The organism is Streptomyces sp. NPDC005435, assembly GCF_040703155.1.
In the GTDB taxonomy this organism is placed as follows: Bacteria; Actinomycetota; Actinomycetes; order Streptomycetales; family Streptomycetaceae; genus Streptomyces.
In genome coordinates, this window is the sequence record NZ_JBEXEQ010000009.1 from 110,973 (window position 1) to 166,918 (window position 55,946).

55 protein-coding genes, 1 pseudogene and 1 riboswitch (2 of these 57 cut by a window edge) are annotated in these 55,946 nt (G+C 72.5%); of the genes and pseudogenes, 19 read left to right on the forward strand and 37 right to left on the reverse strand.

The window, feature by feature from the left end; translation table 11 throughout:
• The 11 genes from AB0898_RS13570 to bioB all read right to left on the reverse strand — a co-directional run.
• Positions 1-876 carry the 5' portion of a hemolysin family protein gene (locus AB0898_RS13570; RefSeq protein ID WP_366803059.1) on the reverse strand. 138 nt of this gene lie to the left of the window's left edge, so 876 of the gene's 1,014 nt are visible here — the first part of the coding sequence; it begins with the start codon at positions 874-876; its stop codon lies beyond the left edge, outside the window.
• On the reverse strand, positions 873-2,273 hold the full coding sequence (locus AB0898_RS13575; protein WP_366803060.1) for a hemolysin family protein: 1,401 nt from the start codon (positions 2,271-2,273) through the stop codon (positions 873-875). The genes AB0898_RS13570 and AB0898_RS13575 overlap by 4 nt, the downstream gene beginning before the upstream one ends.
• 166 nt (positions 2,274-2,439) lie before the next feature.
• Entirely contained in the window at positions 2,440-2,865 is a 426-nt protein-coding gene (locus tag AB0898_RS13580) for a GNAT family N-acetyltransferase (RefSeq protein WP_366803061.1), read from the reverse strand.
• A 65-nt stretch (positions 2,866-2,930) separates the two neighbouring features.
• Entirely contained in the window at positions 2,931-4,622 is a 1,692-nt protein-coding gene (locus tag AB0898_RS13585; RefSeq protein WP_366803062.1) for a DEAD/DEAH box helicase, read from the reverse strand.
• 241 nt (positions 4,623-4,863) lie between these two features.
• A complete protein-coding gene (locus tag AB0898_RS13590) occupies positions 4,864-5,745 on the reverse strand; it encodes a TIGR03621 family F420-dependent LLM class oxidoreductase (protein ID WP_366803063.1) in 882 nt (293 codons plus the stop codon).
• An 82-nt stretch (positions 5,746-5,827) separates the two neighbouring features.
• On the reverse strand, positions 5,828-8,395 hold the full coding sequence (locus tag AB0898_RS13595; protein WP_366803064.1) for an ABC transporter permease: 2,568 nt from the start codon (positions 8,393-8,395) through the stop codon (positions 5,828-5,830).
• A 4-nt stretch (positions 8,396-8,399) separates the two neighbouring features.
• On the reverse strand, positions 8,400-9,212 hold the full coding sequence (locus tag AB0898_RS13600) for an ABC transporter ATP-binding protein (protein ID WP_366803065.1): 813 nt from the start codon (positions 9,210-9,212) through the stop codon (positions 8,400-8,402).
• 253 nt (positions 9,213-9,465) lie between these two features.
• Positions 9,466-10,155, reverse strand: coding sequence for a class I SAM-dependent methyltransferase (locus AB0898_RS13605; RefSeq protein ID WP_366803066.1), 690 nt, complete (start codon positions 10,153-10,155; stop codon positions 9,466-9,468).
• A gap of 160 nt (positions 10,156-10,315) precedes the next feature.
• Positions 10,316-11,035 carry a dethiobiotin synthase gene (gene bioD, locus AB0898_RS13610; protein ID WP_366803067.1) on the reverse strand — a complete coding sequence of 240 codons (720 nt, stop codon included), beginning with the start codon at positions 11,033-11,035 and terminating at the stop codon, positions 10,316-10,318.
• Position 11,036: 1 nt separating this feature from the next.
• Entirely contained in the window at positions 11,037-12,248 is a 1,212-nt protein-coding gene (locus AB0898_RS13615) for an adenosylmethionine--8-amino-7-oxononanoate transaminase (RefSeq protein ID WP_366803201.1), read from the reverse strand.
• Positions 12,249-12,357: 109 nt separating this feature from the next.
• Positions 12,358-13,572 (reverse strand): biotin synthase BioB, encoded by a 1,215-nt coding sequence (gene bioB / locus AB0898_RS13620; RefSeq protein ID WP_366803068.1) that lies wholly within the window; start codon positions 13,570-13,572, stop codon positions 12,358-12,360.
• A 147-nt stretch (positions 13,573-13,719) separates the two neighbouring features.
• On the opposite strand from bioB, the gene AB0898_RS13625 reads away from it, so the two are divergent.
• Both AB0898_RS13625 and AB0898_RS13630 read left to right on the forward strand, forming a co-directional pair.
• Entirely contained in the window at positions 13,720-14,868 is a 1,149-nt protein-coding gene (locus AB0898_RS13625; protein WP_366803069.1) for an 8-amino-7-oxononanoate synthase, read from the forward strand.
• A 162-nt stretch (positions 14,869-15,030) separates the two neighbouring features.
• Entirely contained in the window at positions 15,031-15,489 is a 459-nt protein-coding gene (locus tag AB0898_RS13630) for an ATP-binding protein (RefSeq protein ID WP_366803070.1), read from the forward strand.
• A 42-nt stretch (positions 15,490-15,531) separates the two neighbouring features.
• On the opposite strand, the gene AB0898_RS13635 is transcribed toward AB0898_RS13630, so the two are convergent.
• The 3 genes from AB0898_RS13635 to AB0898_RS13645 all read right to left on the reverse strand — a co-directional run bounded on the left by AB0898_RS13635 (position 15,532) and on the right by AB0898_RS13645 (position 17,600).
• Positions 15,532-16,005: a C40 family peptidase gene (locus AB0898_RS13635; protein ID WP_366803071.1), complete on the reverse strand. Its 474-nt coding sequence runs from the start codon at positions 16,003-16,005 to the stop codon at positions 15,532-15,534.
• A gap of 3 nt (positions 16,006-16,008) precedes the next feature.
• A riboswitch (cyclic di-AMP (ydaO/yuaA leader) is annotated at positions 16,009-16,232 on the reverse strand.
• Between the two features lie 431 nt (positions 16,233-16,663).
• Positions 16,664-16,969, reverse strand: coding sequence for a hypothetical protein (locus AB0898_RS13640; protein ID WP_366803072.1), 306 nt, complete (start codon positions 16,967-16,969; stop codon positions 16,664-16,666).
• A gap of 7 nt (positions 16,970-16,976) precedes the next feature.
• Complete coding sequence (locus AB0898_RS13645) at positions 16,977-17,600, reverse strand: ATP-dependent Clp protease proteolytic subunit (protein WP_366803073.1); 624 nt, start codon at positions 17,598-17,600, stop codon at positions 16,977-16,979.
• Positions 17,601-17,804: 204 nt separating this feature from the next.
• Between AB0898_RS13645 and AB0898_RS13650 the strand changes: the two genes are divergently transcribed.
• The 8 genes from AB0898_RS13650 to AB0898_RS13685 all read left to right on the forward strand — a co-directional run bounded on the left by AB0898_RS13650 (position 17,805) and on the right by AB0898_RS13685 (position 24,484).
• Positions 17,805-18,077 (forward strand): type II toxin-antitoxin system Phd/YefM family antitoxin, encoded by a 273-nt coding sequence (locus AB0898_RS13650; protein WP_366803074.1) that lies wholly within the window; start codon positions 17,805-17,807, stop codon positions 18,075-18,077.
• A gap of 168 nt (positions 18,078-18,245) precedes the next feature.
• Positions 18,246-18,548 carry an urease subunit gamma gene (locus tag AB0898_RS13655; RefSeq protein ID WP_018546660.1) on the forward strand — a complete coding sequence of 101 codons (303 nt, stop codon included), beginning with the start codon at positions 18,246-18,248 and terminating at the stop codon, positions 18,546-18,548.
• Between the two features lie 11 nt (positions 18,549-18,559).
• Positions 18,560-18,871, forward strand: a complete 312-nt coding sequence (locus tag AB0898_RS13660) for an urease subunit beta (protein WP_366803075.1) — start codon at positions 18,560-18,562, stop codon at positions 18,869-18,871.
• Positions 18,864-20,585 carry an urease subunit alpha gene (locus AB0898_RS13665; protein WP_366803076.1) on the forward strand — a complete coding sequence of 574 codons (1,722 nt, stop codon included), beginning with the start codon at positions 18,864-18,866 and terminating at the stop codon, positions 20,583-20,585. The genes AB0898_RS13660 and AB0898_RS13665 overlap by 8 nt, the downstream gene beginning before the upstream one ends.
• Entirely contained in the window at positions 20,585-21,259 is a 675-nt protein-coding gene (locus AB0898_RS13670; protein WP_366803077.1) for an urease accessory UreF family protein, read from the forward strand. The genes AB0898_RS13665 and AB0898_RS13670 overlap by 1 nt, the downstream gene beginning before the upstream one ends.
• 32 nt (positions 21,260-21,291) lie before the next feature.
• The gene (ureG, locus tag AB0898_RS13675) at positions 21,292-21,969 is read left to right on the forward strand and encodes an urease accessory protein UreG (RefSeq protein WP_366803078.1); all 678 of its coding nucleotides are present in this window, start codon (positions 21,292-21,294) and stop codon (positions 21,967-21,969) included.
• A gap of 17 nt (positions 21,970-21,986) precedes the next feature.
• Entirely contained in the window at positions 21,987-22,760 is a 774-nt protein-coding gene (locus tag AB0898_RS13680) for an urease accessory protein UreD (protein WP_366803079.1), read from the forward strand.
• 134 nt (positions 22,761-22,894) lie between these two features.
• Entirely contained in the window at positions 22,895-24,484 is a 1,590-nt protein-coding gene (locus AB0898_RS13685) for an alpha/beta hydrolase (RefSeq protein ID WP_366803080.1), read from the forward strand.
• Positions 24,485-24,536: 52 nt separating this feature from the next.
• Here AB0898_RS13685 and AB0898_RS13690 read toward each other — a convergent pair whose 3' ends face one another.
• The 3 genes from AB0898_RS13690 to AB0898_RS13700 all read right to left on the reverse strand — a co-directional run bounded on the left by AB0898_RS13690 (position 24,537) and on the right by AB0898_RS13700 (position 27,108).
• Positions 24,537-25,562, reverse strand: a complete 1,026-nt coding sequence (locus AB0898_RS13690; RefSeq protein WP_366803081.1) for an NAD(P)-dependent oxidoreductase — start codon at positions 25,560-25,562, stop codon at positions 24,537-24,539.
• A gap of 89 nt (positions 25,563-25,651) precedes the next feature.
• On the reverse strand, positions 25,652-26,365 hold the full coding sequence (locus AB0898_RS13695) for a lysophospholipid acyltransferase family protein (RefSeq protein WP_366803082.1): 714 nt from the start codon (positions 26,363-26,365) through the stop codon (positions 25,652-25,654).
• A gap of 122 nt (positions 26,366-26,487) precedes the next feature.
• Complete coding sequence (locus AB0898_RS13700) at positions 26,488-27,108, reverse strand: TetR/AcrR family transcriptional regulator (protein ID WP_366803084.1); 621 nt, start codon at positions 27,106-27,108, stop codon at positions 26,488-26,490.
• 36 nt (positions 27,109-27,144) lie between these two features.
• Here AB0898_RS13700 and AB0898_RS13705 point away from each other — a divergent pair, with 36 nt between their 5' ends.
• A complete protein-coding gene (locus AB0898_RS13705; protein WP_366803085.1) occupies positions 27,145-27,978 on the forward strand; it encodes an alpha/beta hydrolase in 834 nt (277 codons plus the stop codon).
• Between the two features lie 40 nt (positions 27,979-28,018).
• Here the strand turns inward: AB0898_RS13705 and AB0898_RS13710 are convergent, their stop codons facing one another.
• Both AB0898_RS13710 and AB0898_RS13715 read right to left on the reverse strand, forming a co-directional pair.
• Entirely contained in the window at positions 28,019-28,504 is a 486-nt protein-coding gene (locus tag AB0898_RS13710; protein ID WP_366803086.1) for a hypothetical protein, read from the reverse strand.
• Entirely contained in the window at positions 28,504-32,361 is a 3,858-nt protein-coding gene (locus tag AB0898_RS13715; RefSeq protein ID WP_366803087.1) for a DNRLRE domain-containing protein, read from the reverse strand. The genes AB0898_RS13710 and AB0898_RS13715 overlap by 1 nt, the downstream gene beginning before the upstream one ends.
• Before the next feature lie 307 nt (positions 32,362-32,668).
• Here AB0898_RS13715 and AB0898_RS13720 point away from each other — a divergent pair, with 307 nt between their 5' ends.
• Both AB0898_RS13720 and AB0898_RS13725 read left to right on the forward strand, forming a co-directional pair.
• On the forward strand, positions 32,669-33,490 hold the full coding sequence (locus AB0898_RS13720) for a maleylpyruvate isomerase family mycothiol-dependent enzyme (RefSeq protein ID WP_366803088.1): 822 nt from the start codon (positions 32,669-32,671) through the stop codon (positions 33,488-33,490).
• Between the two features lie 98 nt (positions 33,491-33,588).
• Positions 33,589-34,061 (forward strand): annotated as a pseudogene (locus tag AB0898_RS13725) (pyridoxamine 5'-phosphate oxidase family protein).
• Here AB0898_RS13725 and AB0898_RS13730 read toward each other — a convergent pair.
• Entirely contained in the window at positions 34,049-34,501 is a 453-nt protein-coding gene (locus AB0898_RS13730; RefSeq protein WP_366803089.1) for an SRPBCC domain-containing protein, read from the reverse strand. The pseudogene AB0898_RS13725 and the gene AB0898_RS13730 sit on opposite strands and share 13 nt — an antisense overlap.
• Positions 34,502-34,646: 145 nt before the next feature.
• Between AB0898_RS13730 and AB0898_RS13735 the strand changes: the two genes are divergently transcribed.
• Positions 34,647-35,273, forward strand: coding sequence for a TetR/AcrR family transcriptional regulator (locus AB0898_RS13735; protein WP_366803090.1), 627 nt, complete (start codon positions 34,647-34,649; stop codon positions 35,271-35,273).
• A 138-nt stretch (positions 35,274-35,411) separates the two neighbouring features.
• Positions 35,412-37,826 (forward strand): glycoside hydrolase family 32 protein, encoded by a 2,415-nt coding sequence (locus AB0898_RS13740; protein WP_366803091.1) that lies wholly within the window; start codon positions 35,412-35,414, stop codon positions 37,824-37,826.
• Positions 37,827-37,859: 33 nt separating this feature from the next.
• Here the strand turns inward: AB0898_RS13740 and AB0898_RS13745 are convergent, their stop codons facing one another.
• From AB0898_RS13745 to AB0898_RS13810, 14 genes are all read right to left on the reverse strand, one after another.
• Positions 37,860-39,215, reverse strand: a complete 1,356-nt coding sequence (locus AB0898_RS13745) for a DUF2201 family putative metallopeptidase (RefSeq protein ID WP_366803092.1) — start codon at positions 39,213-39,215, stop codon at positions 37,860-37,862.
• A complete protein-coding gene (locus tag AB0898_RS13750) occupies positions 39,212-40,441 on the reverse strand; it encodes an AAA family ATPase (RefSeq protein WP_366803093.1) in 1,230 nt (409 codons plus the stop codon). The genes AB0898_RS13745 and AB0898_RS13750 overlap by 4 nt, the downstream gene beginning before the upstream one ends.
• An 88-nt stretch (positions 40,442-40,529) precedes the next feature.
• A complete protein-coding gene (locus AB0898_RS13755) occupies positions 40,530-41,921 on the reverse strand; it encodes a hypothetical protein (protein ID WP_366803094.1) in 1,392 nt (463 codons plus the stop codon).
• Positions 41,922-42,070: 149 nt separating this feature from the next.
• Positions 42,071-42,217, reverse strand: a complete 147-nt coding sequence (locus AB0898_RS13760; protein ID WP_366803095.1) for a hypothetical protein — start codon at positions 42,215-42,217, stop codon at positions 42,071-42,073.
• A gap of 67 nt (positions 42,218-42,284) precedes the next feature.
• Positions 42,285-42,638 carry a cytochrome C oxidase subunit I gene (locus AB0898_RS13765; RefSeq protein ID WP_366803096.1) on the reverse strand — a complete coding sequence of 118 codons (354 nt, stop codon included), beginning with the start codon at positions 42,636-42,638 and terminating at the stop codon, positions 42,285-42,287.
• 15 nt (positions 42,639-42,653) lie between these two features.
• On the reverse strand, positions 42,654-44,348 hold the full coding sequence (ctaD, locus tag AB0898_RS13770; protein ID WP_366803097.1) for a cytochrome c oxidase subunit I: 1,695 nt from the start codon (positions 44,346-44,348) through the stop codon (positions 42,654-42,656).
• A 188-nt stretch (positions 44,349-44,536) separates the two neighbouring features.
• Positions 44,537-46,054 carry an MFS transporter gene (locus AB0898_RS13775; protein WP_366803098.1) on the reverse strand — a complete coding sequence of 506 codons (1,518 nt, stop codon included), beginning with the start codon at positions 46,052-46,054 and terminating at the stop codon, positions 44,537-44,539.
• 41 nt (positions 46,055-46,095) lie between these two features.
• On the reverse strand, positions 46,096-46,290 hold the full coding sequence (locus AB0898_RS13780; RefSeq protein ID WP_366803099.1) for a hypothetical protein: 195 nt from the start codon (positions 46,288-46,290) through the stop codon (positions 46,096-46,098).
• Positions 46,287-46,577, reverse strand: a complete 291-nt coding sequence (locus tag AB0898_RS13785; protein ID WP_366803100.1) for a hypothetical protein — start codon at positions 46,575-46,577, stop codon at positions 46,287-46,289. The genes AB0898_RS13780 and AB0898_RS13785 overlap by 4 nt, the downstream gene beginning before the upstream one ends.
• A 90-nt stretch (positions 46,578-46,667) precedes the next feature.
• Positions 46,668-47,825 carry an aromatic acid exporter family protein gene (locus AB0898_RS13790; RefSeq protein WP_366803202.1) on the reverse strand — a complete coding sequence of 386 codons (1,158 nt, stop codon included), beginning with the start codon at positions 47,823-47,825 and terminating at the stop codon, positions 46,668-46,670.
• Positions 47,826-47,906: 81 nt separating this feature from the next.
• The gene (locus tag AB0898_RS13795) at positions 47,907-48,116 is read right to left on the reverse strand and encodes a hypothetical protein (protein ID WP_366803101.1); all 210 of its coding nucleotides are present in this window, start codon (positions 48,114-48,116) and stop codon (positions 47,907-47,909) included.
• A 112-nt stretch (positions 48,117-48,228) separates the two neighbouring features.
• Complete coding sequence (locus tag AB0898_RS13800; protein WP_366803102.1) at positions 48,229-48,966, reverse strand: GAF and ANTAR domain-containing protein; 738 nt, start codon at positions 48,964-48,966, stop codon at positions 48,229-48,231.
• A complete protein-coding gene (locus tag AB0898_RS13805) occupies positions 48,956-49,369 on the reverse strand; it encodes a DNA-formamidopyrimidine glycosylase family protein (protein ID WP_366803103.1) in 414 nt (137 codons plus the stop codon). The genes AB0898_RS13800 and AB0898_RS13805 overlap by 11 nt, the downstream gene beginning before the upstream one ends.
• 24 nt (positions 49,370-49,393) lie before the next feature.
• The gene (locus tag AB0898_RS13810; protein ID WP_366803104.1) at positions 49,394-50,428 is read right to left on the reverse strand and encodes an NAD-dependent epimerase/dehydratase family protein; all 1,035 of its coding nucleotides are present in this window, start codon (positions 50,426-50,428) and stop codon (positions 49,394-49,396) included.
• 210 nt (positions 50,429-50,638) lie between these two features.
• On the opposite strand from AB0898_RS13810, the gene AB0898_RS13815 reads away from it, so the two are divergent.
• The 4 genes from AB0898_RS13815 (at position 50,639) to AB0898_RS13830 (ending at position 53,623) form a co-directional block, all read left to right on the forward strand.
• Entirely contained in the window at positions 50,639-51,826 is a 1,188-nt protein-coding gene (locus tag AB0898_RS13815; RefSeq protein WP_366803105.1) for a zinc-dependent alcohol dehydrogenase, read from the forward strand.
• Between the two features lie 68 nt (positions 51,827-51,894).
• Positions 51,895-52,371: a hypothetical protein gene (locus AB0898_RS13820; protein ID WP_366803106.1), complete on the forward strand. Its 477-nt coding sequence runs from the start codon at positions 51,895-51,897 to the stop codon at positions 52,369-52,371.
• A 147-nt stretch (positions 52,372-52,518) separates the two neighbouring features.
• A complete protein-coding gene (locus tag AB0898_RS13825) occupies positions 52,519-52,941 on the forward strand; it encodes a DUF6153 family protein (protein ID WP_366803107.1) in 423 nt (140 codons plus the stop codon).
• Positions 52,942-53,017: 76 nt separating this feature from the next.
• Positions 53,018-53,623, forward strand: a complete 606-nt coding sequence (locus tag AB0898_RS13830; RefSeq protein ID WP_366803108.1) for a DUF305 domain-containing protein — start codon at positions 53,018-53,020, stop codon at positions 53,621-53,623.
• 55 nt (positions 53,624-53,678) lie between these two features.
• Here AB0898_RS13830 and rocD read toward each other — a convergent pair whose 3' ends face one another.
• From rocD to AB0898_RS13845, 3 genes are all read right to left on the reverse strand, one after another.
• Positions 53,679-54,905, reverse strand: coding sequence for an ornithine--oxo-acid transaminase (gene rocD, locus AB0898_RS13835; protein WP_366803109.1), 1,227 nt, complete (start codon positions 54,903-54,905; stop codon positions 53,679-53,681).
• The gene (gene ddaH, locus AB0898_RS13840; protein WP_366803110.1) at positions 54,902-55,714 is read right to left on the reverse strand and encodes a dimethylargininase; all 813 of its coding nucleotides are present in this window, start codon (positions 55,712-55,714) and stop codon (positions 54,902-54,904) included. Before ddaH ends, rocD begins: the two co-directional genes overlap by 4 nt.
• Before the next feature lie 165 nt (positions 55,715-55,879).
• Positions 55,880-55,946, reverse strand: the 3' end of a protein-coding gene (locus AB0898_RS13845; RefSeq protein ID WP_366803111.1) for an Lrp/AsnC family transcriptional regulator. Its footprint extends 419 nt past the window's final position; only the last 67 of its 486 coding nucleotides appear in the window; its start codon lies off the right edge, out of view; its stop codon occupies positions 55,880-55,882.

Genomic DNA, 55,946 nt, shown 5'->3' on the forward strand with positions numbered 1-55,946 from the left:
GCTCTCGCGGACGCGGGCGATGGGGCGCATGTCGCGGAGGGGGAAGGGCATGTCGCGCGGGGAGGCGTCCAGGGCGTCCTTGACGTGGAGGTAGCCGACGATGCGGCGGCCGTCGTCCACGACGGGGAAGCGGGAGAAGCCGGACTCCGCGGAGAGGCGTTCGAGCTGTTCCGGGGTGATGCCGACGCGGGCGTAGACGACGCGTTCCAGGGGGACGACCACGTCGCGGACCGGGCGGCTGCCCAGTTCCAGGGCGTCGTGGAGGCGTTCCTGGGCGCGGTCGTCGATCAGGCCCGCCTCGCTCGCGTCCTTGACGATCTCGGCGAGTTCGGTGTCGGTGAAGGTGGCCGACACCTCGTCCTTGGCCTCGACGCGGAGGAGCTTCAGCAGCCCGTTGGCGAAGGCGTTGATGGTGAAGATGACGGGGCGGAGCGCCTTGGACAGGGCCACCAGGGGCGGGCCGAGCAGCAGCGCCGAGCGCACCGGCTCCGCGAGCGCGATGTTCTTCGGGACCATCTCGCCTAGCAGCATGTGCAGATACGTCGCCAGGGTCAGCGCGATGACGAACGACACCACGTGCCCCGCACTGGAGGGCACCCCGGCCGCGTGGAACACCGGCTCCAGCAGATGCGCGATCGCCGGCTCGGCGACCACGCCGAGGACCAGCGTGCACAGGGTGATGCCGAGCTGGGCCGCCGCGAGCAGCGCGGAGACGTGCTCCAGGCCCCACAGCACCCGCCGGGCCCGCTTGTCGCCCTCCTGGGCCAGCGGCTCGACCTGCGAGCGCCGCACCGAGATCAGCGCGAACTCGGCGCCCACGAAGAAGGCGTTGACGACCAGGGTCGCCAGTCCGATCAACAGCTGTACGGCGGTCATCGCGCCCCCTCGGTCCGCTCACCGTGCTCCGCGCCACCCTGCCCGGCGCCGCCCTGTCCCGTGCCGCCCTGCTCCGCCCCGTCCCGGACCGTGCCCCACGGCGCGTGCAGCCGCACCCGCGCGGCCCGGTGCCCGGAGGCGTCCGTGACGTCCAGCCGCCAGCCGGCGACCTCGATCCGGTCCCCGGTCTCGGGTATCCGGCCGAGCCGGGTCGCGACGAGGCCGGCCAGCGTCTCGTACGGCCCCTCGGGCACCCGCAGCCCGACGCTCGCGAGCTGGTCGGTGCGGGCGGCGCCGTCCGCCGCGTACACCAGGCGCCCCTCGTCGTCGCTGCCGTCGGGCGCGAGGTCGGGCGTCTCGTGCGGGTCGTGCTCGTCGCGGACCTCGCCGACGACCTCCTCGACGATGTCCTCCAGTGTCGCGACGCCCGCCGTACCGCCGTACTCGTCGATGACGACGGCCATGGTGCGGCGGCCGGACAGCCGGTCCAGGAGCCGGTCCACGGTCAGGGACTCCGGTACGAGCAGGGGGTCGCGCATGATCTGGGTGACCGAGCGCACCGGCCGGTCCTCGGCGGGCACCGCGAGCACGTCCTTGATGTGCGCGACGCCGACCACCGCGTCCAGACCGCCCCGGTACACCGGGAAGCGCGAAAGACCGGTCGCGCGGGTCGCGTTCGCCACGTCCTCGCAGGTCGCCTGGGTGTCCAGGGCGACGACCTGCACGCGGGGCGTCATCACGTTCTCCGCCGTGAGGTCGGCCAGGTTCAGCGTGCGCACGAACAGCTCGGCGGTGTCCGCCTCAAGGGCGCCCTGCTTCGCCGAGTGCCGGGCCAGCGCCACCAGTTCCTGCGGTCCGCGCGCCGAGGCCAGCTCCTCCGCGGGTTCCAGGCCGAAGCGGCGCACCACACGGTTGGCGGTGTTGTTCAGATGGGTGATGAAGGGGCGGAAGGCGTTGCTGAACCACCGCTGCGGCGTCCCCACCCGCTTGGCCACGGCCAGCGGCGAGGAGATCGCCCAGTTCTTCGGCACCAGCTCGCCGACGACCATCAGGAACACCGTCGAAAGGGCCGTACCGAGCACCAGCGCGACCGAACTCGCGGTGGTCGCCGACAGGCCCATCGCCCGGAACGGCCCCGAAAGGAGCTTGGCGATCGACGGCTCGGCGAGCATGCCGACCACCAGGTTGGTCACGGTGATGCCGAGCTGCGCGCCGGAGAGCTGGAAGGTCAGACTGCGTACGGCCTTCAGCGCGCCGGAGGCACCGCGTTCGCCGCGCGCGGCGGCCCGCTCCAGCTCGCCGCGCTCGACCGTGGTCAGCGAGAACTCGGCCGCCACGAAGGCACCACAGGCGAGCGACAGCAGGACCGCCACCAGAAGAAGCAGCACTTCGGTCATCGGGTCACCCCCGTCCCATGATCGGTCACGGGGGCGCGGAACGCGCGATGTCGCGTACTGGGAGGCTCGCCCATGGGCGGACGCTCACAACCTTTCGTCGAGGACCGGATGGCACCTCAAGGGTAAAGGAAACGCAAAGCGTCCGTGTGGGCGGGCTCTGCCGGCCTCACGACGTCAGCGGCTTCACCCAGCGGCGCCAGTGCTCCTCGGGCGCGTACCCCGCCGCGCCCCAGGCATGGTGGGCCGTCTCGTTGCGCACCAGCACCATCGCGTCCGCCCGGCGCCCGCCGAGCGCGGCGAACCGCCGCTCCGCCGCGTCCAGGAGCGCGCTCGCGATGCCCTGGCGGCGGTGGCCGGGGTGCACGGCGAGGCGGTACGCCGAGCAGCGCCAGCCGTCGAAACCGGCGATGACCGTGCCCACGAGCACCCCCTCGCGCTCCGCGAGCAGCAGCGCCTCGGGGTCCGTCGCGATGAGCCGGGCCACGCCGTCCCGGTCGTCGCTGATGCTGGTGCCCTCCGCCGACCCCCGCCAGAACTCCAGGACGGAGTCGATGTCGGGGACGGCGGCGGACCTGATCTGAAGATCGCTCATGCCCCCCGACCCAACCAGAACGCCGTCCGGCCGGGCCAGGGGATTTCCCCACCGCCCCCCTCGGCTCAGCGCTGCTGCTCCCGCTCCCGCCGCACCTGCGCCCGGCGCCCCTTGATCGAGGCACCCCGCAGCGCGTGGATGACGTCCTCCGCCGCGTCGTCGGGCACCTCCACCAGCGAGAAGCGGTCGGCGATCTCGATCGAGCCGATGTCCCGCCCGCTCAGCCGCGACTCCCCGGCGATGGCGCCCACCAGGTCCTGCGGCCGGATGCCCGCGCTGCGCCCGGCGCCCACGAACAGCCGCGTCATGCCCGGCGAGGAACGCCGGGGGCCCCGGGGGCCACGCGCGCCCCGGTCGCGGCCCCGGTCCCGGCCGCGGTCCCGGTCGTCCCTCGGCGCCAGCTCGGGGATCTCCTCCTCGTCGAACGCGGCCCCGCTCGACTCGTGCGCCAGCTTCACCGCCGCCAGCGCCACGTCCATCACGTCGAACTCGTCCCCGAGGGTCTCCACCACCACCCGGAACCGCTCCAGGTCCTCGTCGTCGAGCAGACTCTCGTGCAGCGCCGCCCGGGTCAGCTCCAGGCGCCGGGCCCGCAGGTCCGCGACCGACGGCACCTTCTCCAGCGGGACCTTCCGCCCGGTCACCCGCTCGATCGTCTTGAGCATCCGGGACTCGCGCGGCTCCGCAAGCGTGATCGCCACGCCCTCGCGGCCCGCGCGGCCGACGCGTCCGATCCGGTGGACGTACGACTCCGGCGCCGACGGCACGTCGTAGTTGATCACGTGCGTCAGATGCTCCACGTCGATACCGCGCGCCGCGACGTCGGTCGCCACCAGCAGGTCCGCCGTACCGTTGCGCAGCCGCCCCATGACCCGGTCCCGCTGCTCCTGGCTGAGCCCGCCGTGCAGGGCCTCGGCGCGGTAGCCGCGGCCGTTCAGCGTCTCGGAGAGCTGGTCCACCTGGTCACGGGTGCGGCAGAACACGATCGCCGCCTCCGGCGACTCCACGTCGAGGAGCCGCCCCAGCGCGGCCGGCTTCTGGTTGCGCGCCACGACGTACGCCGACTCGCGCACCCGGGGTGCCTCGCCCGGCGCGGGAGCCTCCCGCTCGATGCGCACCCGGACCGGGTCGCTGAGGTGCTTGCGCGCCATGGAGTCGATCCGTGCGGGCATCGTCGCCGAGAACAGCACCGTCTGCCGCTCCTCGGGCATGTGCTCCAGGATCGCGTCGATGTCCTCGGAGAAGCCCATGTCCAGCATCTCGTCGGCTTCGTCCAGGACGACCGTGCGCAGGTCGTCCAGCTTGAGCGTGCCCCGCGCGATGTGGTCGAGCGCCCGCCCCGGGGTCGCCACCACCACGTCCACGCCCCGCTGCAGTTCGCGCAGCTGGCGTCCGATGGGCTGGCCGCCGTAGACCGGCAGGACGCGTACGCCCAGGTCGGTGCCGTAGCGGTGGACCGCCTCCGACACCTGGATGGCCAGTTCGCGGGTCGGCGTCAGCACCAGTGCGGAGGGGCCCGCGCCGCGCTTGCCGTCGCGCGCGAGGCGCTGGATCAGCGGCAGCGCGAACGCGGCGGTCTTGCCGGTGCCCGTCGCCGCCTGCCCCAGCAGGTCGTGCCCCTGGAGGAGAGGCGGGATCGCCTCCTGCTGGATCGGGGTGGGCTCCTCGTAGCCGAGCGCGGTCAGCGCCCCCACGATCTCGGGGGCCAGTTCGAGATCGGCGAAGCCGACCTGCCCGTCGCCGGTGTCTGTCGTCATGGCGCATCCCTCTTCCGGAAGGCGGTCGCGGGGGCGCCCGGCGGCCCCTGGGCGCGCGAGCGCCGGGCCGCCCGCAAGACGTACGGCCGCGTCCGGGCCGTACGGGCTCCACACCGCGCCCGGGCGCACCCCGTGCGGGTCACGCGGTACGGAAGCATCTATACCGTGCCGAAACGGAAGGAAAACCCCGAATGGCCTAGAGGTCTGTCGAGCCCCGGCTCAGAGGTCCGCCGCGCCGGGCTCATACGTCCGCCGCCCGCACCCGCTCCAGCACCGGCGCGAACACCTCCAGGTACGGGTCCAGCACGGTCAGATACGAGAATCCGTACCGCTCCCGCAGCGCGAGCACCTTCGCCACGACCTCGTCCAGCGAGCCGACCAGGACGACGGGCAGCTCCAGCGCCTCCTCCAGGGTCAGCCCCGGCTGCCACTCCAGCAGCGGGGCGAGCGCGGCGGCGGGATCGTCGGTGACGGCGACGGTCTGGATCAGCAGGTTCCGCTCCGCCGGTACGGCACGGTCCGCCGCCAGCTCCTCGTAGCGGGCCACCCGCTCGGCCACCTCCTTCGGCGGGATCGCGCGCATCTGCCCGCCCACCATCCGTGCCCCGGTGAAGCCGATGGTGTCCGCGTGCGCCACGCCCAGCGGCAGCGTGCGCTCGCTGTCGCCGCCGATCAGCAGCGGCACCCGGTCCTGCGCGGGCCGGAAGCCCGCCTCGCCGGAGCCGAGCAGCCGCTCCAGCTCCTCCACCGTGCGGCGCAGCTGGTCCGCCCGTTCCTGAGGGGCGCCGAACGGCAGTCCGGCGCGCTCGTGCTCGGCGCGTACGTACCCGGTGCCGAGGCCCAGTTCCAGGCGGCCGTCGGTCAGCGCGTCCGTGGTGGCGACCTCGCGGGCCAGCAGCGTCGGGTTCCACAGCCCCGCGTTGAGCACCAGCGTGCCGAGCCGGGGCCGCTCGGTCACCGCCGCTGCCGCCACCAGCGCCGGGAACGGCGCGACCATGCCCAGATGGTCCGGGACCAGGAGCACGTCGTACCCCAGCTCCTCGGCCCGCCGGCACCTCGCCCGCCACTCGGCGGCGGGCGACGGGGTGAGCATGTTGACTCCGAACCGGAACGGACGCGGCATGAACTCTCCTGTACCTGGGGCAGGTTGAGCTGACCCGGTGATTCCACCACGCCCCGCGCCCGGCCGGGGCCGAACGCGTGGCTCACTCGTGCGCGATGGCCGCCAGCACGTTCATCCGCGACGCGCGCAGCGCCGGGAGCAGGGCCGCGACCACGCCGACCACCGCCGCGCCGATCACCACGGCGACGATCGTGCCCCAGGGGACGGCCAGTTCCTTCAGCCCGCGCAGGGCCAGGACCTGCTGGCCGCACACGCCCCAGACCAGTCCGAGCGCGAGCCCGAGGACCGCGCCGAAGACCGCGATCACCACGGACTCCAGACGGATCATCCGGCGCAGCTGCCGCCTGCTGAGCCCGATCGCGCGCAGCAGCCCGATCTCACGGGTGCGCTCGACCACCGAGAGCGCGAGCGTGTTCACCACGCCGAGGACGGCGATGACGATGGCGAGGCCGAGCAGCGCGTAGACCAGGTAGAGCAGGACGGAGATCTGGTCGTGGACCAGCTTCTTGTAGTCGGCCTGGTCGCGCACCTGGACCTGCGGGAACGGCTTGAGGGAGGAGTCCAGCGCGCCGCGCAGCGCGCTCGCGTCGGTACCGGGAGAGGCGTTGACGTACAGGGAGGAGTCCTGGCCGCCCGGCACGTACCTCTCCAGCGTGCCGAGGCCGAGGAAGACACCGCCCTGGGTGCCGAAGCCCTCACCCGTGTCCAGGTTGGTGAGCGCGCCGACCGTGAGGGCGGCCCGCCTGCCGCCCGGGAACTCCACCGGGAGCACGCTGCCGACCTTCACCCGGTGGTCCTTCGCGAACCCGGCGTCCATCGCGAGGTGCCCGTCCGCCAGCGCGGCCGCCGTCCCGCCCTGGGTGTAGGCCAGATGGGCGACCTGGTCGAGATGCGGGCCGTATCCGGCGGCCGCCGTCTCCACCCGCTTGCCGTCCGGCAGCCGCAGCGCGAGCGGGGTCAGCCGCTGCTGGACGACCAGACCGACACCCGGGGTGCCCTCGACCGCGTGGGTGACCTCCTTGGTGAACGGCGTGAAGTTCTGGCTCTGCACGACATAGTCGGCGCCCAGCGTGCGGTCGATCTGCCGGTCGAACGACGCCGACATCGACGCGCTCGCCACCGACATCCCGCCGACCAGTGCCAGACCCACCATCAGCGCCGCCGCCGTGGCGCCCGTACGGCGCGGATTGCGCAGCGCGTTGCGCTGGCTCATCCGGCCCACCGAGCCGAACAGCGCCGGGAAGGCCGCGCCGAGCACCCGGATCACCGGCCGTACGAGGAGCGGCCCGGCGACCACCGTCGCGATCAGCGTCAGCACCACGCCGAGCCCGAGCAGCGAGGCCGCCGTACCGGCCTTGTCCGACGCCACGCACCCGGCCAGCGCCGCCGCACCGGCCACGCCGACGACTCCGCCCGCGATCGCCCGCGCGGTCAGCGGCTTGTCGATGCCCGCGATCTCGGCGTCCGAGAGCGCGGCCATCGGGGAGACCGTCGCCGCGCGCCGCGCGGGCAGATACGCGGCGACGAAGGTGACGCCCACGCCGACCGCGTACGCCGCGACCGGGGTGCCCCAGCCGATCACCATCTCGGTGGCCTTGAGGTTCATCCCGAACGCGCTCATCAGCCGGATCAGCCCGAAGGCAAGCCCGATCCCGGCCGCGAGCCCCAGCGTCGAGCCGACCACACCGAGCAGCAGCGCCTCCAGGAGCACCGAGCGGCGCACCTGCCGCCGGTCGGCGCCCAGCGCCCGCAGCAGCCCCAGCTCACGGGTGCGCTGCGCGATCAGCATCGAGAAGGTGTTGACGATGAGGAAGATGCCCACCAGGACGGCGATCCCGGCGAAGCCCAGCATGACGTACTTGATCACGTCGAGGAAGCCGCCGAGGTTCGCCGCGGCCGACTTGGCCTGCTCACCGGCGGTCTTCAGGTCGTAGTTCCCGGGCCCGACCGCCGTCGCCACCCGGCTCTTGAGCACCTTGTCGTCGACGCCCGGGGCCGCGTCCACCGAGATGGCGGTGGCCCGGGTGTCCGAGCCCAGCAGCTCGCGCGCGGCCACCGCCGGGTCCAGGAAGACCAGGGCCGCGCCGGGGTTGGTCGTGGTGAACGTGGCGATGCCGACGACCCGGACCTTGAAGGTGCCCGGCTGCGCCTGCACGGTGAGCGTGTCCCCGACCCGTACGTGCTTCTTGCCCGCGGTGTCCGCGTCGAGCAGCGCCTCGCCCGCGCCGCGCGGGGCGTGACCCGAGGTCAGCTCGACCGGGCTGCGGTCGGTGAGGTACCAGGCCATGGCGATGGTGGGGGCGCCGGTCGTCGGGCCCACCGACTTGTTGCGGCTGTCGACCACCACGACGTTCTGCACCGACACGTCCGCGTGGGCCTTCGCCACCCCGGGCACCCCGGCCACCTTGTCCCGCAGCGCGGCCGGGAGGGTCTGCACGGTGCCGCCCGGCACCGGGGAGCGCAGGTCCTCCTTCGGGCTCACCGTCACATCGGCCGCCGTCGAGGCGAAGAGCCGGTCGAAGGTCCGGCTCACCGTGTCGGAGAAGATCAGGCTGCCCGCGACGAACGCCACGGACAGCAGCACGGCCAGCGCGGACAGCGCGAGGCGTCCCTTGTGCGCGAGGAAGCTTCTCAGCGTCGCCTTGAGCACCGGATCAGTCCTCCTGCGCCACGGCGTCGTCGCCGATCCGGCCCCGCACGATGTCGAACGCCTTCATCCGCTCCAGCACCGCGTCCGCCGTCGGCCGCTCCATCCGGTCCACGATCCGGCCGTCGGCGAGGAAGAGCACCTGGTCGGAGTGGGCGGCGGCGCCCGGGTCGTGGGTGACCATCACGACGGTCTGGCCCAGCTCGTCCACCGCCCTGCGCAGAAAGCCCAGCACTTCCAGCCCGGCCCGCGAGTCCAGGTTTCCGGTCGGCTCGTCGGCGAAGATCAGCTCCGGCTGCGAGGCCAGCGCCCGCGCACAGGCCACCCGCTGCTGCTGACCGCCCGAGAGCTGCGAGGGCCGGTGCTTGAGCCGGCCGCGCAGCCCCAGGGTGTCGATCACCTGGTCCAGCCACTTCTCGTCCGGCTTACGGCCCGCGATGTCCATCGGCAGCGTGATGTTCTCGGCCGCGTTCAGCGTCGGGATCAGATTGAACGACTGGAACATGAACCCGATCCGGTCGCGCCGCAGCCGGGTCAGCTCCTTGTCCTTCAGCCCCGTGATCTCGGTGTCCCCGAGCCACACCTGACCGGCCGAGACGGTGTCGAGCCCCGCCAGACAGTGCATCAGCGTGGACTTGCCCGAGCCGGAGGGGCCCATCACGGCGGTGAAACGGCCGCGCGTGATGTCCACGTCGACCGAGTCCAGGGCGATGACGGCGGTCTCGCCCGAGCCGTACGCCTTGGTCAGCCCGCGCGCCCGGGCCGCGGTGCCCTGCCCCGGCTCGGCCCCCGGCACGTTCTCCTCGGCAGATGTGAACAAGACCGCCTCCAGGTCACCTAGACCGACTCTCGCTGCCCCAGCCGAGCCTAGTGTGACCCGCCCCACATCCGCTCCGCTTTACGGCCGCTGTGGCAGGGGGGATCAGGGGGAACCTTCGCGTGGAAGCCCCCGGCGCGCGGGCCCGGTGGCCGCGCCGCGACGGGCCGCGAGCCCCGCCGCGCCAGGCGGGCCGCTGCGCCTTCCGGGTGGGGTGCCTTCAGGACGGGGCGCCGTCCGGGTGGGCCGCCCGACGCTACGTCGCCGGCCCCGGGCGCCGCGCCGTGCCCAGCACCCCGAAGGACCACGGCAGCCGCGGCCCCCGGTCCGGGAGGCTCACCCGCTGGTACGGCCCGACGGTGAAGCCCGCCTCCCGCAGCGCCGACAGCGGGTCCCGCGACAGATGGCAGCCCCCGGCCAGGCGGGGCCACACCGTGCGGTCCAGAGCGCGCTGGGCCGACCGCATCACGCGCCCACCGCCTTGCCCGTGCTCCAGGAACCGGACCTCGCCGCCGGGCTTGAGCACCCGCCGCACCTCCGCCAGCGCCCGTCCCACGTCCCGCACACTGCACAGCACCAGGCACAGCACGGCCGCGTCGAACGACTCGCTCTTCACCGGCAGCGCCTCCGCCGTCCCCGGTACGACGTCCACCGGCACGTCCGCCCGCAGCGCGGCCTGGAGGGCCAACCGCCTGAGCAGCGGCTCGGGTTCGATCGCCACGACCTCCGAGACGGCCGCCGGATACCGGGCGAAGTTCAGCCCGTTGCCCGCGCCGATCTCGATCACCCGCCCGGAGAGCCCGGCGAGCAGCCGCTCCCGCAGTCCGGCCAGGCCCAGCCGGGTGTCCGCGTTCTCGCTGAGATGGGCGTAGCAGCGGGCGAACAGGGGGTGGTGGACGGCGCCGGGCTTCGCCGCCCGGCCGGAGCGGGTCGCGGACAGTCGCATCGCAGCCTCCCGGGGAACGGTCCCGCCTCTACGGCGATTCTTCCCGAGGAGGCGCGGAATGTCCCGTCCTCGCGAAGACAATGGGCCTTCTTCGCGAAGACTTGGGCCTCCTGGTGGACACGCCCCCGGACGCGTTGTGGACACGCCCCGGACGCGGGGCCTAGAACGCCGCCTGCCGTTCCCGGAAGGCCCCCGCGTCCCACTCCCCGCCCAGCCGTGCCGACAGCCAACTCGGCGCCGTGGCACGGAAGTCGGCGGGCGACAGCGCACCCGCCCCGGCCGGGATCGCCCCGAGCAGCGGAGCCCCGGCCACGTCCGGCAGGTCGGCCACATTGCAACGGGCGGCCAGATCCGGGTCCTTGGGCCAGGAGCCGATCACCACGCCGATCAACTCCAGCTGACGCAGTCGTAGTTCACGAGCCGTCAGCTCCGTGGAGTTCAGCGTCCCCAGACCCGCCGGAGCCACCACCAGGACCGGCGCCCCCAGCAGCACCGCCGCGTCCGCCAGGGTGCCGCCGGCCGTGTCGAACCGTACGAGCAGCCCGCCCGCGCCCTCCACCAGCACCAGATCGTGCTCGGTGGCCAGCTTGGCCGCCGCCTCGGCCACCTCCTGCGGCCGCACCGGAGCCATACCGGCCCGCCGGGCCGCCGTACCCGGCGCCAACGGCTCGGGATAGCGGGCGAGTTCGGACGCGGCGACCGGGCCCGCGAGCCGGGCCACCTCGTCGGCGTCCCCGCGCTCGCCGGGCCGTACACCCGTCTGCGCGGCCTTCAGTACGGCCACCGAACGTCCCGCCGCGAGCGCGGCCGCGGCGACGGCGGCGGTCGTGACCGTCTTGCCGACCTCCGTGCCCGTGCCCGTGATCACCAGTACCGGCATGTCATCCCTCCCGCGCGGCGGCGCACACCGCGCGCGCGATCCGTGCCAGGTCCGCGTCGTCCGTGACGTACGGCGGCATCGTGTAGACCAGATCGCGGAACGGGCGCAGCCACACGCCCTCCCGCACGGCGGCCCTGGTGGCCGCCGCCATGTCCACCTCGTGATCGAGCTGGACCACCCCGATGGCGCCGAGCACCCGCACGTCCCGTACGCCGGGCAGCTCCGCCGCCTGGGCCAGGCCGTCGCGCAGACCGGTCTCGATCCGCTGGACCTCCGCCCGCCAGTCCTGGCCGAGCAGCAACTCGACGGAGGCGCAGGCCACATGGGCGGCGAGCGGATTGCCCATGAAGGTCGGCCCGTGCGCCAGCACCGGCACCTCGCCGCGCGAGATGCCGTCCGCCACCCGCGCGGTGCACAGCGTCGCCGCCATCGTCAGATAACCGCCGGTCAGCGCCTTGCCCACGCACATCACATCCGGGCTCACCCCCGCGTGCTCCGCCGCGAACAGCGCACCCGTGCGCCCGAAGCCGGTGGCGATCTCGTCGAACACCAGCAGCACGCCGTGCGCGTCGCACGCCTCGCGCAGCACCCGCAGATACGCGGGGGAGTGGAACCGCATCCCGCCCGCGCCCTGCACCACCGGCTCCACGATCACGGCGGCCAGTTCGTCCGCGTGCCGCTCGATCAGCGTGCGCAGATGCTCCGCGTACGACTCCTCGTACGCGGCGGGCGGCGCGTCCGCGAACACCTGGCGCGGCAGGGCCCCGGACCACAGTCCGTGCATCCCGCCCTCCGGGTCGCACACCGACATCGGGTGCCAGGTGTCGCCGTGGTAGCCGCCGCGCCAGGTCAGCAGCCGCCGCTTGGCCGGGCGGCCGAGCGAGCGCCAGTACTGGAGGCACATCTTGACGGCCACCTCGACGGACACCGAGCCGGAGTCCGCGAGGAAGACGTGCTCAAGCCCCTCGGGTGACATGTCGACAAGGAGCTTCGCCAGCCGTACGGCGGGCTCGTGCGTGAGCCCGCCGAACATCACATGGCTCATCCGCCCCAGCTGTTCCCGCGCCGCCGCGTCCAGCACCGGGTGCCGGTAGCCGTGGATCGCCGACCACCAGGACGACATCCCGTCGACCAACTCCCCGCCGCCGTCCGCCAGTCGCAGCCGGACCCCGCTCGCCGACTCCACGACGAGCGGTTCGGCGCGGCCCGGCATCGGACCGTACGGGTGCCAGACGTGCCGCCGGTCGAGGTCCAGCAGCTCGGCGGTACCGAGGCCGGCCGGCCCGGCGGTACCAAGCCCCGACGGCCCGGCCGTGTCGAGGTCAGGCATTGGGCGCGAGGTCCGTTCCGGCACCCCGGCGGCGTACGGCGACGAGGTCGGGGCGGGGGGTGTCGACAGCGGGCTTGGTGTCGGCCGGGGCCGTCGCCTGGGCCGGGGTTTTGGCCTCCGCCGGTGCGGATTCCGCCGTACCGCACGCGCCGTGCGAGCCGCAGCCCCCCTCCCCGGAACCGCCCGGACCACAGCCGTCCGCCACCCGGTGCTCCGGCAGCGTCACCTCGTCCGCGCCCTCCACCTCGAACCCGGCGTCCGCGATCATCTCCAGGTCGGCCCTGCCCGCCTGGCCCTCGCTGGTGAGGTAGTCGCCGAGGAAGATCGAGTTGGCGAGGTGCAGCGCGAGCGGCTGGAGCGAGCGCAGATGGACCTCGCGGCCGCCCGCGATGCGCACCTCCACGTCCGGGCAGACGAAGCGGACCATCGCCAGAATGCGCAGACAGCGCTGCGGGGTGAGGTTCCACTCCTTGGCCAGCGGAGTTCCCTCGAACGGGATCAGGAAGTTCACCGGAACGGAGTCAGGGTCCAGCTCGCGCAGCGCGAACACCACGTCCACCAGGTCCTCGTCGCGCTCACCCATGCCCGCGATCAGCCCCGAGCAGGCCGAGAGCCCCGCCGCGTGCGCCTTGTGCACCGTGTCCACCCGGTCGGCGTACGTGTGGGTGGTGGTGATGTCGCCGTAGGTCGCCTCGGAGGTGTTGAGGTTGTGGTTGTAGGCGTCGGCGCCCGCAGCCCGCAGCCGCTCCGCCTGGCCGTCGGAGAGCAGGCCCAGACAGGCGCACACCTCCACGCCCTCGTTCTGGTCCTTGATCGCCTTGATGGTCTCCGAGACCCGGTCCACGTCCCGGTCCGTCGGCCCGCGCCCCGACGCCACCAGGCACACCCGCTTGGCGCCCCCGGCGAGCCCGGCGGCCGCCGCCTCGGAGGCCTGGTCCGGCTTCAGCCAGGAGTACTTCAGGATGCCCGCCGTGGAGCCCAGCCGCTGCGAGCAGTAGGAGCAGTCCTCCGGGCACAGGCCGGACTTGAGGTTGACCAGATAGTTGAGTTTCACCCGCCGCCCGAACCAGTGCCGGCGCACCCGTCCGGCCGCCGCCACCACGTCGAGCAGGTCGTCGTCGGTGGTGGCCAGCACGGCGAGCGCCTCGGCGCGTGTCGGCGTCTCGCGCCGAAGTCCCTTGTCCACCAGCGTGTTCAGGAGGTCCATGGGGCCCGATCCTGTCCTACGGCACCGCCCCGGGCCAAGGAGACTTCACACAAGAGACGGCGTTCGGAGTGTGGGTATTGCCACATCATGGGCGGCCATCCGGGCCGCTAGTGTCTGTCCGCTACCTACAAAAGCACCGGAGGACCCATGGCGTTCGGCTGGATCGACGAGGAGGCCGGGGCCCGCCGCCGCGCCGGACTGGTACGCACCCTGCGCCCCCGCCCGTCCGACTCCCCGCTGCTCGACCTCGCGAGCAACGACTACCTGGGCCTCGCCCGCCACCCCGAGACCGTCGAGGGCGCCGTACGCGCCGCCCGCGCCTGGGGAGGCGGCTCCACCGGCTCCCGTCTGGTCACCGGCACCACCGAGCTGCACGCCGACCTGGAGCGCGAACTCGCCGCCTTCTGCGGCTTCGAGGCGGCCCTGGTCTTCTCCTCCGGGTACGCCGCCAACCTCGCCGCCGTCACCGCGCTCGCCCCGCACGGCTCGCTGATCGTCTCCGACGCGGGCAACCACGCCTCGCTCATCGACGGCTGCCGGCTCGCCCGGGGCGCCACCCAGGTCGTCGCGCACGCCGATCCCGAGGCCGTGGACAAGGCGCTCGGCACCCACCGGGGCGCAGCCGTCGCCGTCTCCGACACGGTGTTCTCCGTGGACGGCGACGCGGCCCCGCTGGGCGCCCTCGCGGCCGCCTGCCGGGCGCACGGCGTCGGTCTGGTCGTGGACGACGCCCACGGGCTCGGCGTCCTCGGCGACGGCGGCCGGGGCGCGCCGCACGCCGCCGGACTCGCGGGCGCCGGTGACGTGGTGGCCACGGCCACCCTCTCCAAGTCGCTCGGCAGCCAGGGCGGCGTGGTGCTCGGCCCGGAGCGGGTCATCGCCCACCTGGTGAACACGGCCCGTACGTTCATCTTCGACACCGGCCTCGCCCCCGCCTCCGCAGGCGCCGCCCTCGCCGCGCTGCGGCTGCTGCGCCGCGAGCCCGGACGGGCGGTGCGGGCCCGCGCGGTCGCCGCCGAGCTGCACACGCGGCTGACCGCCGAGGGGCTGGACGCGGTACGCCCCGACGCCGCCGTGGTCTCCGTACGCGCCCCCTCCGCGTCCGACGCCGTCGAGTGGGCGGCCCGCTGCCGTGCCGCCGGGCTCGCCGTGGGCTGCTTCCGGCCGCCGTCCGTGCCGGACGGGGTCTCCCGGCTGCGGCTGACGGCACGGGCGGACCTGACCGGGGAGGAGATCGCGCGCGCGGTGCGGGTGATCGGCGAGACCCGGCCGCAGGCGCCGCGGGGGCGGGAGTGAGCCGGTTGTGCGCCGGAGCGCGTCGACAGCCTCAAATCCGTTCTCGCGTCGCAGAGTTCACCGCATCGGGCGATAGATATGTGCATATATCGGGGGTTGGTGCCCCGGGCCGGTCCGGTGGTGGCAGGCTGACCGCCCAGCGTGGAAAGGGACGACGTCGCCATGGCAGACCATCTGGAAGCATCCGTCACTCTGCCGAGCGAGCCCGCCTCGGTCGCCACGGCCCGCACCTATGTCCTCGGCGTGCTGGCGGGATGGGGGCTGCCGTCGGACACCGAGGCGGCCGACACCGTACGGCTCATCGTCTCCGAGCTGGCCACCAACGCCGTGCAGCACACCTTCGGGCAGTCGCCCACCTTCACCGTGGACCTCGTCCTGGTGCGGGACGAGTGGCTGCGCATCGGGGTGACGGACAGCCACCCGCGCTTCCCCAGACGGCTGCCGGCGGCCGTGCAGCAGGACAACGGGCGCGGGATGGTCATCATCCGGTGCCTGACCGCCGAGTGCGGCGGCAGGCTCCGGGTGCGCTCCACCCGCGAGGGCGGCAAGACGGTCGCCGTCGAGCTGCCCTGGACGGCACCGGCCGGGCCCCTGACGGCGGCGGCGCGTCAGGAGCCGTAGCCGCGGCCCCGCTCCGGGGACCGCGGCGGCGCTCACACCGGGTCAGTTCACCCGGCCGTACCAGACGCTCTTGGTCCAGATCTTCTGCAGGCGCACCACGTCCCCGGTCTTCGGGGCGTGCCAGATCTTGCCCTTCCCGGCGTAGATCCCGACGTGGTAGACGCTGGACCCCGAGTGGAAGAACACCAGGTCGCCCGCCTTGCGGTGGCCGGCCGAGATGTGGTGCGTCTTGTTGTACTGCTGGGCGGCGGTGCGGGGCAGCTTCTTGCCCGCCTTCTTGAACGAGTAGAGCGTGAGCCCCGAGCAGTCGAACCGGCGCGGTCCGGTGGCCCCGTAGCTGTACGGCGATCCCTTCTTGGACGCCGCGACCTGGAGCGCCTTCGTCGCGGTGGTCGCGGCGGAGGCCTCGGTGGCCAGCCCCGGTACCGCGATCGAGCCGCCCACGGCGGCCAGGGTGAGGGCCGAGGCGGTTCCGGCCCGGGCCATCAGCGACGGGACACGATTGAGCGCAGTCATGCGCAACCCTTCGTCAGCCGCCTGTGAAGGATGACCTGTCGGATTCGGGCTGGCGAAGTTGCCCGGCCGTGTCGCCACGGCTTCACCCCAAGGGCCACTCGGTACGGCCGCCCGCTGTGCGCGAACGTCCGTGCCGGCGACCCGTCTTGCTCGGGTCCTCCACTCCTGCCGATGCACTCCTGTCGACCGGTCATCCGGGCGGCGGCAGGACTCGGCGTCCGCCCGGACCGCCCCGCCGCTGTGGCGGGGGCTTGTCGTCAGACAGGGATCTTCACGTACTACTGACGGAAAATCCCAATGGAATCGGCGGTTTGTGGTGTTACTCACCACTCACCCGTTCGGGTGGACAGTCCCGTTCTCGAACTTCCGTCAGTCCCCGGGCGTAGCCCCGGACCTGGGACGCGAGGTCTTTCGCGCCCCCGTGAACCGTACGCTGCGCAAGTCGGAGGCCGCGGAAACGTGCCCGGAGATACCACGGTCGGCGGTACCACGTTCGGCCCGTTTCGGCTCCCCGAGTGGAGGAGTGCTCGACACGCGGGGGCCGGCGGGGGTGCCGGGTGTCCGGGCCGGGTGCCGTGGTCGGGCGGGAGCGTGGCGGGGGTGGGGCCGGGGGGTGTGCCGGCCCGATGGAAGGGCGGGGGTATTCCGGCGCGTCGGGTCACTTCCCGTCGTCCGGGGGGAGCACGACCCGCGCGGTACGGCGTTCGCCGTCCAGCACCCGGAGCGCGCGTGCCAGCGTGCTCCCGTGCAGCTCCGTCTCGCCCCGCTGGTGCATCAGCGTGAGCGCGTCCCGCAGCTCTGTCGCCTTGCGCACGAGGGCCTGGGCGGCCCGCAGACCGCGGTACGTGTCCTCCTGGCGGGCGGGGTTGATCCGCCCCAGCAGCTCGGCGACCTCCAGATAACGGTCGATCAGGTCGCCCTCGGCGCGGGTCAGGGCGGGCAGCGGCGGAAGCTCCGGCAGCACGGCGCGCTCACCGGGTGCCGGGGGCGCGGCGCTGGACGACCTCGTCGGCGAGCCCGTACGCGACGGCGTCCCGCGCGTCCAGCACCAGCTCCCGCTCCAGATCGGCGTGCACGCGCCCGGCGTCCCGCCCGGTGTGCCGGACGAGCATCTCCTCCATCAGCGCCCGCGTCCGCGCCAGCTCTCCGGCCTGGATGAGCAGATCGCTCGGCTGCCCGTGCACGGGTTCGCCCAGCGTGGGCTGCTCCAGCACGACCCGCGCCCCGGGCAGCACGAACCGCTTCCCCGGCGTCCCCGCCGCGAGCAGCACCGCCGGGGCGGAGGCGACCTGGCCGAGGCAGTAGGTCGCCACGTCGCACGAGACGTACCGCATCGTGTCGTACACGGCGGTCATCGCGTGGAACGAGCCCCCCGGGCTGTTCAGATACAGCGTGATCTCCCGCTCCGGCGCCGTGTGCTCCAGCTGCATCAGCTGCCCGATCACATCCGCCGCCGCCGTGTCGTCCAACACCGTCCCCAGAAACACGATCCGCCCCTCGAACAGCTTCGAATACGGATCCAGCGTGCGCATCTGCCCCGTCCCGGAACGCTCGGTGAACTCGGGCAGGACGTAACGGGCGGACGAACGGGACATGGGCGTACCCCTCCTGACGAATGGACCGGTGATGGCCCTCGCTTCTGTAAAAAATGTACAGGACGTACGGGTCGCTGCGCTGCCTTGACGGTCAGTCATGCTGGTTCCGCCCGAGCGGTGTTGAGGTGATCGGCACCTGCACGGCCCGCACGGGGTGCACCGGGGAATCCCGGGACCATTTCGGGCGGCGCCTAGACTTGCCCCATGGCCTATGAGATTCCGGTGACGCAAGCCAGGGCTGAGCTGGCGGATCTGATCAACCGGGTGGTGTACGGCGGGGAGCGGGTGGTGGTGACCCGGCATGGGAAGCCGCTCGTCGCGTTGGTGTCCGCCGCCGATCTGGAGCGGCTGGAGGCGCTGGACGCGGCGGAGCAGGAGCGGGTCGTCAGTTCGGTGTCGCGGGTGCATGAGGGCGGTGCCGGGGTGCGGCAGCGGTTCGGGATCGCGGCGGAGCACCGGGGGCCGGGGGCGTCGTAGGGTGCCGGGGGGCGCGCCGGAGCCGCGCCGGTTAACCTCGCCGAAACGCTCGCGAACTAGCCTTCCCCTCCACGTCACCAGGGCTTTTCCGGCCGAGCCGGCGGAGCCACGAGGTGGCGGCGGCAACCGGGCCCCGCACGGTCCGGAGCGAGGACTGTGAGGTGGGACGTGCAACTGACCCCGCACGAGCAAGAGCGGCTGCTGATCCATGTCGCGGCGGACGTCGCCGAGCGGCGCCGGGCCCGAGGACTGAAGCTGAACCACCCCGAGGCCATCGCGCTCATCACGTCGCACATCCTGGAGGGCGCCCGCGACGGCCGCACCGTCGCCGAGCTGATGTCCTCCGGACGCAAGGTCCTCACCAGGGACGACGTCATGGCGGGCGTGCCCGAGATGATCCACGACGTGCAGGTCGAGGCGACCTTCCCGGACGGCACCAAGCTCGTCACCGTCCACGAGCCGATCGTCTGAGGGGCGCCGCGATGATTCCCGGAGAGACGCTGTTCGCGGACGAGCCGATCGTCTGCAACGAGGGCCGCGAGATCACCCGGCTCACCGTGCTCAACGCCGCTGACCGGCCCGTCCAGGTCGGCTCCCACTACCACTTCGCCGAGGCCAACCCCGGCCTGGCGTTCGACCGGCCCCAGGCGCACGGCAAGCGGCTGAACGTCGCCGCCGGCACGGCCGTCCGCTTCGAGCCCGGCATCCCCGTCGAGGTCGAACTCGTCCCGCTCACCGGCGCCCGGATCGTCCCCGGACTGCGCGGCGAGACCGGAGGCGCCCTCGATGCCTGAGATCTCCCGCGCCGCGTACGCCGACCTGTTCGGCCCCACCACCGGCGACCGCATCCGGCTCGCCGACACCGATCTGCTGATCGAGATCGAGGAGGACCGCTCCGGCGGCCCCGGCCGCTCCGGCGACGAGGCGGTGTTCGGCGGCGGCAAGGTCATCCGCGAGTCCATGGGCCAGTCCCGGGCGACCCGCGCCGACGGCACCCCCGACACCGTGATCACCGGTGTCGTCGTCGTGGACCACTGGGGCGTGATCAAGGCCGACGTCGGCATCCGCGACGGCCGCATCACCGGCATCGGCAAGGCCGGCAACCCGGACACCATGGACGGCGTCCACCCCGACCTCGTCATCGGCCCCGAGACCGAGGTCATCGCGGGCAACGGCCGCATCCTCACGGCGGGCGCCATCGACGCGCACGTCCACTTCATCTGCCCGCAGATCGCCGACGAGGCGCTGGCCTCCGGCGTCACCACGCTCGTCGGCGGCGGCACCGGCCCCGCCGAGGGCTCCAAGGCCACCACCGTCACCCCCGGCCCCTGGCACCTGGCCCGGATGCTGGAGGCGATGGAGGCCTACCCCGTCAACGTCGGCTTCCTCGGCAAGGGCAACACCGTCTCGCACGACGCGATGCTCTCCCAGATCCGCGGCGGCGCCGTCGGCCTCAAGCTGCACGAGGACTGGGGCTCCACCCCGGCCGTCATCGACGCGGCCCTCACCGTGGCCGACCGCACCGGCATCCAGGTCGCCATCCACACCGACACCCTCAACGAGGCCGGGTTCGTGGGCGACACCCTCGCCGCCATCGCGGGCCGGGGCATCCACTCGTACCACACCGAGGGCGCGGGCGGCGGGCACGCACCCGACATCATGACGGTCGTCTCGCAGCCCAACGTGCTGCCCAGCTCGACCAATCCGACCCGGCCGTTCACCGTCAACACCGCCGAGGAACACCTCGACATGCTGATGGTCTGCCACCACTTGAACCCCGCCGTCCCCGAGGACCTCGCCTTCGCCGAGTCCCGCATCCGGCCGTCCACCATCGGCGCGGAGGACATCCTCCACGACCTCGGCGCGATCTCGATCATCTCCTCCGACTCCCAGGCTATGGGCCGCGTCGGCGAGGTGATCCTGCGCACCTGGCAGACCGCGCACGTGATGAAGGGCAGGCGCGGGGCGCTCCCCGGCGACGGCCGCGCCGACAACCACCGGGTACGGCGCTACGTCGCCAAGTACACGATCAACCCGGCGCTCGCCCAGGGCCTGGCCGCCGAGATCGGCTCGGTGGAGACCGGCAAGCTGGCCGACCTGGTGCTGTGGGAGCCCGCGTTCTTCGGCGTCAAGCCGCTGCTCGTCCTCAAGGGCGGCCAGATCGCCTACGCGCAGATGGGCGACGCCAACGCGTCCATCCCGACCCCGCAGCCGGTGCTGCCCCGCCCGATGTACGGCGCGATCGGGCGCGCCCCCGCGTCCAACTCGGTCAACTTCGTGGCCCAGTTGGCGATCGAGGACGGGCTGCCCGAACGCCTCGGGCTCGGCAAGCGGTTCGTGGCCATCGAGTCCACCCGCGCGGTCACCAAGGCCGACCTGCGCGAGAACGACGCCATGCCGGACGTACGGATCGACCCCGACAGCTTCGCCGTGCACATCGACGGCGAACTGGTCGAGGCGACTCCGGCGGCCGAACTGCCCATGGCCCAGCGTTACTTCCTCTTCTGATGTCCAGGGCCGCACTGCTCGTCCTGGCCGACGGCCGCTTCCCCGCCGGAGGGCACGCCCACTCCGGCGGGGCGGAGGCCGCCGTCAAGGCCGGCCGCATCACCTCGGCCGCGAGCCTGGAGGAGTTCTGCCGGGGACGGCTGCACACCTCCGGGCTGGTCGCGGCTGCGCTCGCGGCGGCGGCCGTACTCGGGCTGTCCGCACGGGAGTTGGACGCGGCTGCGGATGCCCGTACGCCGTCGCCCGCGCTGCGCACCGCCGCGCGCCGACTGGGCCGTCAGCTGACGCGGGCCGCCCGTGCCACCTGGCCGTCCCCCGAACTCGACGCGCTGGCGGCCGAGTTCCCCAAGGGCGCGCATCAGCCGGTCGTCCTCGGGCTCACCGCCCGCGCCGCCGGTCTCGCGCCCGAGGACGCCGCGTACTGCGCCGCGTACGAGAGCGTCAGCGGCCCCGCGACGGCCACCGTGCGCCTGCTGAGCCTCGACCCCTTCGACGCGACCGGCGTACTGGCCCGGCTGGCACCGGAGCTGGACCGCGTGGTGGACCGCGCGACGGAGGCGGCCCGTCGGGCCCTGACCGAGGGCACCGACGCGCTGCCCGCCGCCTCGGCACCCCTGCTGGAGACCGGCGCGGAGTGGCACGCGGCCTGGCCGGTACGTCTCTTCGCCTCCTAGCGCCTCACCCCGCACCGAACTTGGAGCCGCTCATGCACCTCGACCACACCCACACCGGCCCCGCCGCCGTCAGCGCCGACGCGCACCGGCCCGACGGCGCGCGGCGGGCGCTGCGCATCGGGCTCGGCGGTCCCGTCGGGTCCGGCAAGACCGCGACCGTCGCCGCGCTGTGCCGGGCGCTGCGCGACGAGCTGTCGCTCGCCGTCGTCACCAACGACATCTACACCCGCGAGGACGCCGAATTCCTGCTCAGGGAGGCCGTGTTGCCACCCGAGCGGATCACCGCCGTGGAGACCGGCGCCTGCCCGCACACCGCGATCCGCGACGACATCTCCGCCAACCTCGAAGCCGTGGAGGACCTGGAGGACGCGGTCGGACCGCTGGACCTGATCCTCGTCGAGTCCGGCGGCGACAACCTCACCGCCACCTTCTCCAAGGGGCTCGTGGACGCGCAGGTCTTCGTGATCGACGTCGCGGGCGGCGACGACATCCCGCGCAAGGGCGGCCCCGGGGTCACCACCGCCGACCTGCTGGTCGTCAACAAGACCGACCTCGCGCCGTACGTCGGCTCCGACCTCGCCCGGATGGCCGCCGACGCGAAGGCACAGCGCGCCGAACTGCCCGTCGTCTTCCAGTCGTTGCGCACGGAGGCGGGGGTCGCGGACGTGGCGGAGTGGGTGCGGGGGCGGCTGGCGGCGTGGACGGCGTGACGGGGGTGGCGACCCGCTTGGCTCCAACCAGCCTCCGTGCGAACGGCGTTCGCGCCCACGCCCGCATCTCCGCCCGCGCCGACGGACGCGGCGGCACCGCGCTCCCGGTCCTGGACGGCGACGGCCCGCTGGCGCTCCGGCGCACCCGCGCGCACGGGGGAGAGGCGCGCGTCCTGCTCGTCGGCGCGATGAGCGGACCGCTCGGCGGCGACCACTTCACCGTGCAGGCCGAGGCCGGAGAGGGCGCCCGGCTGCACCTGGGCTCGGCCGCCGCCACCATCGCCCTGCCGGGCCAGACCAAGCACGAGGCGCACTACGACGTACGCCTGGACGTCGCCGCCGGCGGCGAGCTGCACTGGCTCCCCGAACAGCTGATCTCGGCCGCCGGAAGCGAGCTCCATGTCACCACCCGGGCCCAACTCGCCCCGGGCGCACGGCTGGTGCTGCGCGAGGAGCAGGTGCTCGGCCGGGTGGGGGAGGACCCCGGCAGACTCACCAGCCGCCTCACCGTACGGATCGCGGACACCACCGTCCTCGATCAGGAGCTGTCCTGCGGCCCCGGAGCGCCGGGCGGCTGGGACGGTCCCGCGGTCCTCGGCGGCATGCGCGCCGTAGGCCAACTGGTCGTCGTACGACCCGAGTTCGCTCAGGAGCGGCCCGAGGCCCGGCTGCTGGGGGAGGGTGCGGCGCTGATGCCGCTCGCCGGTCCCGCCGTCCTCGTCAGCGCCGTCGCCCCCGACGCGCTGGCCCTGCGGAGGCGGCTGGACGAGGCGCTGGCGGAGCTGGCGTAGAGCCGCTCGCTCACCGGTATGCGGTGATCCGTTTATCGGATTGGTAAAGAAGATCCGCAAACTCTGTTCTCAGACGGCTCACAGCCGAAAGGATCCCCGCCTGAATATGTCCATCAGGCACGGGGAGGGGCTCCTTGAGGGAGAACAGAAAGAACCTGGTTCTGGCGCTCGGTTCGGCCGGAACACTCGTCGCAAGCCTGATAGCCGGGGCGGTGGCGGCACCCGCCGCCTCCGCCGACAGCCGGCACGGGCAGGACCGTGAGGCGCTCGGCGCCGCGATCGCGGCCGCCCGCGCCGCCCACCAGGGCATCGACTGGCAGGACTGCCCCGCCGACTGGGGGCTCGCCAAGCCCATCCAGTGCGGCTGGGTCACTGTGCCCGTCGACTACGCCCACCCCCACGGCAAGCAGATCAAGCTCGCCGTGGACCGCATCGGCAACACCGGTACCAAGAAGGACCGTCAGGGCGCGCTGGTCTACAACCCGGGCGGCCCCGGCGGCTCCGGGATGCGCTTCCCGACGCGCGTCACCGGCAAGAACCCGCTGTGGACGAACGTCTCCAAGGCCTACGACTTCGTGGGCTTCGACCCGCGCGGTGTCGGCCACTCGGCGCCCATCTCCTGCGTCGACCCGCAGGAGTTCGTCAAGGCTCCCAAGGCGGACCCGGTGCCCGGCACCGAGGCCGACAAGCGTGCCCAGCGCAAGCTGGCCCGCGAGTACGCCGAGGGCTGCGGCGAGCGCAGCGGTGCGATGCTGCCGCAGATGACCACGCCGAACACCGCGCGCGACCTGGACGTCATCCGCGCCGCGCTCGGTGAGAAGAAGCTGAACTACCTCGGCGTCTCGTACGGCACCTACCTCGGCGCCGTCTACGGCACCCTCTTCCCGGGCCACCTGCGCCGCATGATCGTGGACAGCGTGGTCAACCCGGACCGCGACAACATCTGGTACCAGGCCAACCTGAACCAGGACATCGCGTTCGAGGGCCGCTGGAAGGACTGGGAGGACTGGGTCGCCGCCAACGACGCCGCCTTCCACCTCGGCACCACCCGCGCCGCCGTCCAGGACAAGTGGCTGAAGCTGCGCGCGACCGCCAAGAAGCAGCCGCTGGGCGGGGTCGTCGGCCCGGCCGAGCTGATCGGCTTCTTCCAGAGCGCGCCGTACTACGACTCGTCGTGGGTGCCGGTCGCCACGGTGTTCAGCAAGTACGTCGCCGGCGACACCCAGGCGCTGATCGACGCGGCCGCGCCGGACCTGTCGGACACCGCGGGCAACGCGTCCTCGGAGAACGGCAACGCGGTCTACACGGCCGTGGAGTGCGCCGACGCCAAGTGGCCGACGGACTGGAAGACCTGGGACCGGGACAACACCCGGCTCAACAAGGACTACCCGTTCATGACCTGGGCCAACGCCTGGATGAACCTGCCCTGCGCCACCTGGCCGGCCAAGCAGCACACGCCGGTCGAGGTCACGACGCACCACGGTCTTCCGCCGGTCCTGATCGTGCAGTCCAAGCGTGACGCCGCCACCCCGTACGAGGGCGCCGTCTCGCTGCACAAGCGCTTCAAGAACTCGCGTCTCATCACCGAGCGGGACGCGGGCTCGCACGGCGTGACCGGCCTGACCAACCCGTGCATCAACGAGCGGGTGGACGCCTACCTGCTCACGGGCCGGCTGGACCGCTCCGACGTGACGTGCGCCCCGCACGCGACGCCGAAGCCGTAACACCCGGTACGACGGGGAGGGGCGGCCGGAAGCCTTCCGGCCGCCCCTCTTCTCATGTCCCCAACAGGGCGTCTTCCGCCGCGTAGTCGAAGAGTTCCGGGTACGCCCCCGCGAGGAGCGGGAAGCGCTCGGTCCAGCCACCGGCGCGCAGTTCGGCCGTCAGCCACTCCACCGTCTCCGGCAGGCTGTCCTCGTACGACACCACCGGCCGGTAGCCCAACTCCCGTTCGGCGGCGGACATGTCGCACACGATCGGCCGGGGCCCCGACCAGGGGGTCAGACCGACGGAGCCCTCGCGCGGCGGTCCGTCGAGCCGTGTCGTCTCCGTCTTCACCCCCATGACCGAGTCGACGGCGGCCCCGATCTCCTCGGCCGTCGGCGCCTGCGGATCACACGCGTTGAGCACCCGTGTCCCGGGCCGGGCGGCCGCCAGCCGGACCAACTCGGCGACGTTCAGGGCGCTCGCGGGATGGAACCGGGACTCGCCACGGAACGCGAGGACGCGCGTGCGGCGCCCGTCGAGATTGCGCTTCACGAAGTACAGCTCGCGGGGGAGCCGGCTGTACGGTCCGTGCACCGAGCCCGGCCGCAGTACGGTCACCGGCAACCCGGCCTCGTCGGTGAGGAGTTCACGTTCCAGGGCCGACTTGCGCGTGGCGTAGGTCGCCTCCCCGGGGCGTACCGTCGCCTGGGTCTCCGGGATCGGCACCGGGAAGTCCGGACAGCCGTCCACGTCGTCCATGGTGTCGAAGCCGCGCCCGGCGTCGTCCGCGTACACCGCCACGGTGGATATCACCACGGCCGAGCCGACCCGGTCCGCCAGAGCGGTCAACTGCCGTGCGTGGACGGTGTCGTAGCCCACCAGGTCGACCACCAGATCGCAGCCGTCGCCCACCACGGCGCCGAGCGCCGCGTCGTCGGCACGGTCCAGCGGGACCGCCCGCACCCCCTCGTCCCACGCCGCGCTCCGGCCACCGCTCCGCGTCGCGGCCGTCACCTCCCATCCGTCCCGGACCAGGGCGTCCACCACGGGACGCCCGATCTGACCGTTCCCACCGATCACCACAGCTCGCTTCATGCGGCGATCTTGACCGGGCGTGGCGCCGCTGACGCGTGCTTGCGCCGAGAGCGGAGTCCGCCGACAGCGGAAGCGGGCCGAAGCGCAGGTCAGCTGAGCGGAGCGCGTGGGAAGCGGCGCTGGCGCTCGCCCTTGCCTTCCTTCACGACGGCCGCGTACTCGTCGACGTACTCCTGCCCGGACAGCGCGAGGATCTCGTACATGATCTCGTCCGTGACCGCCCGCAGCACCGCCCGCTCGCCCTCCATCCCCGCGAAGCGGGAGAAGTCCATCGGCTTGCCGAACCGGATGCCCACCGGCCGCAGCCGGGGGAGCTTGCGGCCGGGCGGCTGTGCCTCGAAGGTGCCGATCATCGCGCAGGGCACGACCGGGACGCCCGCCTTCAGCGCCATCACCGCCACCCCGACCTTGCCCTTGTACAGCCGCCCGTCGTGCGACCGCGTGCCCTCCGGATAGATCCCCAGCAGCTCACCGCGTCCCAGTACCCGGAGCCCCTCCCGGATCGCCGCCTGCCCCGCCTCCTTGCCCGACCGGTCCACCGGGATCTGCCCCGCACTCCGGAAGAAGAACGCGGTCAGGCGTCCCTTGAGCCCGGGCCCGGTGAAGTACTCGGCCTTCGCCAGGAACGTGATCCGCCGCCTGAGGATCGCCGGCATCAGAAAATGGTCCGAGAACGACAGATGATTCCCGGCGACGATCGCCGCCCCCGACGCGGGAACGTTCTCCAGCCCCTCGATCCGCGGCCGGAACAGCACTCTGAGCAGCGGCCCCAGCACGACGTACTTGAGCAGGTTGTAGAACATGGCCCGACCCTCACTTCAGCAGGTGCAGTCATCTGTAACCACGTTCGTGAGAACTCATGCTGACCCGTCGGCAGCCGACTGATGACGCATCAGCCGAATGTCGTCGCCGAAGCCGCCGCGGGTCAAGAGGCAGGCGACCCCAGTTGCCGGCAGATCAGCCCGTGGGCGAGCCGCGCCGCCTCCATCAGGTCCTCCCGCGTCGCGTCGAGGCCGGACCGTACGGACAGACCGTGCCAGAGGGCCTGGACGAGCTCGGTCAGGGCCACCGCGCCGACTCCGCCGGTCAGCTCACCGTCCTCGACGGCCCGTTCGACGCGCCGCAGGAGTGCCTGCCGGTTGGAGCGGTGGAGTTCGGCGACGTAGGCGCTGGTGTCGAGGGTGTCGGTGCTGTCGGTCATCACGGCGCTGCTCACGAGGCACCCGGGATGTGTGTCGTCCGGCTGGGTGAACTCGTGGACCGAGTCGACGAGGACGCGCTCCACGACGGTCCGGACGTCCTGCTCCTCCACGGCCCGCCGGTAGATCTCGCGGTACCGCTCGGCGTACCTCCGCACCGCCTCCTCGAACAGTCCCGCCTTGCTGCCGAAGGCGGCGTAGAGGCTGGAGGTGGAGAGGCCCAGGGCCGCCGTCAGGGCGCGGGTCGAGGTGCCGGAGTAGCCCCGCCGCCAGAAGAGGCGGGCGGCTTCGAGGATCGCGCGGTCACGGTCGAAGGCTCGCGGTCGTCCACGGCTGCGTTCGGTCACCCTTGCATTGTAGAGCGTTCGCTCCATAATAGATTTATGGAGCGAACGATCCAGAAGAAGGTGCCGGTCGGTGGGGGCAGTTGGGTCACGGTCGATGTGTACGGGGAGCCGGACGCCCCGGGCCTCGTCGTCGTCCCGGGCGTGATGAGCGACGCGCACACCTGGCGCCATGTCGCGCTCGCCCTCGACGCCTGGCCCTCGGTGGCGGTCGTCAACCGGCGCGGCCGCACCCCCTCGGGGCCGCTGACCGGCTCGTACTCGATGCGGACGGAGGTCGAGGACCTCGGCGTGGTCCTGGACGAACTCGGCGGTGCGAGGGCGCTGTTCGGCTGGAGTTACGGCGGCTTGATCGCCCTGCTGTCCGCCGACGAGCGTCCGGTGCGTCAGGTGATCGCCTACGAGCCGGTGATGCGGCCCTTCGGCCGGCACGCGCTGCCGGACCTGGAGGCCGCGGAGGAGGCGGCGGACTGGGACCGGAGCGTCGAGATCGTCAACCGGCGGATCTCCGGCTTCTCCGCCGCCCACGTCGAGAACCTCCGCGCCGATCACGACGGTTGGGCGGCCTTGCGCCGCCTGAGCGCGCCGCTGCGCGCCGAGTTCGGCGCGCTGGACGCGACAGTGCCGCCGGATGTGATGGCCCGCCGGGCGGAGCGGGTCGACCTGATCATCGGCGAGCGCAATCGCGGGACCGAGCCCTACGGCACGTCGTTCGACGACGTCCGCGAGCGCCTCGCCCATGCCGAGGTCCACGAGCTCGCCGGGCAGGGCCACTTGGGCCACATCGAGGCACCGGCGGAACTCGGCCGACTCATCAACAGCCTGGCTGGTAAGGGTTCTTGGTCTCCGGAAAGGTCAGGAGTCCGCCCGTGACAGAGCCGCGGTCCTCGCCGAGGACCGCGGCTCCGGTCGGCTACGGCGCCTCCGGGTCACCGTCTCCGAGCTGCAGCCACCACGCGTCGTCGTCGCGGCTGAGGTGCAGCGTCTGCCGTTGCCCGTCGCCGAACCGGAGCTCGACCGTGGCCAGTTCCGGCACCACCGGGTCGTGCACCGTGACTTCGACCGGCTCGCCGGCGTGTCTGCCGTACCGGGTGATCAGCTCCTGTGCGGCCTGCTCGCGGCCGGTGTACCAGGGGGCGCCGATGCGGGCGAGGTCGGCGGCGTCACCGGCGTACAGCCGCTGGACGTACACCTTCACGAGCAGATCCGTGTCCTCGGCGACCTCTTTGGCCTCCGGGGTCCCGGACTTCACGGCGAGCACCGTGACCTTCACCGCCGGCGTCTTCCACAGGGCGTAGGGGGCGGGGGGCCGGAACAGCCACCAGCCGGCGACGCCCGCCACCAGGACGGCGAGCGCCGCTGCCGCCCACCACATGTGCTTTCTGGATCTCTGGGGCATCAGTACCACTCCGGAACCACGTGGAAAATGTCCGCCCACGTGCCCTTGGAACTGGCGATGTAGGAATCGAGACGCTTGTTGAGGCGGGCGTTGTTGTGCGCGGTCACGTACGCCTTCCCGTTGGACATCTTCGTGATGACGCCCGCGTGGTCCCAGCCGCCCTTGCCGCCCCAGTTGAAGAGGACGATGTCGCCGACCTTGGCTTCCTTCTGCTTGCTCTCAGTGTTGATCATTCCTTTGCTGTTGCGCAACAGGAAGGTGTACAGGTAGTCGGCGACCGTCCAGCTGTGGGAGTGCGTGTAGTAGAAATGCCCGTGTGGTGCGGTATTTCCCTTCCGCCACCAGTAATCGGCGTTCTGCTTGTTCTTGCCCACGCCCTTCATGCGCATTCCGCCGCCGTAGTACAGCGCCTGCGAGACGAAATTCGTGCAGTCTTCACCGTATTGGGGAACGTCGTCCCAGTGATCGCGGGCGTATTTCGCCGTGCCGTTGGCGTTGATGGTGGCGCTCGCGAGCTGCGCCGCCGAGGCGGAGGCCGTGGAGGCCACGAAGCCGGCCGGATGCGTGGCCGTTGCCGTGCCGTCGTCGTTGGCCACGGTGCCGTAGGTGACGGCGCCCAGGGCGCGCTCGTCCTTGGCCAGCTGCTGCTCGGACTGTACGGCGCTGGTCCTGCCGCGCAGTACCGGCGTGCTCCCGCCCGTGAAGGTGTACAGGAACGTTTCTTGCGAGGTTTCCGGGTCCGACGGTGTGTCCGTCGGCGTCCGCTGTTCCTCGACCGTCGCGCGGACGGCCACCGATCCGTCGGCGGAGGGCAGCACCAGGGGTTCGGAGAGGCCGGCGCCGACCGCCGTGTAGGTGAGGCCGTCCGCCTTGAGGGCGTCGCGGGTGTCGATCAGCCAGGACTCCTCGGCCTTCAACAGCCCCGCGTACATGGGCGCGTTCGGACGGCCGGCCGTCGCCGCGGCGGCACTGTTGCTCGCTCCCTTCGTCAGGGAGGCCCCGGAGTCGAGGTACTCCTTGACCGCCTGGGTGTAGACGGCGCTGTCGAGCGGGGCGCTCAGGGGCTGGACCTGCGCGCTGGTGACACTGTCGCTCGTGCCGTACGGGCTGGAGGCGGTGACCCGGAAGGTGTACGACTGTCCGTTGGCGAGTCCGGTGAGCACGGCGTTCGTGCCCTTGGTGGTGCGCTCGGCGACCACGGTCCCCGAGGAGTCGACGGCCTTCACCCCGTAGGTGAGCGTGCTGTCGTTGTAGCCGCTGTCGTCGGCGGCACCCCAGGTGACGACGGCTCCCTTGTCACCGGCCTGGGCGCGGACCGTCGTGGGCGGTGACGGCGGTGCGGCCGCCTCGTAGTCGACGGTGAGCGTGCCGGTGGTGAAGCTGATGCCCGCGGTGCTCGGCGCGTCGTCCGGCACGCGCAGCACCAGGCCGTTGTTGGCGTTCGCGCGGTCGGTCCAGCCGACGACCAGACCGGTGATGTCGACCGACCAGGGCGCGGCGGCCGTCATGTTGGCCTCCGGGGCGGTCGCGTCGTCCAGGTCGCTTCCCGTGCCGTTGGTGGTCCAGGCCGCGTTGAGCGCGTACAGGTCGAGCGCGGGCGTGCTGCCGGTCGTCTGCAGGGTGAGCACGGCGTTGGTCACGCGGGCGCCCGCGGGGATCTTCGAGATGTCGGCCTTGAGGTAGGTGCGCCAGTTCTTGCCCGAGACGCTGCCGACCTTCAGCGGGGTGCCGGTCTGGCCGACGCAGGTGTCGGTGCAGGCGGTCGCCTTGGTGAGCGGCAGCTCCACCGTGGACGTGGCGGGTGCCGGGTCCGGTGTGCCGACGGACGTGGTGACCGGGCTTCCGGCGGCCCACGCGGAGCACTTGCCGGCGTAGCAGGCCCTCATCGACCAGTTCAGCGGTCCGCTGGAGGGCATCCGGTCGGCGGGAATCTGGAAGCCGGCCCGCTCGCCGTTGGGCACGAGCTGACTGCCCAGCGTCTGGGCGCCGTTGGGACCGTCGATGCGGAACTGGGCTTCGACCATACCGCCGTTGGGCGAGGTGACGATGCCGGTGACGAGGGGGGAGGGGGTGTCCGTCGCCCCGGTCTGGAGCCCGGTGGGAAGGTCGGCCGGCTGTACGGCGGTCGCGTCGACCCGGAACGCCTTCCAGCCGGACCAGGCCGAGGTGTCGATGCCGTCGCTGGTGCGGGCGCGCATCTGCAGATGGCTGCCGTCGGGCGCCGCCGACGTGGTGGGGATCTGCTTGGTGGCCACGGCTCCCGGCGCGGACGCGGCGCTCTTCCCGGTCCAGGTGTAGGCGGTGTCGGCGAACGCGGGGTCCGGCTGCACCTGGAACTCCGTCACCAGGGACGAGCCGGCGTCGCTGTCATTGGCCTCGGCCTGGAGCGTGGGCGTCACGGACGCGGCGGTGGTGAGCGTGGTGCCCGGCTTGAGCGGGCCGACGTCGAGCTTGGCGGGGACCGTCGGGGCGGAGTTGTAGGTGACGATCAGCGACGGCTCGGTGGCGGCGTCGTGCGAACCGTCGACATAGTTGGCGGAGCGGTAGCGGCGCCAGGTCAGGGGGTCGGTCTCGTCCACGGCGGCGAGCCGCACACCGTAGTTGGGCTGGCCGTCGGCCCACGCCTGGGTGATGCCGTCGACGTCCCAGGACACCTGGCCGGCGGGGCAGTTGGAGCTGTAGCCCTTGGCCGCCTTCGACACCGGTGCCGACGCGGTGGTCGTGCTCGGCTGGCTGCTCCAGGAGATGCCGGACGGGTCCCAGTCACCGGTGACGCGGCGCACCTGGATGCCGGAGTTGTCCGTCGAGCAGGAGGACGACCAGTAGGAGTACAGCCGCAGGTCGGCGCTGACGATGTGCTTGCCGAGGAACCTGGCCGCGTCGAACTTGAGGTAGGAGCGGGCGCGCTGCGTCCCGTTGTACGTCCCTGCCTTCAGCTCGGTCGAGCCGCGCTGGGAGGTCGGGTAGTCGCTGTCCTGGATCCAGGTGTCCGTGAGCGGGCCGAGCAGGGTGTTGGTCGGGTCGACGGTGACGGGGTACTTCACGGCGGGGTCCGCGAGGAACGACGCGTCCGGCTTGAGGACGAGGGTCTGGCCGTCGGCGCCGCTCTCCACGGAGACGTCGACGTCGGTGACCTTGGCCGGTTCGCCCGAGGCGGAGCCCTCCGCGTCGCCCCACATGACCGGTACGGGGGCGGTCGCGACGTGCTTGCCGTCGGCGCTCTCCCACAGCAGGTGGTCGTCGGCCGTCCGGTGGAGCGTGAGTCCGTCGGCGGACACGGGGATGCGCAGCTCCACGTCGTCCGTGGGGCGCTGCTTCAGGACGAGCTGGTGCGAGAAGCCCTCCGGCAGCGCGGACACCACGAGGTCCTGGCCCGGCCGTACGTCGCTGTAGACGGCGGTGTCGCCCTGGATCTCCGGCTCGGGGAGGTTGCCGTCCCAGCTGATGCCGAGGGTCCTGTTCCCCTCCTCGACCTCGGCCAGCGGGCCGGTGCCGCCGTCGGAGATGCGGATGTCCGCCGCCGCCTGCCGGGGCTCGATCCCTCCGTCGCGGTGGACGAGGGTGGTGTCCACGTCATGCCACGAACCCTCGTCGTCCTTGACCCGAACCGGCCCGGTGGACGACTCCACCGTCACCGACCCGTCGGGATTGACGAACGTGGTGGAACTCTCGGTGCGCAGGTCCGCGACCTCCACGCGTTCCCCCGACGCGGCCGCGCTCCTGCGGGCCGCGCCGATCGCCGCGTCCTCGTCCCCGGACGCGGTCGCGGACGCGGGCGCGGACACGGCCGGATCGTCAGCCGTGTCCGTGGCGTGCGCGGCCGGCAGCCCGACTCCCATGCTCAGGACGCCGCTCATGACATACGCGGCATAGACCAGGACACGTCTGCCGGCCGGTCTGTGTTGTCTTCTCATCCACCCCACCCATTGCTTCACAGAAGCTTGATCAAAAACTCAAAGGATCTTCACAGATTGATATCGCCATGTCCATGCCTTGAGGGCGGGGGATCAGGTGAGGCGGGTCGGACGAGGGGTGGGTCGCATCATCGCGAGCGGCCGCGCGCTGCCACCCAGGGCTCTTGTCCCGTACCGGTGGGTCTGGTTTCGTGCCGCGTGTGCCGCGCCACGGGTGCGGGGTCATGGAGACACGAGGAGAGCGGGCGGCGTGGAGCGGGAAGTGGGGACGGATGCCGGGGGTGTTCTGCCGGAGGGGCTCGGGCGGGCGATACGGGAGACCGCCGGGGAGATCGCCGCGCTCCTTGACGGCGCGGCGGACATGAACCGTCCCGTGCCGGGGCTGGAGTGGACCGTCGGTGAGACGGCCGCCCATCTGGCCCTGGCCAACGGGCTGATGGCCGAGCTGGCCTCCGGCCGGGAGCACCGTTACGGGGACGGTACGCCGCAGAGCCTCGCGGCGGCCAACGCGCGCAGCCTCGCCGAGTTCCCCGAGCGCGGGGCGAAGCCGCTGGCGGCGATGATCGTGGAGCAGGCCGGGGTGTTCCTGGACGCGGTGGGCGGCGGCGCGGCGGAGGGGACGCTGCTCACCCCGCTCGGTCCCATGGACCGGACCGTCCTCGGCTCCTACCTGCTGACCCACATGCTGGGCCACGGCTACGACCTCGCCCGCGCGCTGCGCCGCCCGCACATGATCGACCCGGCGCGGGTCGCCCTGTGCCTGCCGTTCCTGAAGACGGCGATGCCGCGCGTGGCCGATGCCGGCGCCGCCTCCGGGCTGACGGCCCGTTACACCCTGCGCGTCCGGGGCGGCGAGACGTTCGGCGTCGCCTTCGCCGACGGCGCGGTCCAGGTGCTCCCCGGCCCGCCGGAGCGGTCCGACTGCACCCTCCTCACCGAGCCGGTCACCTTCCTCCTCATCGCGCTGGGACGCCGGGGGCCCTGGCAGGCCATGGCACGCGGAGGCGTACTCGCCTGGGGGCGCAAGCCCTGGCTCGCGCCCCGCTTCCCGACCCTGTTCACCGCGCCGTGAGCGGTCCCGTGTCCGCCCCCGCCTGCCGAGGCTTCGGTCGCAGGTCGTAGGCCCAATGCCTCAGGCGTACGGCGACACCGCTGGCTAGGTTGACCGGCATGCGGACCGTGGAAACCAGTCGCCGGGATCGGGCGAAGCGCAGGCAGGACACTCTCGACCGGCTCACCGGGACCGGGATGCATGGGTGTCGACCGCTCACCCCCGACACGGCCCGCACCAGGTGCCGTTGTGGTTCTGGTGGGACGGCCGGGCGGTGTGGATGTGCACCGGAAGCAACTCCGCGACCGTGCGGAACCTCCGGGAGGAGCCGCGCATACAGCTGGCGTTGCCGGACAGCTACGACGTCGTCCTGCTGCGCGGCGAGGCGCGGTGTCTTCCGGCCGGGGAGGTGCCCGCTGAGGCGGCGGACGGGTTCGCCGGGAAGTTCGGGTGGGATCCCCGGACGGAGGAGGGTCCGTTCGCCTATGCCCGGGTGGAGTTGAGCACCGTGCTGGCCTGGCGCGGGTCACCGGAGCTGCGGGGCAGGGTGCTCATGCGCGAGGGGGTCTGGCTGCCTGATCAGGACGGTTGAGCGGCGTGGTGGGCCGCGAGCACCGGGGGAAGGCCCTCGGTCAGCATCCTGCGGCGGACGCTGCCCAGCAGCTTCGACATGGCGAAGCCGCCGACGCCGGTGAACCCGGTGTGCTGCCAGGTGAAACGGGTGCCGCCGGGTATCTCTTCGAGGAGGTACGTCACCTCGGTGACCTCGCCGGCGCCGGCGTCGCCCTTCCAGGTGTAGCGCAGCCGGCGGGGCGCGTCGGCCTCCTGGATCTCGCAGTACACGATCCCCGCCCAGCCCATGGCCGGCTTGCCGACGAACCGGAACTCCGTGCCGACGACCGGCGCGAAGCCCTCCGGGCGGCCGCCCCGGCCCGTGGTCGTCCACTGGGCCACGCGGGCGGGGTCGGTCAGGACGTGCCAGACCTCCGCAATCGGATACGGGTACTCGCGCACGACGTCGTACCTGCTCATCTTGTTCCTCCGGGGCGGCTGGAGCGACTGGGACGGCTGAGGTGAAGGGCGAAGGGGGCGGCTGCGGCGGATGGGCGGCCGATGCTGCCGAACGTAGCCTACCTACCGGAAGGTAGGCAAGCCTACCGTGCGGTAGGCTGCGGGCATGACCCCACCGTCCGCCGCCGAGCCGCCCCGCCGTTCCGGCGCCGAAACCCGCGCCGCGATCCGCCGCGTCGCCCTCGATCTGTTCACCGCGTCGGGGTACGAGGCGACCTCGATGCGCGAGATCGCGGAGGTGCTCGGGATCAAGAAGGCGTCGCTCTACTACCACTTCGCCGGCAAGGAGGACATCGTCCGCTCCCTGGTCGAGCAGCGGGGAGCGGAGGCGGAGGACCTGCTCGCGTGGCTCGAAACCCAGCCCCGGACACCGGAGTCGGCGAAGGCGGCCGTGCTGCGCTGGGTCGAGTCGTTCTCCGCCGACAAGCTCCACGGCATCCGCTTTTTGACCGCCAACCCGCTCCTGGTGCGCACCCTCGCCGGACAGGGCGGCAACCGGATCGGGTCCGCCCTGGCCACCCTCGTCGACGCCCTGGCCGAACTGCTGCCCCGCCGCACGCCGGCGGACGTACTCCAGCTGCGCATGGCCCTGTTGAGCATCAACGCCGCCGTGGACGCCTCCGCGCGCGGCGACTTCAGTGACGAGGACATCCTGCGCACCGCACGGCACATGGCGGCCACCGCGATGGACGAACTGCTCGCGCGCCAGGGCGAAATGAAGTCCGACGACTGAGCGAACCGAACGCCGATCGAACCGAACTCGCCCTGTCCGTTGACGAGTTGGGATCCGGGCCCCATCATCTTGCCGACCGGACGCGATAACGATGTCAACGATGACATGTGCATGTCCACAGGTGAGGGTGGTTTTCCCGTGCGCCGAAGAGCCGCAGCCCTGCTCGTCTCCCTGACCGCGCTCCTGGCCGCGCTGCTGCCGGCCACCCCCGCGGCCGCCGGGACGGTCCAGGACTACCCCGAGTTCCCGTACCCGCCGACCACCTACAGCGAGCCGTACCGGGGCCAGTTCCACTTCAGCTCGCAGTCCGGCTGGATGAACGACCCCAACGGGCTCGTCTACGCCAACGGGCTCTACCACTTCTTCTACCAGCACAACCCGCACGGCCTGGCCTGGGACACCATGCACTGGGGCCACGCCACCAGCCCCGACCTGGTCCACTGGACCCAGAAGCCCATCGCGCTGGAGCCCGGCGTCCACTCCGGCACGCTCTTCTCCGGCGGGGGAGTCGTCGACAAGGACAACACCTCGGGCCTGAAGACCGGTTCGCTGGACCCGATCGTCGTCTTCTCCAACACCAACGGCGTCAGCGTCTTCTACAGCAACGACAACGGGCAGACCTTCCAGTCCTACGACAAGGGCCGCAAGGTCATCGACATCCCGGACGAGAGCCGTGACCCCAAGGTCTTCTGGGACGCGGCCCGGCACCGCTGGGCGATGGTGGTGTGGTCCGCGCAGGGCGGCAACGGCGTGAACATCTACACCTCGCCCAACCTCCTGGACTGGACGTTCGCCAGCCGCTTCAGCGCACCCTGGCTCTTCGAGTGCCCGGACATGTACCCGCTGAACCTGGACGGCAAGTCCGGCCGGCAGAAGTGGATCCTCACCTCCGCCTCCAGCCAGTACGTCGTCGGCTCCTTCGACGGCAAAACGTTCAGCACCGACTGGACCCAGCCCCAGCAGATGGACCTCGGCACCACCTACGCTGGCGGCAGCTTCTACGCCGCCGAGACGTTCACCAACACCCCCGATGGCCGTACCGTGCAGATGGCCTGGCAGGGCGGCAACTACGGCAGCACCTGGACCGGCAACGCGAGCTTCCCCGCGACCCTGGCCCTGGTGACCACCCCCGACGGGCCCCGGATCACCCGCACCCCGGTCGCCGAACTGTCCACCCTCGCCTCGGACAGCCGCAGTTGGAAGAACCGGACCATCGACACCGCCAAGTACGGCAACCTCCTCGACGGCGTCAAGGCCGACACCTACGAGCTGACCGCGCAGTTCGACGTCAGCGGCGCCACCGCCTCCCGGTTCGGCTTCGATCTGCATCTGCGCCCGGACGGCTCCGCCGATCGCCGGGTCGTCTACGACCTCAAGGCCCAGACGCTCCAGGGCAAGCCGCTCAAGCCGAGGAACGGCAAGGTAAGCCTCCGACTCCTGGTCGACCGGGGGCAGTTGGAGACCTTCGCCGATGGCGGTCTCTTCTCCCTCTCCGACAACGCCAACTTCGACTCCGGCGCCGACAGCCAGGGCATCGGACTCTTCGCGCTCGACGGCAAGGTGACCCTGGACAGCGCCACCTTCACCCGCCTCAGCACCAGTTGGGGCACCGGGCAGTCCACACTGCTGAGCAACCTCAAGAGCCCCTGGCACGCCTCCGGCGGCAACTGGAGCGACGTCGGCGGCGGCAAGAAGGCCTCCGCCTCCGGTGACGCCTTCTACCTCAGCGCCGCCGGCGCGGGCGACGCCACCTACCAGGGCGACATCAGCCTCGACTCCGCCCGCGCCGGCGGTCTCACCTTCCGCGCGGACGCCTCCGGCGCCGGGTACACCGCGAACATCGACACCAGCGGCGTCGTCAAACTCTGGCGCCCCGGCCGGGACATCGCGACGTACGCCACACCCATCGCGGCCGGCAGCACCCACCATCTGAAGGTGCAGACGAACGGCGACCGCATCCGCGTCTGGCTCGACAACGGCTCCGACCCGGTCATCGACGCCACCGACGGCGCATACACGAGCGGGGTGTTCGGCGCGAACGTCTACAGCGGCACCGCCACCGTGCAGAACCTCAACACCGGTACGAACGGCTTCACTTCCTTCACCACCGGACGGTGGACACCGCGCGGCGGCACCTGGACGACCGGCCCCGACGGCCTGCACGGCCGTACCGCCGGTGACGGCTTCTACCTCAGCGACCGCACCGGCGCCGACTTCACCTACCAGGGCGACCTGTCCGTCACCAACGGCACCGCCACCGGCCTCACCTTCCACGCGGACGCCTCCGGCGCCGGGTACACCGCGAACATCGACACCAGTGGAGTCGTCAAACTCTGGCGCCCCGGCAAGGACATCGCCACGTACAAGACGAGCGTCGTCGAGGGCCGCACCTATCACCTCAAGGTGCAGACGAACGGCCCCCGCATCCGTGTCTGGCTCGGCAACGGCGCCGATCCGGTCATCGACGCCACCGACTCGACGTACGCGAGCGGGCTGTTCGGGGTGAACGGCTTCGCCGGGAACACGGTCGCGCAGAATCTGACGGTCAGCTGAGCGGGCGTCAGGGGGCGGTGGCCGTCCGCCGTCTCATCCGATGGTGACCACCCGGGCCCAGGCGGGCGGCCCCTCCGGGACATAGCCGGGGTCCTCCTTGTCCTGCGCCCGGGGCGGCCGCGGGAAGAGGCCGACGACGGTACGGCACGGCGGCGGGGCGGACGGCCAGGGGGTCTGGCCGTCCGTCAGGGCCACGATCACGTCCGGGCGCGGCCGCGTGCGCAGCGCCCGGGCGAACCCGGACCGCAGATCCGTGCCGCCACCGCCGATCAGCTCGATGCCCTCGGCACGGCACAGCGGTACGGCGATCCCGGCCGCCGCGTCGCAGGAGATCACCGACACCAGGTCGCGCCGGCCGCCCACCGCCCGGGAGATCGCCGCCACTTCGAGGAGCGCGCTGCCCAGTTCGGCGTCGCTCACCGAGCCGGAGGTGTCGATCACCACGCAGACCCGGGGCGGTGTACGGCGCAGACTCGGCAGCACCACCCCGGGCACGGCGGCCGAGCGGCGGGACGGCCGCCGGTAGGTGTGGTTCTCGCCCACCCCGGGCGCGGACGCCGCCGAGCGGACCGCCGCCCCCAGCAACCTCCGCCACGGCTGCGGCGGATGGAACGCCTCGTCCGCCCAGCGACGCCAGCCGTCCGGCGCGGTGCCAGGGCGGCCCCTGATCCCCTCCGCGACCCGGAACCGCACCGCGTCCCGCTGCTGCCTGCTCAGCCCGAACGCCCCGCCGGGCCCGAGGTCCCACGGCCGCACCCGCCCGTCGGCACCGCTGCCGCAGTCCAGCCAGGCCAGATCCGAGGTGAGCCCGGACAGCGAGGCGGTACGCAGATATTCCTCCATCAGCAGATCGGCGCGCAGGTCCAGCAGCTCCGGGTGCACCGCCCCGGCCGGCCGGGGCAGGCCGTCGCCGTAGATGTCGTCGTTGATCTCGAAGTCGGCGGCGATGTTCCGCCGCAGCGGCTCGCCGGGGCCGTGCGCCTCGTGCTCCCGCGCGTACCGCTCGCCCCGGGCGTGGTGGTCCCGCAGCAGATGGGACACCTCGTGCACCCAGACCCCGGCCAGCTCCTCCACGGGGGTGCGGGCCACGAAGGCGGGCGAGACGTAGCAGCGCCAGTACGGGTCCACCGCCATGGTCGGCACCGAGCGGTCCTCCACGACACGCAGCGCGAAGAGCGCGTCGGCGAGATAGGGGCGGACCTTGACCGCGTGGAGGCGGGCGGTGAGCAGCTTGGGGAGGGGGAGGGCGGAGTCGGCGGAGGGCGGGGGAGGGGTGGGGCGTACGGGGCGTGGTGGGGGCTTGGGGCGTGGTACGGGGCGCTTCGCGGCGCCGGTCGTGGTGGTCGTACCGGTCGTGCCGGCCGGCTGGCGTTTGGCGGCCCCGGTCATCGGCGCACCCCGGCCGCCATGGCCACCCGCTCCACCGATTGGTCGGCCCCTCGGGCGAGGCCGACCACCCCGGCAAGCCGCTCCACCGTGTCCGGTATGTCCCAGTCGTCGCGCCGGAGCGCGGCCAGGGCCGTGGCCGGGGCGACCAGGAGATCCGGGGCGCCGGTCTCCAGCGCCCGGGCCAGGACCGCCCAGGCGGCCTCCCAGCGCTGCCGTTCGGGCCGGGCTCCCACGGCGGCGACCACCGCCTCCAGCGCGGCCTGCCGCAGATCGCCCCGTTCCGGCAGCTCGGCGGAGGCCGGGTCGGCGAGCAGGACCTCCGGGTCGGGGAGGTCCAACCGGTCCATGTGGGCGAGGAGTTCGAGCCCGGGACCGTCCCCGACCGCGCCCCGCACGAGCAGCGCCAGTACGTCGCGGGAGACGGACGCGGCCGTGCCGAAGGCCAGCAGCGTCAGCGCGGCCTCCCAGCTGCGGGGCGAGGGCCAGGCGCCGCCGCGCCGGGTCTCGGTGCTGGGCAGGCGGTGGATCAGGGTCGGGCGGGCGCTCAGGAAACCGGTGACGGCGCGCCGCGCGAGGGCCACCGCCTCCGGCAGCAACTCCGGCTCCAGGCGGGGAAGTTCGGCGCGGGGCCAGACGCCGCCCAGCCCGCGCGCCACCACCTCGCGGTCGTGCGTCCAGTACAGATGCACGAACCGGTTGGCCAGCGGCGGGCTCAGTTCCCAGCCGTCCGCCGCCGACGCACGTGGATTGGCGGCCGCCACGATCCTTACCCCCGGCGGGAGTTGAAGCGCCCCCACCCTGCGCTCCAGGACGACCCGGAGCAGCGCGGCCTGCACGGCGGGAGTCGCGGTGGACAGCTCGTCGAGGAACAGCAGCCCCTTGCCCGCCCGCACCAGTTCGACCGCCCACTGCGGCGGCGCCATCGGTACCCCGCGCACCTCCGGGTCGTCGCCCACGATCGGCAGCCCGGAGAAGTCGGACGGCTCGTGGACGCTGGCGATGACGGTGGTCAGGGGCAGTTCGAGCGTGTCGGCGAGCTGCGTCAGGGCGGCGGTCTTGCCGATGCCGGGCTCGCCCCAGAGCAGGACGGGCAGATCGGCCGCGACGGCGAGCGCGAGCGCTTCGAGCTGCTCGTCGGGGCGAGGTTCGGTGGTGGTCGTGCGGAGGAGGGTCAAGAGGTCTTGTGCGAGGACGAGTTGGGGTGCGGTGGACGTGCTGGGGTTCATGGGCATCACCTGGGGAAGCGAAGGGGGACAGTTTTGTCCCAAGGGGCATGACGACGTGCGGAGTTGACTGGTCTGTGCGTGAAGCCGGTCAGAGAACCAGGCCGGTTCGAGGACGGTTCTTCCTGTCGCGCTTGTGGATGAGCGGGACCGGAGCGTGGCGGCCGAGACGGGGGCGCCGGCCGGCTTCCCAGGCCGCCTCGGCGGCGGGATGCACGGCGACCAGTCCCGAGCGGTAGAGACCGTGCGCGATCCGGCCGGCCGCCGCCGACTCCAGCTCGTCCCGCAGCGGCCCGTCGCGCAGCAGCGCCCCGGGGCCGAGCAGGCCCTCCACCACCGTCAGCGCCCCCGCCGTGTCACCGTGCCGCAGCCGCTCCCGGATCGCCGGCAGCGCCTCGGGGCTGCGGTGCACGGCGTCGATCGCCCGCAGACACGGCAGCGCCGGCCCGCCGAGCCCCACCAGCAGCTCCTCGCGGCGGAGCTCTGCCGGATCGTGGTCGACGGCGGTCAGCGCACCGTCCCGCAGCGCGATCCGGTGCACCTCTCCCCGACACTCGACCCGATGCGGATCGTGCGGGCCGGCCACGGGCGCGGCGGACCCGCCCGCCCCGTCCGCCGCCAGCGCGGCCGCGACCAGCGGATGCAGCTGCGACGGCGTCACCAGACCGGCCCGCAGCAGCTCGGCGTCGGGCAGCACTCGCGCCGCCACCTCGGGCAGCACCGCAAGCGCCGCGACCTCCTGCGGGGGCGGCGGCTCCCGTACGAGCCGAACCGCCGGCGCATGGCTGTCGTCGGGCGCGACGAGTTCGAGTACGGCACGACGGCGCGACCCGAGCCGTACGGTGAACACCCCCCGAGCCCGCCCCTCGGCGCGCAACAAGGTTTCCGCCTCGGCGGCCCAGTGCCCGATAGCCCACGGGGAGGGCAGATCCAGCCCCTCGGGCGGCTCGGCCCGGCCGGGCGGACGCCAGGGCCTGGCGCACGCGCGGGCGTCCCACAGGTGCCGGTGCAGGTCGAGCCGGAAGCGCCGGTCGGGATGCGGATGCGGGTGATGGCCGCCGTCCCCGCTCCCCGGCCCCTCCCACAGGGCCAGCGTCATCCGCTGTCCGGCGTCCGCCCAGGCGGGCGGCGTCCGTACGACGAGATGCACGGGTACGGCCCCCGCGTAGCGGGCGAGCGTCAGGGTGAGACCGGGCCGCAGCCGCCCGTCGGGCACGATCCGGGGCATGTGCCACCGCAGCAGATCGGGCGCCAGGTGCCGCAGATCGGCCCGCAGCCGGCCGGTGAATTCGTTGCCGTGCCGCTTGCGCACGGCGCGGAGATCGAGATCGAGGTCCACCCGGGCGGCCGCACAGGCCCCGCCCCAGTCACCGGCCGCCCGCCGCGCGGTGGCCGTCTCGATCATGGACAGCGGCACCGCGTACTCCCGCACGCGCCGCCACATCGACAGTCGGGTCGGAACGTTCACGAAGTGAGATGCCATCAGCACTCACCTTGCGCGAACGATTCCCCCGATCCACAAGAGGAGAAGTTCTTCATCGCGGGCATCGTAGGCGGACCGGCGGCGGGCTGTCACGCGGATATACGGCCCACCGTCCGGGTCGCGGGACACGGGTCGCCTTCCCGGGCCGCCTAGTCGGTCTCCTCGTCCGGGTCCTCCCCCTCCGCCTGGGACGGCGTCGTGCGGGGTACGTCCCGGCGGACGGACCGGCCGGGGATTTCGACGTCCGGTTCCCGTTCGCCCTCGGCCTGGGACGGGGTCGGGGTCTCGAAGCTCATGGACGGCCTCCCTCCGTGAGGACTCCCGGGTACCCGGGACCCGGGGTTCGTCACGGAGGGCACCGGATCATCTGGCCAGGGACAGGGCGGCCGTCGTCACCGAGGTGAGGCAGGCGGCGGCCGCCAGGGTGCAGGCGACGCAGCGGAGGCGGAGGGTCTGGTAACGCTGTTCGTATTCGGTGCGCAGGGAGCGGCAGCGGGCGGCGACGCGTTCGAGGTCCTGGCGGGCGCGGTGGAGGCTGTCGGCGATGTAGTGCCGCTCGATCTCCTCGCGCTGGGCGGTGGTCAGCCAGTCCATCGGGCCGGTGAAGTCACGCGCGCGCTGCTCCGCGACCGCGATGGTGGCCTGCCACAGGAGGTAGCCCTCGACCTCGTTGCCGAGCCTGGCGTCCTCCGCCTCACGTCCTGCTGGATCGCTCATGGTGTCTCCGCGCGGTCACGGCCGGATCGCGTGCGCGGCGTGCTCGGCCATCGCGATGTCGGGGTGGTGCAGGTCGAAGGCCGGGGATTCGCTGCGGATGCGGGGCAGCGTGAGGAAGTTGTGGCGCGGCGGCGGGCAGGAGGTCGCCCACTCCAGGGAGCGGCCGTAGCCCCAGGGGTCGTCGACCTTGACGAGCTTGCCGTAGTGCGCGGTCTTCCAGACGTTGTAGAAGAACGGCAGCATCGACAGGCCGAGCAGGAAGGCGCCGATGGTGGAGACGGTGTTGAGGACGGTGAAGCCGTCGGCCGCGAGGTAGTCCGCGTACCGGCGGGGCATGCCCTCCGCGCCCAGCCAGTGCTGGACCAGGAACGTGGTGTGGAAGCCGATGAACAGCGTCCAGAAGGTGATCTTGCCCAGGCGCTCGTCCAGCATCTTGCCGGTGAACTTCGGCCACCAGAAGTGGAAGCCGGCGAACATCGCGAAGACCACGGTGCCGAACACCACGTAGTGGAAGTGCGCCACCACGAAGTACGAGTCCGAGACGTGGAAGTCCATCGGCGGGGAGGCCAGGATGACGCCGGTGAGGCCGCCGAAGAGGAACGTGACGAGGAAGCCGGTGGTCCACAGCATCGGTGTCTCGAAGGACACCGAGCCTTTCCACATGGTGCCGATCCAGTTGAAGAATTTCACGCCGGTGGGCACCGCGATCAGGAACGTCATGAAGGAGAAGTAGGGCAGCAGCACACCACCGGTGACGTACATGTGGTGCGCCCACACAGTGACCGAGAGGCCCGCGATCGCGATCGTGGCGGCGATCAGGCCCATGTAGCCGAAGATCGGCTTGCGGGAGAACACCGGGATGATCTCCGTGACGATGCCGAAGAACGGCAGGGCGATGATGTACACCTCCGGATGGCCGAAGAACCAGAAGAGGTGTTGCCACAGCAGCGGGCCGCCGTTGGCCGCGTCGTAGACATGGGCGCCGAACTTGCGGTCCGCCTCCAGGGCGAGCAGCGCGGCCGCGAGGACCGGGAAGGCGAACAGGACCAGCACGCTGGTCAGCATGGCGTTCCAGCAGAAGATCGGCATCCGGAACATGGTCATGCCGGGCGCGCGCATGCAGATCATCGTGGTGATGAAGTTGACCGAGCCGAGGATCGTGCCGAAGCCGGAGAGCGCCAGGCCCATGATCCACATGTCGCCGCCCACGCCGGGGGAGCGGATGGCGTTGGAGAGCGGCGAGTAGGCGAACCAGCCGAAGTCGGCCGCGCCCTGCGGGGTGAGGAAGCCGCCGACCGCGATGAGCGAGCCGAAGAGATACAGCCAGTACGCCAGCATGTTCAGCCGGGGGAACGCCACGTCGGGCGCGCCGATCTGCAGCGGCATGATCCAGTTGGTGAAGCCCGCGAACAGCGGCGTCGCGAACATCAGCAGCATCACGGTGCCGTGCATCGTGAACGCCTGGTTGAACTGCTCATTGGAGATGATCTGCAGTCCCGGACGGGCCAGCTCGGCGCGCATGAGCAGCGCCAGCACCCCGCCGACCAGGAAGAACGCGAACGACGTCGTGAGATACAGCGTGCCGATCGTCTTGTGGTCGGTGGTCGTCAGCCACTTCACCACGACACTGCCGGGCTCGCTGCGCCTGATCAGCAGCTCGTTCTCGGACGAGTCCTCCGCTGCCGGGTCGGGGCGGTCGATGGTAGTCACGGGTTGCGCTTCTCCTGGTGTTCGCGGTCCGGCCGCCCCATGGCGTAGGTGACCGCAATCCTGCGGGCTCGGGGCGGAGAAGGGGGCGCCCGGGCGGTCGACATACCGCCGTACGAGTGGTTGTCGCACACGAGTGGAGCAGTGGTCGGAAAAGCGCACCGCGAGGCGGCGGGAGGCCCGCAGCGGCCTCAGGTCTGCCGGGCGTTCACCGGATCGTTCGCGACCTCGTCGGGACACGCGCGCCGGGCACGCGACGCGCGCCGGTCCCGCTGCCAGTCGAAGGCCGCGAGCGCCAGGGACGCCGCCATACCGGCGAGGGCGGCGGCCAGGGCCATGGTGAGCGCGGAGCGGTAGCCGCTGTGGGCGCCGAGCGCCACGTAGAACAGGCCGGGCAGCGCCGCCGTACCCACCGCCGCGCCCAGGCGCTGACCGGTCTGGAGGGCGCCGCCCGCCGCGCCCGCCATGCGGACGGGCACCTCGCGCAGGGTCATGGTGATGTTCGGGGACACCACGAACCCGCTGCCCACACCGCCCAGGAACAGCAGCGGGGCGGCGAGCCAGGGGGCGCTGCCGAGCGGGGCGAGGCGGAGCAGCAGCGCGGTGCCGGCGAGGCCCGCGATCACCGCCGTCAGACCGCACACCGTGAGCACGCGGCCGAAGCGCTCCACCAGACGCCCGGCGAGCACGGCGGCCATCGCCGAGCCGAGGGCGAACGGGGTCACCGCGAGCCCCGACATCAGCGGCGAGAAGCCGAGACCGTGCTGGTAGAAGAGCGCGAACACCAGCCAGACACCGCTGAAGCCGATGAAGTACAGCGTGCCGACGCCCGCACCGACCGCGTAGCCGCGCACGGTGGTGAACAGGCGCGGGTCCAGCAGGGGCTGGGTGCCCCGGGCGACGAGCCGCCGCTGCCACAGGGCGAAGAGCACGAGCAGCGCCGCGCCCGCCGGGAACAGCCACCACAGGCGCCCGATGCCCCCGGAGTCCGCCTGGACCATCGGGAACATGACCGCGAGCACGCCGAGGCCCAGGAGCAGCACCCCGGGCACGTCCACGTGTCCCCGGCCGCCGGGGCGGGTGCGGGGGAGGAGGCGCCGGCCAAGGAGGACGGCGAGGATGCCGATGGGGACGTTCACGTAGAAGATCCACCGCCAGCCCTGGTCGCCGGAGGCCAGGGCGAGGATGGCGCCGCCGGTCAGGGGGCCGACGGCGGAGGAGATGCCGACGGTCGCGCCGAAGAAGCCGAAGGCCCGGCCGCGCTCGGCGCCCCGGAACATCTGCTGGATGAGCGCGGAGTTCTGCGGCGCCATGAAGCCCGCCGCCAGCCCCTGGGCGAGCCGGGCCACCACCAGCAGGGTGATGTCGGGGGCGGCTCCGCAGGCCGCGCTGAACAGCACGAAACCGGTGAGCGCCAGCAGGAAGATACGGCGCCGGTCCAGGGCGTCGCCGAGCCGCCCGGCGGTGACCAGGGCGAGGGCGAAGGTGAGGGCGTAGCCGGAGACCACCCACTGCACCTGGGCCGGTGAGGCGTGCAGGTCCCGCTGGACGGTGGGCAGCGCGACGGCCACGATCGTCACGTCCAGCAGGCTCATGAACCCGGCCACCAGGGTGACCGACAGGGCCCGCCACCGGCGCGGGTCGGGCTCGTACCCGGCCTCGCCGGTCTCCGGCCGGCGGCTCCCCGTTCCCGATGCCGACGCTGTCACCTGTGCTCCTCTCGCCGGGGTCACCTGGCGCGCCTCGCGGGTCAGTGCGCGGACGCCCCGAATTCCGCGTGCTGGGTGCGGAGCGAGAACGCCGATTCCGCCGCCGGGGGATCACCGATCCGGCGGCGGCGTGCCTCCTGCCGTGCCTCACCGATCAGCCGGCGGAATTCCGCGTCGGACAGCGGACGGCGCGGATTCGGCACACCGGTGTCCCGGCACGCGTCCGGGGTGCTCATATGCGGATCGTCACCTGCCTCTTCCAGCGGTGGCTCCAGCGCACGACCAGCCCCACCAGACCGGCCAGGGTGAGCGCCCAGACGAGCATGAACGCGCCGGTCAGCAGCGGATTCATGAACAGCACGTCCAGGGTGAGCAGGGCGACGGAGACGAGCGCGAGGGCCGACACCCACAGGGCGAGCCGGTGCCCCCGGGTGAGGCGGGCACGGAAAGGCTCCTTGCCCAAGGTCTTTTCCATCGCGGCCAAGGTCCGCAATTCCCGCTCGGACAGGTGCACGATATCCATGGAAAACACCCTCTCGGGTGGAGGAAATACTCCCTTTCAAGTAACCGGGCCGCAACAGGTGAAACGCGGACCGGCGGGCACGGATTCCCCTCATGTCCGCATACCGGAAACGGGCACGGAGGCCTGCAACTGGTCCGCCAGCCGGTGCGCCTGGGTCAGCAGCGCGCCGTACGTGGCGATCCGGTCGGGGTCGTCGGCGGCCGAGCGGATCAGGCCGCGGCGCAGGGGCGCGAGCGTGTCCCGCATGGTCTCCACGGCCTCCCGCAGCGCCTCGTCGCCGCCCCGCCCGAACCGGCTGTGGCCGTACAGATGCAGGGCGCGGGCGGTCTGGTTCAGGAACTTCGCGTACTGACCGGCGAGTTGGTGCTCAAGCCGGGGTGCCGAGCCGTCGGCGGAGGCCACTTCCAGGACGGTACGGGTCACTCCGGCGGTGTGCACGGCGGCGTAGTCCAGGACGGTCAGCGCGTCGTCGTAGGCCTGACCGGGCGGCGGTACGGAGCCGGTGCGGTGGCGGAAGTTGGCCCTGAGGCTCTCCCGGGAGTGCGCCATCGCCGCGCGGGCCTGCTCCACGAGGCCGTACAGCCGCAGCGCCCGCTCGTGCCAGGCGCCCGCCTCCTCGGCGCCCTCCAGCCGCCCCTCGGCCAGTCCGCCGGCCACCTCGCGCAGGATGTCGTACGCCTCGTCGGTCGCGTCCTGGAGCAGAGCCCGGGCGTCGCGCAGATACACCGGGGGCCGGATCAGGGCGTTGACGCCGATGCCCACGAGGGCGCCGAAGCAGGCCGCGCCGATCCTCGCGGCACCGGCGCCGATGGACACCGGCCCGGCGGTCAGGGCGAACAGGGCGCCGGTGGCGGCGTAGATCCCCTGGCTGCCCAGGCGCCGCCAGTGACCGATCAGCATCACCGGGGGCAGGACGACGGCCATCGCCGCGACGGTGTCGGAGATCAGGAGGCCGGCGGCCGTCGCGGCGACCGTGCCGAAGGCGAGCGCCGCGAGCTGCTGGAGGCCGTGGGCGAGGGAGCGGTACACCGTCCACTCCACCAGCACCACCGCCACCCAGGGCGCGACGAACGCCGCGGGCACGTGCAGCCACCAGCCGGCCACCGCCCAGGCGATCCAGGCGGCCAGCGCGGCCTTCGCGGCCTGTGCGATCAGGTCCCGTTCCCGGCTCGGACCGTCCCAGGCGCGGCGCACGCCCAGCGCCGTCGCGGACAGCTCGCGGACCACCGCCTGCCAGGTCGCTCGTATCCCGTACACGGGGACACGGGTGCCACGCCTCGCGCCGTCCATGCCGTCGCGCGGCCGGACGGTCCGGACGGTGCCGGAAGGTCAGTCCTCGCCCCTGACGATGTTCCCCTCGGCTCCGGCGCGGGGCGGGGTGTCGTCGGTGACGACCGCGGCCACACAGGTGCGCACCCGCCGGCCGCGCAGCCGGCGGGCCCTGGCCCAGCCGGTCTCGACGACACGGACGGACGCCCACTCCGTCGTGTCCCCGGTACTGTCCTCGGTCTCCTTGGTCATGGCGTTGTCGCTGGTCACGGCCTTCATCTTCCTTCAGAGTCCCCATGGGGCTGCCTCAGTCGGGTCACCGGTGCGCAGCGGGGCAAACATCGCCCTGGTGAGGAGGGGCCCGGTGCGGGCCCTGTGCGCGTCAGGGAGCGCTCTTCCGCGTCTCCCGGTCGTCGCCCGGCTCCGGTCCGAGGCCGACCCTGCGCAGGACGATGTCGCGCGCCAGCTCGCTGACCGTCCGGCCCTCCGCGAACGCGGCCGCCCGGATACGGTCCAGCGCCTGTTCCGGGGACAGATCGAGCTGCACCATGACCATGCCGACCGCCTGATGGACCTCGCCGTGGCCGGCCTCCGAGGCCCGCACCCACGGTGCCACGCCCTCCTCCGCGGGCCCTTCGCCCGTGCCGTGGCCGGACTGGAGAGCGGTGGTGATGGCGAAGGTGACGGCGTCCCGGGTCCACAGGGCGATGCGCAGGTCGGACTCGGACAGTCCGCCGGGGCGGGCGCGGTACAGGTCGAGGGTGCCGATGGTGGTTCCGTCGGCCCCCAGCGGCAGCGAGAACACCGCCCGCACGCCCAGCCCCACCGCCTCGGCGGCGAACACGGGCCAGCGCCGCGCGTCGGGGCCCTGGGTGAGGTCGGCGGCCAGCACCGCCGCCGCACCGTCCAGCGCGCACTGGCAGGGGCCGTCGCCCAGCGTGTACTGCGTCTCCGCGAGCCGCGCCGCCGTACGGTCACTGGCACACCAGGTGGCCCGCACGCTCGGCCCGCCCGCGATGCAGACGGAGGCGCCGTCGACCGGCAACAACTCCACGCAGGCGCGGCACAGAGCCTCGGGCATCCGGCCGGGCTCGACCCCGGCCCGGTCGTCAGCGGACATGATCCACCAGCATCCTGCGACCTTGTCCCGGAGGCCGGGGCCGTCCGGGACGGATTGGTTTCACCTGCGGTTCTCCAGGCGGGCGGGGGCGAAACGTGCGGGGCGGCGGCGATGCCGGCCGGGAGGGGCGGGGCGGTGTCGGGGAGGGGGCGGGGTGGCGGGTGCTGGGAGGGCGCGGCGAAGGCCGGGCGGGGCCGTCGTCGCCGGAGCCGTCGTCCAGCGGCGCGACCAGGAACTTGCCGTGACGACGCGGCTCCGCGAACGCCCGTCCCGCCACCGCGCGTTGGAGCCGTTCGGCGGAGACCTCGCGTAGCACCCCCGCGTCGACTTCCCGGACACGCCGTCCCTGTCCGCAGCGCTCCAACACGCCCCGGAAACACTCGACATCGCGCAGCTCCGGCACAACTGCCTCCGTGAAGAAGCCCGTTCAGGCCGCGAGCGGCGCCGTGTCCATGCCCGCGCGTTCGCCGAGCCCGGCCAGGAAGTCCTGGATGGCCTCCAGGGCGGTACGCGTCGGCCGCCAGCCCAACTCCTCATGCGCGCGGGAGCAGTTCATCAGCGGCAGCCGCAGTACCGCGTCGAAGAGGTCGGGAGAGGCGGGCACCAGCCGCAGCCACCAGGCCGCCGCGAGCGCGGCGCGCAGCGGGGGCAGCGGCACCCGTACCGGCTTCGCCTCCAGGAGCTTGCCCAACTCGTCGGCGTTCAGGACCGGTTCGGCGGCGAGATTGAACGCGCCGCGCACCGGCAGGGTGACGGCCCGCGCGAACGCGTCGGCGGCGTCGTCGGTGTGCAGCGCCTGGAACACCAGCCCCGGCAGATCCGGCACCGCCGGCACGAACTGCGGCCGGATCAGGTGGGCCGGGATCAGCGACCCCGCGAAGATCCTGCGCTGCTCGGCGGCCGACTCCCGCTTGAACATGAAGCCGGGACGCATCCGTACGACCCGGACCTCCGGATGCGCCAGTTCGTAGGCGTCCAGGCAGCGTTCCAAGTACGCCTTCTCCCGGCAGTACGCCGCCTGCGGCCAGCCGTCGGTCGGCCACGACTCGTCCACCGCGCGGTCCTTGGGACCCGGGGAGTACGCGCCCACCGACGAGGCGTGGACCAGCGTGGGCACTCCGGCCGCCGCGACGGCGTCGAACACCCGCCTGCTGCCGAGCACGTTGGTCCGCCAGGTCGTCAGCGGATCGTGCGTGGGCTGGAACTTCCAGGCCAGCTGGATCACCGCGTCCGCGCCCGTGAAGTGGGGGAGGAGGTCGTCGCCGCCGGGCTCGACGTCCACGGCCGCCCAGGTCGTCTTGGCGGGCTGCCAGTCGGGTGTCCGGCGGGCCAGCCCGAGGACGGAGCCCACCTCCGGGCGCTCGCCCAACGCCCGCACCACACTGGTGCCGACGTTCCCGGTCGCCCCGACGACCACGACCCGCAGGCCGCCTCCCGTCCCGCCCAGCGTCGTGTCGTCCATGACAGCCGCCTCCCGACCTGTGCGCGTTCCGTTCCGCGGGCCAGCCGGGTACCCGCGCACGCGGCCCGCCATGCGCCCCGGGGACGCCGACGACCGGCCCGGCGCCGATGACCGGCCCGGGCCCGGTGACCGGCCCGGGTGAGCCCCCCGCCGCCGGGTACCCGGCACCCGGACGAGCCGCACAGCACAGACCCACCCCTGGAGGCGACCATGCGTGCTCTCACCTGGCAGGGCAGGAGGGACGTACAGATCCGGACCGTCCCCGACCCCCAGCTGCGGGACCCCACCGACGTGATCGTCCGGGTGACGTCCACCGGGATCTGCGGCTCCGACCTGCATCTGTACGAGATCCTCGGGCCGTTCCTCGACGAGGGCGACATCCTCGGCCACGAGCCGATGGGCCTGGTGGAGGAGACCGGCCCCGAGGTCACCTCGCTCGCCCCCGGCGACCGGGTCGTGGTCCCCTTCAACGTCTCCTGCGGCACCTGTCACATGTGCCGCCAGGGCCTGCACTCCCAGTGCGAGACCACCCAGGTGCGCGACCGGGGCATGGGCGCCTCCCTGTTCGGCTACACCAAGCTGTACGGCCAGGTCCCCGGCGGCCAGGCCCAGTACCTGCGGGTGCCCTTCGGCGACGAACTCCCCGTCAAGGTGCCCGACGGACCGCCCGACGCCCGCTTCCTCTACCTCTCCGACGTGCTGCCCACCGCCTGGCAGGCCGTCGAGTACGCCGACATCCCGCCCGGCGGCTCGGTGGCCGTCTTCGGCCTCGGCCCCATCGGCGACATGGCCTGCCGCATCGCGCAGGAGCGGGGCGCGGGCCAGGTCATCGGCATCGACCTCGTACCGGAACGGCTGGAGCGCGCGAAGGCACGCGGGATCACCGTGTTCGACATCGGCGCGTACGGCGACGCGCTGCCCGACGCGATCCGCGACCTCACCGACGGACGCGGCCCCGACGCCGTCATCGACGCGGTCGGCATGGAGGCGCACGGCGCCCCCGTCGCCAAGGCCGCCCAGTGGGCCACCGGACTGCTGCCCGACGCGCTCGCCCAGAAGCTCATGGAGCACGCGGGCGTCGACCGGCTCGGCGCGCTGCACGCCGCCATCGACACCGTGCGCCGGGGCGGCACCATCTCCGTCTCCGGGGTGTACGGCGGCACGGCCGACCCGCTGCCGATGCTCACGCTGTTCGACAAACAGATCCAGCTGCGCATGGGCCAGGCCAACGTGCACCGCTGGGTGGACGACATCCTGCCCCTGCTCACCGACGAGGACCCGCTCGGCGTCGACACCTTCGCGACCCAGACCATGTCGCTGGAGGACGGCCCGCGGGCGTACGAGATGTTCCAGACGAAGAGCGACGGCATGGTCAAGACGATCCTGGAACCGTGGTGAGCGGGGGCACGATCGACACGGCGGCCCGATGAGGATTCGGACGGCCCCGGCTGGGAACCCGGCGGGGCATGATTCGGACCCTTCTGCGCGGCGGCGTCGCGGGCGCCGCCGGAACGACCGTCCTGAACGCCGTCACCTACGCCGACATGGCCCTGCGCGGCCGGCCCGCCAGCGACGCCCCGTCCGAGGTCGTGGACAAGGTCGCCCACGACGTGGGACACCCGGTCCCCGGCGAGGGCGCGACCCGGGACAACCGGCTGACCGGCATCGCCGCGCTCACCGGCATCGGCGTCGGCTGCGCCACCGGGGTCGCCGTCGCCGCCCTCCGTGGCGTCGGCATCCGGATGCCCTGGTGGCTGGGCGGCCTCCTGACCGGCGCCCTCGCCATGGCCGGCGCCGACGTGCCGATGGCCCGGCTCGGCGTGAGCGACCCGAGGACCTGGTCCGCCGTGGACTGGACCTCGGACGTCGTCCCCCACCTGATCTACGGCACCGTCACCTACGGCATCCTGACGGCGTCGGACTGCCACCACTGCCACCGGTAGCCGCGAGGGTCCGCCTGCGTGGGCGCGGGCTTCGTCCCGCACCGCCGGGGCGAGAAGGAGTCCTGACCGTCCGGTCCGTGCCCGTCCGGTTCGCGTCCGGCGGGTCCGGGCGCGGGCCCGGGGCGGGGCCGTCGTACGATGCGAGCGATGTCCCGCACCCGTCAGCGCACCCCGGCCCCGCCCCCGTGGCGGCTGCTCGTGCTGCTGGTGCTGGGCGGGCTGCTGGCCATGCACGGCCTGGCACCCGGCGGTGGACTCGGGCCCGTCCAGCGGGCGACCGCTCCGCACATGTCCTTCGCGCTCAGCGCCCCCGGCGACTGCGGGGCGGACCACGGGCACGGCGGCGGCCACGACGCGCGCCACGGGCACGACGGCGGCGGCCATGTGCACCACGCCGACGCCACCTGCGCCTCGGCCGCCGTACCCGGTGGGCCCGAACTCGCGCTCCCCGCCTCCCCGGACGCCATCGCCCCCGCACCCGGCGTCCTCGCGCCCACCCGCGCCCTCTCGGCACCGGACGGCGCCCGGGCCCCGCCCTCTCTCGCCGAACTCCAACTCCTGCGGATCTAGAGGCACTCGCGCGGCCGTACGCGGTCGCGTTCAGCGGTGTGCCCTCAACGACATTCCGGACCACAGGAGTTCCCGCATGACCACCCGTCACACCCTCCGTACGGCGACGCTCGGCGTGGCCGTACTCTCCACCGCCCTCCTCCTCGGCGCCTGCGGCAGCGACCGCGGCGACACCGGCGCCCACCCCGCGCACGGCCCCACCGCCACCACGGCAGCGCACAACACCCAGGACGTCACCTTCGCGCAGGCCATGATCCCGCACCACCAGCAGGCCCTGGAGATGGCCCGGCTCGCCGCAGGACGGGCCAAGTCCGCACAGGTCAAGGACCTCGCCGCGCGCATCGAGAAGGCACAGGACCCGGAGATCCGCACCATGACCGGCTGGCTGAAGTCCTGGGGCGAGCAGCTGCCCATGGCCGGCATGGACCACTCGGCCCACACCGGCATGACCGGAATGATGGGCGCTGACGACATGGCGGACCTGGAGAAGAAGAAGGGCGCCGCCTTCGACTCCGCCTTCCTCTCCCTGATGATCCGCCACCACCAGGGCGCCGTGGAGATGGCCGGCACGGAGAAGGCCAAGGGCCGCTACGCCCCGGCGAAGAAGCTGGCCGGCGCCGTCATCGACGGCCAGAGCGCCGAGATCGCGGAGATGAGGAAGCTCCTCGACGGCGACACGTAGCGCCGGGCACGCCGGTGGGCCGGACGCACCCGCGCCCGGCCCACCGGCTCCGTACTCAGCCCGCCTGCCCCAGCACCTTCGCCAGGGTGTCCAGCGCCCCGCGCAGCTCCTCCGCCGTGATGGTCAGCGGCGGCGCCAGCCGGATGGTGGAGCCGTGGGTGTCCTTGACGAGGATGCCCTCGCGCATCAGCCGCTCGCTGATCTCGCGCCCGGTGCCGAGCGCCGGGTCCACGTCCACGCCCGCCCACAGGCCGCGCGCCCGGAACCCGGTCACGCCGTGGCCGATCAGCGCCGTGAGCCCCTCGTGCAGGACCAGGCCCAGCTCGGCGGCCCGGCTCTGGAAGTCGCCGGTCTCCAGGAGTTCGACCACCGCCGTGCCGACGGCCGCCGCGAGCGGGTTGCCGCCGAAGGTGGAGCCGTGCTCGCCCGGGTGCAGCACCTCCATGACCTCGCGCCGGGCGACGACCGCCGACACCGGTACGATCCCGCCGCCGAGCGCCTTGCCGAGCAGCACCACGTCCGGCACCACGTTCTCGTGCTCGACGGCGAGGGTGCGCCCGGTGCGGCCGAGCCCGGACTGGATCTCGTCCGCGACGAACAGGCACCCCTCGCGCCGGGTCAGCTCGCGCACCCCGGTCAGATAGCCCTCGTCCGGGATGATCACCCCGGCCTCGCCCTGGACGGGCTCGATCAGCACGGCGGCCGTGTTCTCGTCGACCGCCTCCTCCAGCGCCGCGAGATCGTTGTACGGCACGATCTTGAAGCCGGGCGTGAAGGGGCCGAAGCCCGCGCGCGCCGACTCGTCGGTGGAGAAGCTGACGATGGTGGTCGTACGCCCGTGGAAGTTGTCCGCCGCGACCACGATGTTCGCCTGGCCGTCGGGGACGCCCTTCACGTCGTACGCCCACTTGCGGGCCAGCTTGATGCCGCTCTCCACCGCCTCCGCGCCGGTGTTCATCGGCAGCACCATGTCCAGGCCGATGAGGGCCGCGAGGCGCTCCGCGAAACCGGCGAGCCGGTCGTTGTGGAAGGCGCGGGAGGTCAGGGTGAGGCGGTCGAGCTGGTCGTGGGCGGCCTGGATCAGCGCCGGGTGGCGGTGGCCGAAGTTGAGGGCCGAGTAGCCCGCCAGCATGTCGAGGTAGCGGTGGCCCTCCACGTCCTCCACCCAGGCGCCCTCGGCGCGCGCGACGACGACCGGCAGCGGGTGGTAGTTGTGCGCGAGGACCGGCTCCTCCGCCCGGATGAGGTCGTCGGACGTGCGCGGGTGCGCGGGTGCGGTCATGAGCGGATCTCCTGGGTGCAGCACTTGATGCCGCCGCCCGCCTTGTGCAGCTCGGACAGGTCGACGGGAACGGGGATGTATCCATGGTCGTCCAGACGCGCGGCGAGTGCCTCGGCCTGGGGGGCGATGAAGACGTGACGGCCGTCGGACACCGAGTTCAGGCCGAAGGCCAGCGCGTCGTCCCGGGTGGCGAGCACGGCGTCCGGGTACAGCCGCCGCAGCACCTCCTGGCTGCCCGCCGAGAAGGCCTCCGGGTAGTAGACGACGTTGTCGTCGTCCAGCACGAACAGGGCCGTGTCCAGGTGGTAGAAGTACGGGTCCACCAGGGTCAGGGCGATCACCGGGTGCCCGAAGAACTCCTGGACCTCGCGGTGGGCCTCGCGGGAGGTGCGGAAGCCGGTGCCGGCCAGCACGTACCGGCCGGTCCACACGAGGTCGCCCTCGCCCTCGGTCACCGACAGCGGGCGGTACACGTCGTAGCCCGCCGTCTTGAACCAGGCGTCGTAGTGCTCGGACTCCGGGCGCCGCTCCTGGGCGTGGAACAGCGAGCCGAAGACGCGGCCGCCGACCACGATCGCCGAGTTGGCGGCGAACACCATGTCGGGCAGCCCGGGAACCGGGTCGATCTCCTCCACGGTGTGTCCGTGGTCGCGGTAGGCGCTGATCAGCGTGCGCCACTGGGTCCGCGCCAGCTCCACGTCCACGGGGGCGTCGGGGCGCATCCAGGGGTTGATGGCGTACCGCACTTCGAAGTGTCTGGGTTCGCAGACCAGGAAGCGCCGGGGGCGCCGCACACGGGTTTCGGCCACAGAGGGTTTCCTCCGCTTTCCGGTGTGTCACTCGGGGATGTCACCACGGTAAGAACACCCGGCGACGGCGGACAAGAAACAAAAGCTGCGTGTGGGCGCAGTATCGCTGCGTCTCCACCTGGGAGAACGCACGACACCTGCGTCCGTTCGAGGTTTACCGGACGATCACTCCGGCGCCGCCTGGGTGGCGCCCGCTTCCGGACTGTCCGGGAGAAGGTGGGACAGGACCATC

Coding starts and splice junctions, on each gene's coding strand:
- AB0898_RS13650 (WP_366803074.1), top strand. CDS start 17,805: ATGGCCTATGAGATTCCGGTGACGCAAGCCAGGGCTGAGCTGGCGGAT.
- AB0898_RS13825 (WP_366803107.1), top strand. CDS start 52,519: ATGTCCCGCACCCGTCAGCGCACCCCGGCCCCGCCCCCGTGGCGGCTG.
- AB0898_RS13605 (WP_366803066.1), bottom strand. CDS start 10,155: ATGCGACTGTCCGCGACCCGCTCCGGCCGGGCGGCGAAGCCCGGCGCC.
- AB0898_RS13735 (WP_366803090.1), top strand. CDS start 34,647: ATGACCCCACCGTCCGCCGCCGAGCCGCCCCGCCGTTCCGGCGCCGAA.
- AB0898_RS13615 (WP_366803201.1), bottom strand. CDS start 12,248: ATGCCGGGCCGCGCCGAACCGCTCGTCGTGGAGTCGGCGAGCGGGGTC.
- AB0898_RS13625 (WP_366803069.1), top strand. CDS start 13,720: ATGGCGTTCGGCTGGATCGACGAGGAGGCCGGGGCCCGCCGCCGCGCC.
- AB0898_RS13575 (WP_366803060.1), bottom strand. CDS start 2,273: ATGACCGAAGTGCTGCTTCTTCTGGTGGCGGTCCTGCTGTCGCTCGCC.
- rocD (WP_366803109.1), bottom strand. CDS start 54,905: ATGACCGCACCCGCGCACCCGCGCACGTCCGACGACCTCATCCGGGCG.
- AB0898_RS13665 (WP_366803076.1), top strand. CDS start 18,864: ATGCCTGAGATCTCCCGCGCCGCGTACGCCGACCTGTTCGGCCCCACC.
- AB0898_RS13760 (WP_366803095.1), bottom strand. CDS start 42,217: ATGAGCTTCGAGACCCCGACCCCGTCCCAGGCCGAGGGCGAACGGGAA.
- AB0898_RS13630 (WP_366803070.1), top strand. CDS start 15,031: ATGGCAGACCATCTGGAAGCATCCGTCACTCTGCCGAGCGAGCCCGCC.
- AB0898_RS13705 (WP_366803085.1), top strand. CDS start 27,145: ATGGAGCGAACGATCCAGAAGAAGGTGCCGGTCGGTGGGGGCAGTTGG.
- AB0898_RS13710 (WP_366803086.1), bottom strand. CDS start 28,504: ATGCCCCAGAGATCCAGAAAGCACATGTGGTGGGCGGCAGCGGCGCTC.
- AB0898_RS13730 (WP_366803089.1), bottom strand. CDS start 34,501: ATGAGCAGGTACGACGTCGTGCGCGAGTACCCGTATCCGATTGCGGAG.
- AB0898_RS13660 (WP_366803075.1), top strand. CDS start 18,560: ATGATTCCCGGAGAGACGCTGTTCGCGGACGAGCCGATCGTCTGCAAC.
- AB0898_RS13715 (WP_366803087.1), bottom strand. CDS start 32,361: ATGAGCGGCGTCCTGAGCATGGGAGTCGGGCTGCCGGCCGCGCACGCC.
- AB0898_RS13590 (WP_366803063.1), bottom strand. CDS start 5,745: ATGCCGCGTCCGTTCCGGTTCGGAGTCAACATGCTCACCCCGTCGCCC.
- ureG (WP_366803078.1), top strand. CDS start 21,292: ATGCACCTCGACCACACCCACACCGGCCCCGCCGCCGTCAGCGCCGAC.
- AB0898_RS13745 (WP_366803092.1), bottom strand. CDS start 39,215: ATGACCGGGGCCGCCAAACGCCAGCCGGCCGGCACGACCGGTACGACC.
- AB0898_RS13585 (WP_366803062.1), bottom strand. CDS start 4,622: ATGACGACAGACACCGGCGACGGGCAGGTCGGCTTCGCCGATCTCGAA.
- AB0898_RS13670 (WP_366803077.1), top strand. CDS start 20,585: ATGTCCAGGGCCGCACTGCTCGTCCTGGCCGACGGCCGCTTCCCCGCC.
- AB0898_RS13820 (WP_366803106.1), top strand. CDS start 51,895: ATGATTCGGACCCTTCTGCGCGGCGGCGTCGCGGGCGCCGCCGGAACG.
- AB0898_RS13690 (WP_366803081.1), bottom strand. CDS start 25,562: ATGAAGCGAGCTGTGGTGATCGGTGGGAACGGTCAGATCGGGCGTCCC.
- AB0898_RS13765 (WP_366803096.1), bottom strand. CDS start 42,638: ATGAGCGATCCAGCAGGACGTGAGGCGGAGGACGCCAGGCTCGGCAAC.
- AB0898_RS13830 (WP_366803108.1), top strand. CDS start 53,018: ATGACCACCCGTCACACCCTCCGTACGGCGACGCTCGGCGTGGCCGTA.
- AB0898_RS13815 (WP_366803105.1), top strand. CDS start 50,639: ATGCGTGCTCTCACCTGGCAGGGCAGGAGGGACGTACAGATCCGGACC.
- AB0898_RS13800 (WP_366803102.1), bottom strand. CDS start 48,966: ATGTCCGCTGACGACCGGGCCGGGGTCGAGCCCGGCCGGATGCCCGAG.
- AB0898_RS13580 (WP_366803061.1), bottom strand. CDS start 2,865: ATGAGCGATCTTCAGATCAGGTCCGCCGCCGTCCCCGACATCGACTCC.
- bioD (WP_366803067.1), bottom strand. CDS start 11,035: ATGCCGGTACTGGTGATCACGGGCACGGGCACGGAGGTCGGCAAGACG.
- AB0898_RS13785 (WP_366803100.1), bottom strand. CDS start 46,577: ATGGATATCGTGCACCTGTCCGAGCGGGAATTGCGGACCTTGGCCGCG.
- AB0898_RS13755 (WP_366803094.1), bottom strand. CDS start 41,921: ATGGCATCTCACTTCGTGAACGTTCCGACCCGACTGTCGATGTGGCGG.
- AB0898_RS13645 (WP_366803073.1), bottom strand. CDS start 17,600: ATGTCCCGTTCGTCCGCCCGTTACGTCCTGCCCGAGTTCACCGAGCGT.
- AB0898_RS13695 (WP_366803082.1), bottom strand. CDS start 26,365: ATGTTCTACAACCTGCTCAAGTACGTCGTGCTGGGGCCGCTGCTCAGA.
- AB0898_RS13750 (WP_366803093.1), bottom strand. CDS start 40,441: ATGAACCCCAGCACGTCCACCGCACCCCAACTCGTCCTCGCACAAGAC.
- AB0898_RS13635 (WP_366803071.1), bottom strand. CDS start 16,005: ATGACTGCGCTCAATCGTGTCCCGTCGCTGATGGCCCGGGCCGGAACC.
- AB0898_RS13780 (WP_366803099.1), bottom strand. CDS start 46,290: ATGAGCACCCCGGACGCGTGCCGGGACACCGGTGTGCCGAATCCGCGC.
- AB0898_RS13810 (WP_366803104.1), bottom strand. CDS start 50,428: ATGGACGACACGACGCTGGGCGGGACGGGAGGCGGCCTGCGGGTCGTG.
- bioB (WP_366803068.1), bottom strand. CDS start 13,572: ATGGACCTCCTGAACACGCTGGTGGACAAGGGACTTCGGCGCGAGACG.